The following is a 54,026-nucleotide window of genomic DNA, read 5'->3' as shown; positions in this document are numbered from 1 at the left end:
CCGCCGCCGAGCGTGCCGGGGTGCTCGAGGCGCGCGGTCGTGCCCGGTCCGCGCTCGCCGGGCTCGTCGAGCGCGAACGCCGCGGCCTGGTCCACCTGACGAGCCGTCCCGTGCTCACCGACCGCACCGCCTTCGTGAGGGCGCAGCGCGAGGTGGTCACCTCCCTTCGCCGCCGTGCGCACGGCCGGGTCGAGGCCCGGCTGCACCGCGAGCGCGACCGGGTCTCGCACCTGCGGACGCAGGCGCGGGTCCTCTCGCCCGCCTCCACCCTCGAGCGCGGCTATGCGATCGTCCAACGGCCCGAAGGGGAGGTCGTCGCCTCCCGCACCGACCTCGGGGTCGACGACCTGCTGCGGGTGACGGTCGCCGACGGCGACTTCGCCGTCCGGGTCACCGACTCGTGACCCCGCCCCCACCTAGAGTGGTCGCCATGGCCACCGACCCGCAGCCCGAGCAGGAGCAGCCCGACGTCGCCGACTTGTCCTACGAGGAGGCGCGGCAGGAGCTCATCGAGCTCGTGGCCCGGCTCGAGGGCGGCCAGGCCGGTCTCGAGGAGTCGATGCGCCTGTGGGAGCGGGGCGAGGCCCTGGCCGCGCACTGCGAGGCCTGGCTCGACAAGGCCGAGGCGAGCCTGGGGTCCGAGGGCACGTCCGACGAGGGCTGAGCCTGCCGTGACCGAGCGCCTGCACCGCGTCGCGATGGGGCTGCTCGTCGCCGACGGGCGGGCACATCGAGCCCGGCGAGTCACCGGAGCAGGCCCTGGCCCGCGAGTGCACCGAGGAGATCGGTGTGGCGGTGACCCGGTGGCGCGCGCTCGACCCGTCCGTGGTCCGACTCGGCGAGGACCTGGGGCTGCACACCTTCGTCGTCGACGCCTGGCGCGGCACCCCGGCCGGGGTTTGAGACTCCTGCGACGCCGGGGACGTTATCGGGTCACCCGGACATCATGAGGCGGGTGAGGTGCTGGCGCTCGGGCTCGATCCCGCCTTCGTCACCTTGGCCGGAGTGAGGTGCTCGGCAAACTCCTCGAGCTGCTCCCACGAGCCGGTGCCGGTGACGAGGGTGGTCAGCTCGGTCCGGTCGTCGGGGACGTGGACGAGGCTGCGCTGGACCTTGCCCTCGCGGTCGCGCTGGACCCAGCGGGTGCCGTCGTCGGTCTCGATGCGCCCGATGACCCGGCCCTGGTTGGTCTGGGTGTCGACCCAGTCCTGGCCGGGGTCGACGGCCTGCTGCACCGAGACGTACTGCGCGTCCGGGGTCGTGTAGCCGGCGTTCCACACCATGACATCGCCCTTGGACCGGGCGTAGCGGACACTGGTCGCGACCCAGCCGTCGGGCAGGCCCTCGGCATAGGCGAAGGGCTGACCGGCCTGACCGCCGCGGTACTGGGCGGCGGAGGCGACGTCGACCGACTCCGGCGTCACGCTGTTGGGGCGTGCGGTGACGAGGAAGAGCGCGAGGCCGATCCCGACGATCACGAGCATCGAGCGCATCATGTTGGCGCTCGTGCCCTTGGCGTAGTGGCTCGCTCCCCGGGCCGGGACTCCCTGCTGGGCCGCGAGCTCCGCCGGGGTCGGCTCACGCTCGGGCGCCGACGTCGTGGGGGTCTCGGCCTGGTCGCCGGGGGCAGAACTCATGACGTCCATGGTCGCACGCGCCACAGGCGCGCCCGGACACCTCCCGGCGACCCGGCAGATAGGCTCGGCCCGTCGAGCCGCCCGTCCCGGAGGAGAAGCATGAGCCAGGCCCAGACGTCCGCCCCCAGCGCCGGGGTGATGCACCCCGACCGCAACCTCGCGATGGAGCTGGTGCGGGTCACCGAGGCCGCGGCCCTGGCCGGTGGTCGCTGGGTCGGCCGCGGTGACAAGAACACCGCCGACGGCGCCGCGGTCGACGCGATGCGCTCGATGATCTCCAGCGTGCAGATGAACGGCGTCGTCATCATCGGCGAGGGCGAGAAGGACGAGGCCCCGATGCTCTACAACGGCGAGGAGGTCGGCGACGGCACCGGCCCCTCGTGCGATGTCGCCGTCGACCCCATCGACGGGACGACGCTCACGGCGAAGGGGATGACCAACGCCGTCTCCGTCCTCGCCGTCGCCGACCGGGGCACGATGTACGACCCGAGCGCGGTCTTCTACATGGACAAGCTCGTCACCGGCCCGGAGGCCGCCGATGTCGTCGACATCCGCCTCCCGGTCAAGGAAAACATCAAGCGGATCGCCAAAGCCAAGGGTCAGCAGCCCGAGGACGTCACCGTCGTCATGCTCGACCGTCCGCGCCACGCCGACCTGGCCGACGAGGTCCGCGCCGCCGGCGCGCGCATCCGCTTCATCTCCGACGGCGACGTCGCCGGCGCGATCATGGCCGCCCGTCCCGAGACCGGCATCGACCTGCTCCTCGGCGTGGGCGGCACCCCCGAGGGCATCATCACCGCCTGCGCGATCAAGTGCCTCGGTGGCGTCATCCAGGGGCGCCTCTGGCCGCGCGACGACGAGGAGCGCCAGCACGCGATCGACGCGGGCCACGACCTCGACCAGGTCCTCACGACCGACGACCTCGTGCAGACCGACAACTGCTACTTCGTCGCCACCGGCATCACCGACGGCGAGCTGCTGCGCGGCGTGCGCTACCGCGCCGGGGGCGCCACCACCCACTCGCTCGTCATGCGCAGCAAGTCCGGCACGATCCGCACGGTCGAGGCCCACCACAACCTCACCAAGGTCCAGCGCCTCTCCCCCGAGCTGTCCTCCTGATCCGATGCCTGGCCGCCGCCGCTCCGCACCGCCCGCCCCGACCCTCGTCATGGGCGAGTCCCTCGTCGACGTCGTCGTCGGGGCGGACGGCACGCGCAGCGAGCACGTCGGCGGCAGCCCGCTCAACGTCGCCGTCGGCCTCGCCCGGCTCGACCACCGGGTGACGCTGGCGACCCACTTCGGCCGTGATGCCCACGGCGCCGCGATCGGCGAGCACCTCGCCGAGGCCGGCGTCGACCTCGTGCCCGGCAGCGACCGCGCCGCGGACACCTCGGTCGCGACCGCCACGCTCGACGAGAGCGGCGCCGCGACCTACGACTTCGACATCGACTGGCGCCTGCCCGCGTTGCCGCAGGTGCCGGGCCATGTGCACACCGGGTCGATCGGGGCGCTGCTGCGACCGGGGTGCGTCGACGTGCTCTCGGCGATGTCCGGCGCGGCCCGCACCCACACGGTCTCCTACGACCCCAACTGCCGTCCGGCGCTCTTCCCCGACCCCGAGACCGCTCGCGCCGAGATCGAGCGCCGGGTCGCCGTGAGCGACGTCGTCAAGGCGAGCGACGAGGACCTCGAGTGGCTCCTCGGGCGGCCCCTCGGCCACAACGACATCGCCGAGGTGCTGCGCTCCTGGTGCGACCTCGGCCCCTCCCTCGCGGTGTGCACCCTGGGCGCCGCGGGAGCCCTGGCGATCCTCCCTTCGGGCCGCCGGACCCTGCTGCGCGGCCGGCGCGTCGACGTCGTCGACACCGTGGGTGCCGGCGACTCCTTCATGGCCGGCCTGCTCTCCGGGCTGCTCGACGCGGGTCTGCTGGGCAGCGGCGACGTCAAGGGACGACTGCGCAAGGCGCGGGGCCGGGTCGTCTCCGCCGCGATCGAGCGCGGCATCGAGGCCTCGGCGATCACCGTGACGCGCGCCGGCGCACACCCACCGAGCCGCGCCGACCTCGGGGTCGACGCGGCTCGCTAGCGGTGCTGGATCAGCCGGCGTTGGCCGCCTCGCGGGCACGGGCCCGCTCGAGGCCGCGCTGGCGGTCATCCTCCGACTGACGCGCGATCTCGGCCGCCTTGGCGTCGTCACGGGTGAGGCAGTCACCGGTCTCCGGGTCGAAGACGTGCATCAGCGCGGGGTCGAAGACGAAGCGCCCGTCGTCGCCCTCGCGCACCCGCGAGCGCGGGTCGAGGTTGATGACCATCTGGGTGCGCATGCCCTCACCGTCGAGCTCCTTGTCGAGCTCGTCGAGCTTGTCCTTGACCGGCCCCTCGACGGTGAAGGGCACGTAGGCGTACTGCTCGTTGCCCAGCCACTCCGTCTGGTCGACGGGCGCGTCGAAGCGGATGCCGTCCGCCGGCACGTCACCGAGGTCGGAGTCCTTGATGTGCTCCGGGCGGATGCCGACGATGAGCAGGTCAGCGCTGCCCGCCCGCTCCCGCACGGCCGCGGGCACGGGCACGCGGCAGAAGGGCAGGACGAGCTCGTCGCCCTCGACCGAGGCCGGCAGGAAGTTCATCGGCGGGGTGCCGATGAAGCCGGCGACGAAGAGGTTGACCGGCTGGTCGTAGAGCTCGCGCGGACTGGCGCACTGCTGGAGCACGCCCTTCTTGAGCACCGTGACCCGGTCACCGAGGGTCAGCGCCTCGGTCTGGTCGTGGGTGACGTAGATCGTCGTCGTGCCCATGCGGCGCTGCATCCGGGCGATCTCGGTACGCATCTGCCCGCGCAGCTTGGCGTCGAGGTTGGACAGCGGCTCGTCGAAGAGGAAGGCGTCGGCGTCGCGCACGATCGCCCGCCCCATCGCGACGCGCTGCCGCTGACCTCCGGAGAGGTTGGCCGGCTTGCGCTCGAGGTGGTCGTCGAGCTCGAGCATCGAGCTGGCCATGCGCACCTTCTGGTCGATCTCCTGGTCGCTGTGCTTGCCCTTGGCCAGGCGAAGGGGGAAGGCGATGTTCTCGAAGACGCTCAGGTGCGGGTAGAGGGCGTAGTTCTGGAAGACCATCGACAGGTTGCGGTCCTTGGGCGACAGGTCGTTGACCCGCGAGCCGTCGATGAGGAGCTCACCGCTCGTGATGTCCTCGAGCCCGACGACCATGCGCAGCAGCGTGGACTTACCGCAGCCGGACGGGCCGACGAAGATCATGAACTCGCCGTCCTTGATGTCCAGGCTCACGTCGTTGACCGCGGGGAAGCCGTCGCCGTACTTCTTGACGATGTTCTTGAGGGTGATCTCAGCCATGGGAGGTACTCCAGTTCTGTGAAGGCGGGGGTCAGCCCTTGACGGCGCCCGAGGTCAGGCCGGCGACGATCCGGCGCTGGAAGATCAGCACGAGGACGACGACGGGGATGGTCACGACGACCGAGGCCGCCATGATCGCGCCCGTCGGCTGCTCGAACTGGCTGGCACCGGTGAAGAAGGCGAGCGCGGCCGGGACCGTGCGCGCCTGGTCGGAGGTCAGCGAGATCGCGAAGACGAAGTCGTTCCACGCGGTGAAGAAGGTGATGATCGCCGTGGTGAAGACGCCCGGGGTCGCCAGCGGGATGATCACCTTGCGGAAGGCCTGCCAACTGCTGGCGCCGTCGACCTGCGCGGCCTGCTCCATCTCCCACGGGATCTGCTGGAAGAAGGCCGACATGGTCCAGATCGACAACGGCAGCGTCAGCGCGAGGTAGGGGGTGATCAGACCGGGGATGGTGTCGAAGAGCCCGACGCGGCTCCACACGTCGAACAGCGGCGTGACCATCGCGACCACGGGGAAGAAGCTGACCGCCAGGGCGGTCGTGAGGATCATCTTCTTGCCCTTGAACTCCAGCCGCGAGATCGCGTAGGCGCAGAACATCGCGAGCACGACCGAGATGAAGGTCGCGAGCAGGCAGACGATGAGCGAGTTGCGCAGCGCCGGCATGAAGAGGTCGCTCGCCCCGCCGCTGAAGATCAGCCGGTAGTTGTCGAGGGTGGGGTCCTTGGGCCAGAAGTTGCCCAGGACCGCGGCCTCGGGGTTGGCGAGGTCCTTGGCGCTCTTCAGCGACAGCGACAACATCCACAGCAACGGCAGGACGGTCCAGATCATGATCGGGATCGCGAGCACCGTCCAGATGCCCGTGCCCTTGGCGGACTCCTTGGCCATGTCAGTTCCTCCCCTGCGTCAGGTCGACCTTGAACCCCTTGACGAACAACGCCGCGATGACCAGGACGCACAGGAAGAGGATCACCGACAGCGCCGACCCGAGGCCGATCTCGGTCCGGTCGATGGTCTGTCTGAAGATGAGCCCGGAGAGCGAGTTCGTCCCGTTGGCGCCCCCGGTCATGATGAAGATGTTGTCGAAGATGCGGAAGGCGTCGAGGGTGCGGAAGAGCAGCGCCACCATGATCGCCGGCTTCATGTTCGGCAGGATCACCTTGGTGAGCACCTGCATCCACGAGGCGCCGTCGACCTTGGCGGCCTCCTCCATCGACGTGTCGACCTGAGCCAGACCGGCGAGGAGCAGCAGCGACATGAAGGGGGTCGTCTTCCAGATCTCCGAGAGGCAGATGACGAAGATCGAGGGCCAGAAGCTGCCGAACCAGTCGTAGTTGTCGCTCACCCCGGGGATCCAGCTCGTCCAGCGGTTCACGAAGCCGGTGTCCGTCTGGTACATGAAGAGCCAGGTGAAACCGGAGACGACCGTGATGATCGAGTACGGGATGAGCACCACCGTGCGCAGCGTCCGCCGCGGGAGCACGATCCGGTGCATCACCAGGGCGATGATGAAGCCGAGGACGAGCTCGACGACCACCGTGATCAGGGTGATGAGCACCGTCGCCCACATCGCGCTCCAGAAGACCGAGTCGCTGAAGGAGACGATGTAGTTGTTGAGCCCGACGAACTCGCGGTTGTCCGGGTCGGTGAGCCGGTAGACGAAGAAGCTGTTCCACACCGCCTGGAGGATCGGGTAGGCGGTGACGAGGAGCATGACGACGAAGGCCGGCATCGCCAGCTTCCAGCCGAGCCGCTGCTCGGCCCGGGCCCGGTCGGACAGGCGAGGCTTCTCCCCCTTCGTCCGTGGGGTGGTGTCGGTGGAGGCACTCACAGCAATGCATCTCCGTTCAGGACGTCCTTGAGCAGCTGCGTGGTCTGCTCCGGGGTCTTGTCGGGGGTGACCGAGCCGGGCGGGCTGTACTCGCGCTGGATGCCCGAGGAGACGTCGCCGTAGTACTGCGTGAGCGGCCGCGGACCGCTGGAGTCGAGGGACTGGCGGATGAGCGCCGCCATCGGGAAGTCCTTCTTGATGTCGGCGTCGTCGTAGACCGCCTTGCGGGCGGCCGGATTGCCGGTGCCGAGCATGTAGGCCTTCTGGCTCTCCTGCGAGGTGAGGCACTCGACGGCCTCCCACGCCTGCTCCTGGTTCGACGAGGACTGAGCCACGCCCATCTCGATCCCGCCGAGCGGAGGCTTGGACTCGGTGCCCTCGGTCGTCTGCGGGTAGCGCGTCCACGCGAGGTCCTTGATCCAGTCGACCTCGGCGCCCCTGAGCGCCGCGTAGACGTAGGGCCAGTTGACCATGAAGCCGGCCTGCTCGTTCTGGAACATGTCGAGCGTCGACGTCTCGTCGGTCGAGCCCAGCGCCGGCCCGCCGACGCCGTCGTCGTTGAGCTTCTGGATGATCTCGGCAGCCTTCTTGCCGCCCTCGGACTCGAGACCGAACTTCAGCTCCGGGCCGTCCGCCCCCGGATTTTCGACGATGTGGTCGCCGCCGCCCTCGACGAGGGCGTTGATCCACACCATGTAGCCCTCGTAGCGCGAGGCCTGGACGCCGATGTTGCTGTCGGTCTTCTTCGCAGCGTCGATGACCTGGTCCCAGGTGACCGGCTTGGTCATGTCGAGGCCGGCCTCCTTCGCCACCGACTTGCGATACCAGAGGACCTGGGTGTTGGCCCAGAAGGGGGCCGCGACGAGCTCGTCCTTCCACGTGGCGTTGGTGACCGCCGGGTCGACGACGTCGTCGGTGAAGGTGGAGACCTTGTCCTCGGGGACCGGCGCGAGATAGCCGGCCTCGGCGAACTCGGCGACGAAGACCGGGTCGATCGACATGATGTCGACGCCCTTGTCCTGCGAGGCCAGGCGCCGCAGCAGCTGCTGGCGTTGGTCGCTCGCGCTGTTGGGCAGCAGCTGGATGCTGATGTCGTAGGCGCCGTCGGAGGCGTCGGAGCACTCCTTGGCCAGCTGCGCCTGCCCGCCACCGGCCGGGTCGGAGCCACCGCCGTCGGGGTTGATGTACCAGGTCAGGCGAGCCGAGCCGCCTGACGAACCGTCGTCACCGCAGGCCGCCAGGCCGAGGCTCGCGGCCGTCGCCGCGGCGGCCATGAAGGCGATCCGACGTCGTCGTCGTGTCTCCACGTCGTTCCTTTCGTCCGCGGGGCACGACGTGGGCGAGAGCCCGACGCCGCCTCCCAGACACTGTCTACACCTCCGCTGTGCCCCACGTCACGAATAGGGGGTCACGAATTGGCAGCCTTCCCCGCGGGGCTACTGTGCAAGCACTCCCCGAAAGGACTCCCCCATGAGTGCACCCACCGGCCACGATGCCACCTTCACCGACCTGCTCGAGGCCAACCGCGCCTTCGCCGACGACTTCTCCCTCGGCGGCTTCGACGGCATCGCCCAGGCCGGCGTCGCGATCGTCACCTGCATGGACAGCCGCATCGACCCGCTGGGGATGCTCGGGCTGAAGCCGGGCGACGCCAAGATCTTCCGCAACCCCGGTGGCCGCGTCACCGCCGCAGCCCTCGAGGCCCTCGTCCTCGGTGTGCACCTGCTCAACGTCAAGCGCGTCCTCGTCATCCCGCACACCCGGTGCGCGATGACCAGCTCGACCGAGGTCGAGCTGCGGCAGAAGGTCGGCGAGTCCGCCGGTCAGGACGCGTCGTGGCAGGGCTTCCACGTCGTCACCGACCAGCTGGACTCCCTTCGTCAGGACGTCGCCGCGGTGCGCTCGCACCCGCTCATCGCCGACCGTGCCGCCGTGGGCGGGTTCGTCTACGACGTCGACACCGGCCTGATCAGCCAGCACTACTGAGTCTTCCGCCCGGCGACGACCGGGGTCGGTGACGGGGGTCACAGCCGCAGTGCCACCATGGGCTCATGACCACCGTCACCCACCCCGTCCCGACGTCCGACGCCATCGCCACACCCTGGGCGAGCGAGCAGACGATCACCTGCCGCGACGACCGCGTCGGCCTCCGCGCCATCATCGCGATCGACGACACGACCCTCGGCCCCGGCTTCGGCGGGGTGCGCTACCGCGCCTACCCGTCCACCGAGGCCGCCGCCCGTGAGGCCCAGCGCCTCGCGGCCGCGATGACTCTCAAGCACGCGCTCGCCGAGCTGCCCTACGGCGGGGCGAAGTCCGTCGTCGTGCTCGACGGCGACGCGCCCGCTCCCGGCAGCCCGGAGCGCCGCGCCCTCTTCGCCCGCTTCGGCGAGATGATCGCCCGCACCGCCGGCTCCTACGTGCCCGGCGTCGACATGGGCACCCTCCTCGAGGACATGCAGACCATTCGCGACGACGGCGGTGCACGGGCCTTCTGCGACGAGGTGAGCCCCTCCCCCTTCACCGCCCGTGGTGTCTACGCGGCGATGCGGGCCGCGGCCGTCCACCACCACGGCGAAGGGGGTCTGTCCGGTCTGCGCGTCGTCGTCCAGGGCATCGGCAGCGTCGGCGAGGAGGTCGCCCGGCTCGCCCACGGCGACGGCGCCCGCGTCACGCTGGCCGACATCGACACCGCCCGCGCGCAGGCCCTGGCCACCGAGCTCGGCGGCGACACCGTCCCCACCGAGGCCGCCCCCTTCACCGAGGCGGACGTCTTCGCGCCCTGTGCCGTCGCGCGTGTCGTGACCCGCGACAGCATCGACCGCCTCCCGGCACGGATCATCGCCGGGGCGGCCAACGACACCCTCGACTCCCCCGACTGCGCCGGTGCGCTGCAGGCGGCGGGCATCACCTTCGTCCCCGACTTCGTCGCCAACGCCGGCGGCGTCATTCAGGTCCACGGCGGCGTCGCGGGCTGGTCCCCCGAGGAGACGCTCGCGGCCATCGACCGCATCGGCGAACGGGTCACCGGCCTGCTCGCGGCAGCGGAGGCGGAGGGCATCACGCCCGTCGAGGCGGCCCTGCGGCGCGCCGACGCCGCCCTCGGACGGACGGTGGTCCGATGAGCGCCGAGCAGGCGGTGCGCCGCTACTACGCGCTCGTCGACGCAGGTGACGTGACCGGCGTCGTCGACTGCTTCGCGCCCGACGCCACCTACCACCGTCCCGGCTACGACCCGATGGTCGGGCACGCGGCCCTCACCGACTTCTACGGCGGGGAGCGCGTCATCGCCGACGGGCGGCACGAGCTCGACGAGCTCGTCGTCGACGGCCGGAGGGTCGCGGTCCACGGGCGCTTCGTCGGCACGCTCAAGGACGGCAGTGCCGCGCGGGTCGGCTTCGCCGACTTCTGGGTCCTCGACGACTCCGGGCGGGCCGTCACCCGCCGCAGCTTCTTCGACACCCCCGCCGTCTGACCCGACCGGAGCCCGCACTGCCGTAGGGCAATGCGGCCCACCCGGCCCCGATTGCGCATTGCCGTAGGGCAATGCGGTCTCGGGGGCGGCGTCAGAGTGCCAGGCGCTCCTTGACGACGACGGACAGGCGCTCGGCCGACTCCTGGGCGCGCTCGTGGGTCGCGGCCTCGACCATGACCCGCACGACCGGCTCGGTACCCGACTTGCGCAGCAGGACCCGCCCCTCGTCGGCGAGCGAGGCCTGGACCTCGGTGACCGCGGCCTGCACGCCCTCGTCGCCGTCGACCCGGTGCTTGTCGACACCCTTGACGTTGATGAGCACCTGCGGCATGCGGGTCATCGCGCCGGCCAGCTCAGCCATCGAGCGACCGGTCTCGGCGACCCGCGCGGCGAGCATCAGGCCGGTGAGGACACCGTCACCCGTGGTCGCGTGCTCCTGGAGGATGACGTGGCCGGACTGCTCGCCACCCAGCGAGAAGCCGCCCTTGCGCATCTCCTCGAGGACGTAGCGGTCGCCGACGCCGGCCTGCACGACGGTGATGCCGGCGGACTCCATGGCACGCAGCAGACCGAGGTTGCTCATGACCGTCGCGACGAGGGTGTCCTGGGCGAGCTCGCCGTGCTCCTTGAGCGCGAGCGCGAGGATCGCCATGATCTGGTCGCCGTCGACCTCGCGGCCCTGCCCGTCGACCGCCAGGCAGCGGTCGGCGTCGCCGTCGTGCGCGATGCCGAGGTCGGCGCCGTGCTCCACGACGGCGGCGCGCAGGCCCTCGATGTGCGTCGAGCCGACACCGTCGTTGATGTTGAGCCCGTCGGGGCGGGCGCCGATGACGTGCACCTCGGCACCGGCGAGGCGGAAGGCCTCGGGCGAGACCTGGCTCGCGGCGCCGTGGGCGCAGTCGAGGACGATCGTCAGCCCGTCGAGACGCTGCTCGACCGCGTCGAGCAGGTGGCGCACGTAGCGGGCGCCTGCGTCGTCCATCGGCGTGACCCGCCCGACGTCGATGCCCGTCGGGCGGTCGGGCGTCTCGTCCATGGCCGCCTCGATGGCGTCCTCGACGGCATCGGGGAGCTTGTGGCCCCCCTTCGCGAAGAACTTGATGCCGTTGTCGGGCATGGCGTTGTGCGAGGCCGACAGCATGACGCCGAAGTCGGCGTGCAGCTCGGCGGTGAGGAAGGCGACGGCCGGCGTCGGCACCACACCGGCGTCGAGGACGTCGATGCCGCTGCTGGCGAGCCCGGCGACGACGGCGGCGGAGAGGAACTCGCCCGACGCGCGGGGGTCACGGCCCACGACCGCGACCGGCCGGTGGCCCTGCAGGCCCTCGGGGTCGCGCAGGACGCGCGCGGCGGCCTGGGCGAGAGCGAGGGCGAGGTCTGCGGTGATGACCTCGCCGTTGGCGAGGCCGCGAACACCGTCGGTGCCGAAGAGTCGGGACATGTGCGTGCTGAACCTTCCGTGGGGGGCCCGCCGCATGACACACGAGCGACGGGCTCGTGCGACGATACCCGCTGGTTAGGCTGGGAGACCGTAGGTGCGACGTCGAGAGGCCCTCATGATCGAGTTCACCCCATCAGACGGCCCCACCCTCGGGGTCGAGTGGGAGATCGCCCTCGTCGACGGGGAGACCCTCGACCTCGTGCCGCTTGCCGACTCCGTCGTCGAGCCGCTGGCCGCGGAGGACGGCCTGGCCCCCAAGGTCCACCGCGAGCTGCTCACCAACACCGTCGAGCTCGTCACGGGCATCTGCCGGGACGTCCCCGAGGTCGTCGCCGACCTCTCCGACAGCCTGTCGAGGCTGCGCGGGGTCACCGACGGCCTCGGGCTGGAGCTCATCAGCGCCGGCACCCACCCCTTCGCCAGGTGGGAGTCGCAGCAGGTGAGCGAGGGGGAGCGCTACGCGACGCTCATCGACCGCACCCGGTGGTGGGGGCGGCAGATGGTCATCTACGGCGTGCACACCCACGTGGGCGTCACGCACCGCGACAAGGTCCTGCCCCTGCTCGGGGGGATGCTCAGCTATGCGCCGCACCTCCAGGCCCTCGCGGCCTCGTCACCGTGGTGGGGCGGGGTCCCGACCGACTACGCGAGCAACCGCGCCCTGCTCTTCCAGCAGCTGCCGACCGCCGGGCTGCCCTTCCAGTTCGAGACGTGGGCCGAGTACGAGCGCTACGTCGACGACCTGCTCGTCACCGGCGTCATCGACGGGCTCAAGGAGGTGCGCTGGGACCTGCGTCCGGCGCCGCACCTGGGCACCCTCGAGGTGCGGGTGTGCGACGGCGTGCCGACGCTGCACGAGATCGCGGCGCTGACCGCCCTCACCCAGTGCCTCCTCGTGCACCTCGACGACCGGCTCACCGACGGCGGCACGATCCCGACGCTGCCGCCGTGGCACGTGCAGGAAAACAAGTGGCGCACCGCGCGCTACGGCATGGACGCCATCATCATCCTCGACTCGCGCAACCGCGAGCGCCTCGTCACCGATGAGCTGCACGACCTGCTCGAGCGCCTCACCCCGATCGCCCGCCGCCTCGGCTGCGAGCGCGAGCTGGCCTGCGTGGAGGACATCATCCGGGCCGGCGCGAGCTACCAGCGACAGCTGGCCACCGCCGACGCCCACGGTGGCGACCTCGTCGAGGTCACCCGGTCGCTCGTCGCCGAGATGCGGTCCGGGCGCCCGCTGACGGTCTAGCGGGGCACGACCCTTCGAGGCTCCTTCGTCGCACCTCAGGACAACGCGAAGGGCGGCGCCCACCGTGAGGTGAACACCGCCCTTCGTGGTCTCGAAGACCAGCGTCGATCCGTGGATCAGCGCTTGCTGTACTGCGGCGCCTTGCGGGCCTTCTTGAGACCGGCCTTCTTGCGCTCCGGGACGCGGGCGTCACGGGTGAGGTAGCCGGCCTTCTTCAGGGTGGCGCGGTTGAGCTCGGGGTCGACGCCGTTGAGCGAGCGGGCGACGCCGAGGCGGACGGCACCGGCCTGGCCGGAGGGGCCACCGCCGTGGACGCGCACGAGCACGTCGTAGGCGCCGTCGAGCTCGAGCGCGACGAGCGGCTCGTTGACGATCTGCTGGTGGACCTTGTTGGGGAAGTAGTCCTCGAGCGCACGCCCGTTGACCTTCCACTCGCCGGTGCCCGGGACGATCCGGACGCGGGCGATGGCCTGCTTGCGGCGGCCGGTCGCGGAGCCGGGAGCGGACGCGGAGGGGCGGCGCACGGGCTCGTCGGTGCCGACGGGGCCCTCGGACTCGGAGGTGTAGGAGCTCAGCTCGGGCTCGTCGCCCTCGAGCACCTCGATGTTGTCGGTGGTGTCAGCCACAGTGATTCCTCAGTTCCTTGTCGGCGGCGCTTACTGCGCGACCTGGGAGATCGTGTAGGGGGTGGGCTGCTGAGCGGCGTGCGGGTGCTCGGCACCGGCGTAGACCTTGAGCTTGCTCAGCTGCTGGCGGCCGAGGCTGTTGCGGGGCAGCATGCCGCGCACGGCCTTCTCGACGGCGCGCGTCGGGTGCTTCTCCAGCATCTCGGTGTAGTTCATCGAGGACAGACCGCCCGGGTGACCCGAGTGACGGTAGGCGCGCTTCTGCTCGGCCTTGGCGCCGGTCAGCGCGATCTTGTCGGCGTTGATGATGATGACGAAGTCGCCGGTGTCCACGTGGGGGGCGAAGGTCGTCTTGTGCTTGCCGCGCAGCAGGGTCGCGGCCTGGCTCGCGAGGCGGCCGAGCACGACGTCCGTGGCGTCGATGATGTGCCACTGACGGGTGATCTCACCGCCCTTGGGGGTGTACGTGCGCATGTCAATGCCTTCTGCTCGTCGTTCGCTTGCCCCTGCGGGGGCGAAGGGGAGGCGCCGCACGTCGCGAGGACGGGGCGCCGCTGGGTTCAATTCTACGGACCGCCCACCTCCCGCCGAAATCCGCACAACCGCCCCAAAACCCTTGGTAGGCCGGGCATCTCGCACGATCTCGGGGCGTCCACGACGGCCACCCAGCGGCGATTGCACAAAACTTGTGCAATCGTGGAGGGGTGACGGACTCCCCTTCGACCGCGCCCTGGCGACTGCTCGCCCACCCGCTGCGCTCGCGCATCCTGGCCCACCTGCGGCTGCACGGTGGGGCCACCGCCGCCGAGCTCGCCCGCGCGCTGGGCACCAACACCGGCGCCACGAGCTACCACGCCCGGGTGCTCGCCGACGCGGGGCTGCTCGAGGACACCGGCCTGGGCGACGGCCGCTCCCGCGTGTGGGCCGCGGCCGAGGAGGACGAGGAGCCCGCCATCGACACCTCCGTCGCCGTGAGCACGATCGACGACGCCGACGACCTCGCCGACGCCCTGTGGCTCGCCCACGACCTCGTCGACCACCACGCCCAGCGGATGCACGGCTGGGTCGACGCCCAGGTGTCGTGGCCCCTGGTCTGGCAGGAGGAGTGCGGGCTCGACGACCGCGAGGTCCTCGTCGACGAGACCCAGCTGGCCGCGCTGCGGGCCGAGCTCGGCGCGGTGCTCGAGCGCTACCGACGACGCGGCGCCGGCACCCCGGGCGCGCGCCGGGTCTCCGCGGTCGTCGCCCTCACCCCCCTGCCCCGCTGACCCGACATAGGCTGACGCGCGTGAGCGAGGGCACCGAGGGCGAACGGCACTGGCTATGGGGCGTGCTGCTGCGCATCACGATCGCCTTCGCGGTCCTGGCGCTCGTCACCCACACGCTCGTGCGGCCCTTCGTCATCCCGAGCGGGTCCATGGAGCCGACCCTCATGACCGGCGACCGCGTCTTCGCCCAGGTCGTCGGTGTCGACGGCGACGACCTCGAGCGCGGTGACGTCGTCGTCTTCGGCCACGGCGAGACCTGGGACGCTGCCCGCATCGACGAGACCCACCCGGTCAAGGACGTCCTGCGCTACGCGGGCGACCTCCTCGGCGCCGGCCCCAGCCACACGGCCCACACGGTCAAGCGGGTCATCGGTCTGCCCGGGGAGACGGTCACCTGCTGTGACGACGAGGGGCGCGTCCTCGTCGACGGCAAGCCGATCGCGGAGCCGTACGTCAAGAACGATCTGGCCTTCGGCGGATGCGACGAGCGCGTGTCCCAGCGCTGCTTCCCCGAGATCACCGTCCCCGACGGCTCCTACCTCGTCCTCGGCGACAACCGGGCCAACAGCTCCGACTCTGTCGCCGGCTGCCGCGGGCAGGTCGAGGGCGACTGCGCCACAGCGCGGTTCGTGCGCGCCGACCAGGTCGTCGGCACCCTCGGCTGGCGCTGGTGGCCGCTGCCACCGGGTGGGGCCGAGCGCAGCTGATCAGTCCTCGCGGCGAGCCCGCGCCTCGACGGCCCGGGCCGCGAGGGCGTCGTCCTCGGGGTACTCGACCTCGGCGAGGCACAGTCCGTGGGCGGGCATGACCTTGACCCTCGGGTCGCGGGACAGGCCCGTGAGCACCTCGACGGGGAAGTCGACCCCGCGCCGCCCCTCCCCCACGGGCACGAGCGCACCGATGAGCGCGCGCACCATCGAGTGGCAGAAGGCATCGGCCCGCACGGTTGCCTCGAGCAGCCCGTCGTCGCGGCGCTCCCAGTCGTAGCGCAGCAGGGTGCGCGTCGTGCTGGCACCCTCGCGCTTCTTGCAGAAGGCCGCGAAGTTGCGCAGGCCGAGCAGCCGGGCCGTCGCGGCATTCATCGCGTCGACGTCCAGGGGCGAGCGCAACGCCACGACCTCACGACGACGAAGGGGGTCCAGCCGCGTCGGGTCGTCGCAGACCAGGTAGCGGTAGCGCCGGCTCAGCGCGGAGAAACGCGCGTCGAAGCCCTCGGGTGCCCGCGCCACCCGGTGGACGACGACGTCGGGCGGCAGCACACCGCGCAGCCGGGTCGCGAGGGCCTCCTCGGGTGCGCGGTCGGAGTGGCCCACGGCGCGCTCCAACTCCTCTGGCTCGAGGTCGACGTGGACGACCTGCCCGGCGGCGTGGACCCCTGCATCGGTCCGCCCGGCGACGGTCAGCCGCGCCGGCTCGTTCAGTCGCAGCACCGTCGTCACCGCGGCCGCGAGCTCTCCCTCGACCGTCCGCAGCCCCGGCTGCGCCGCCCACCCGTGGAAGTCGGTGCCGTCGTAGGCGAGGTCGAGACGCAGCCGCATGCGGGTCAGCGTAGGCGAGGCACGACGAAGGCGATGTCCTGAGGCGTGAGGCCGCCCGCGGCCGAGCACACGAAGGGGCGCCGCCCACCCGGTGGGGTGAGCGGCGCCCTTCGTGCTGCGGGGGTCGAGCGGGGCCTCAGGCCTCGTCGGACTCCTGCTGCTTGGCCTCGCCACCGGCGGGGGCCGCGGTCTCGTCGGCCGCGGTCTCGTCGGCCGCGGTCTCGTCGGCGGTGGTCTCCTCGACCGTGGTCTCCTCGGCCGGGGCCTGCTCGGCCTCGTCCTTGGCGGAGCGCTTGGTGGCGGCCTCGGCCTCGGCGACGACGGCGCGCTTCGGCTTGGCGTCGACGGGCTCGCGGACGAGCTCGATGACGCACATCGGGGCGTTGTCACCCTTGCGCGGGGCGATCTTGGTGATGCGCGTGTAGCCGCCCTGGCGCTCGGCCATGTCGGGAGCGATCTCGACGAAGAGACGGTGGACGACGCTCTTGTCCTGGACGGTCGTCATGACCTTGCGGCGCGCGTGCAGGTCGCCGCGCTTGGCGAAGGTGATGAGGCGCTCGGCCAGGGGGCGCAGACGCTTGGCCTTGGCCTGCGTCGTCGTGATCTGGTCGTGCTCGAAGAGCGCGGTGGCGAGGTTCGCGAGGATGAGCCGCTCGTGAGCCGGGCCGCCACCGATACGGGGACCCTTGGTGGGGGTGGGCATGGTGTTCTCCTTGGAGGTTCTGACCTACCGCGTCGGCGGTGAGGTCGGGAAGCGGTGGGTCAGAGCTGCTCGTCCTCGGCGAACGAGGCGTCCTCGTCGCCGGACTCGTCGTAGTCGTCCTCGCCGTAGCCGGGGATGGCCGTCGGGTCGAAGCCGGGAGGGCTGTCCTTGAGGGCCAGGCCCATCTCGTGCAGCTTGGCCTTGACCTCGTCGATCGACTTCGCACCGAAGTTGCGGATGTCGAGCAGGTCGGCCTCGCTGCGACCCACGAGCTCACCCACGCTGTGGATGCCCTCGCGCTTGAGGCAGTTGTACGAGCGGACGGTGAGGTCCAGGTCCTCGATCGGCAGGGCCAGGTCGGCGGCGATCGCGGCGTCGGTCGGCGAGGGGCCCATGTCGATGCCCTCGGCCTCGACGTTGAGCTCACGGGCCAGGCCGAAGAGCTCGACGAGGGTCTTGCCGGCGGAGGCCAGCGCGTCCCGGGGGGCGATCGAGTTCTTGGTCTCGACGTCGACGACGAGCTTGTCGAAGTCGGTGCGCTGCTCGACACGGGTCGCCTCGACCTTGTAGGTCACGGCGAGGACCGGCGAGTAGATGGAGTCGACCGGGATGCGGCCGATCTCCTGGTCACCGGTCTTGTTCTGCTGCGCCGAGACGTAGCCGCGGCCGCGCTCGACGGTCAGCTCCATCTCGATGGAGCCCTTGTCGTTGAGCGTGGCGATGTGCAGGTCGGGGTTGTGGACCTCGACACCGGCCGGGGGGTTGATGTCGGCGGCGGTGACCGCGCCGGCACCCGACTTGCGCAGGTACATCACGACCGGCTCGTCGTTCTCGCTGGAGACGACGAGGGACTTGATGTTGAGGATGATCTCGGTGACGTCCTCCTTGACCCCGGGGATCGTGGAGAACTCGTGGAGCACGCCGTCGATCCGGATCGAGGTGAGGGAGGCACCCGGGATGCTCGAGAGCAGGGTGCGACGCAGCGAGTTGCCGATCGTGTAGCCGAAGCCGGGCTCGAGGGGCTCGATGACGAACCGCGAGCGGTTGTCGGCGATGACCTCTTCGCTGAGGTTGGGGCGCTGTGCGATGAGCACGTCTGTTTCCTTCCCACGGGCGACCGCTATATGACGCCTCGTGAAGGTGCCGGTCTGGTGGCCGGCGGTTGGTGCGCCTCTGTCCGTGCACCAACCGTGAGGCTCCTGCCCCCTTCGCACGAGGCGAAGGGAGCAGGAGCGACGGTGATCAGTTCTTCGAGTAGAGCTCGACGATCAGCTGCTCGGTGAGCTGGGTGTCGATCTGCTCGCGGGTCGGCAGCTGGTGCACGAGGATCTTCAGGCTGCCGGGGACGACGTGGAGCCACGCCGGGACCGGACGCTCGCCGAAGGTCTCACGCGCGAGCTGGAAGGGGAAGGCCTCCACCGACTGCTTGCGGATCGTGATGATGTCGTACTGCTCGACGCGCTGGCTCGGGACGTCGGTGCGGACACCGTTGACCTCGAAGTGGCCGTGCGTGACGAGCTGGCGGGCCTGACGACGCGTGCGGGCCAGGCCCGCGCGGTAGATGACGTTGTCGAGGCGCGACTCGAGGATGGCCAGCAGGTTGTGACCGGTCTGGCCGGGGCGGTTGGCCGCCTCCTTGTAGTACCGGACGAACTGCTTCTCCATGACGCCGTAGGTGAAGCGGGCGCGCTGCTTCTCCTGCAGCTGGGTGAGGTACTCCTTCTCCTGGATCCGCCGACGGCCGTGCTGGCCCGGGGGGAAGGGACGGAGCTCGAAGTTCTTGTCGCCGCCGACGAGGTCGAGCTTGAGTCGACGCGACTTCTTGGTGATGGGGCCGGTGTAACGAGCCATGTCTTATCTGTCTCCCGTATCTCTGCTGCTCAGACGCGACGGCGCTTGGGCGGGCGGACACCGTTGTGCGGGCTGGGCGTGACGTCCTGGATCGCGCCGACCTCGAGGCCGGCGGCGGTCAGGGAGCGGATCGCGGTCTCGCGACCGGAGCCCGGGCCCTTGACGAAGACGTCGACCTTCTTCATGCCGTGCTCCATGGCGCGGCGTGCAGCGGCCTCGGCAGCCATCTGGGCGGCGTACGGGGTGGACTTGCGCGAGCCCTTGAAGCCGACCTGGCCGGCGGAGGCCCACGAGATCACGGCACCGGTGGGGTCGGTGATCGAGATGATCGTGTTGTTGAACGTGCTCTTGATGTGGGCCTGGCCCACGGCCACGTTCTTCTTGACCTTGCGGCGCACCTTGGCGCCGGAGCGGGTCTTGGGGGGCATGTTTCTCCTACGAAGTTCTTCGGTGTGTGGTGATCACCGCGCGGCCGGAGCCGGCAACGGTGAGCCGTGGTGTGTCAGGCCTTCTTCTTGCCTGCGACGGTGCGCTTCGGGCCCTTGCGGGTCCGGGCGTTGGTCTTGGTGCGCTGACCGCGGACCGGGAGACCGCGGCGGTGCCGCAGGCCCTCGTAGGTGCCGATCTCGACCTTGCGGCGGATGTCGGCGGCCACCTCGCGGCGGAGGTCACCCTCGAGCTGAACGTTGGCCTCGAGGTAGTCGCGGAGGGCGACGAGCTGGTCGTCGTTGAGGTCCTTCACGCGGGTGCTCGGGTCGACGCCGGTCTCGGCGAGGGCCTTGCTTGCGGTCGTGCGTCCCACACCGAAGATGTAGGTCAGGGCGACCTCGGCGCGCTTCTCGCGCGGCAGGTCGACTCCAACAAGTCGTGCCATGTGCTGGCTTCCTTCTCGTGATTCGGAGGTCTGGTGCACCACCGATCCGGCGGTGGGTCCCGCCGATCTGGGCGGGCCGCTCGGTCCCCGGCCTCCGAGCCGGGGGTGACGTCCTGCTCCGCGAAGGGGGCAGGGGCCGGGTGGTGCGTGCTTCTTGACGTTGGCGTTGCTCGAGGATCTGTGGCGATGAGCCAAGGTCCCCGCCGTGCGGGCCGTGGTGGCCGCGATCAGCCCTGGCGCTGCTTGTGGCGCAGGTTGTCGCAGATCACCATGACCCGACCGTTGCGGCGGATCACCTTGCACTTGTCGCAGATCTTCTTGACGCTCGGCTGAACCTTCATTGCCGTCTCGCATCTTTCATCGATCTGTCCCGACCCACAGTGAGGTGGACCGGGTCGTGCGGGAGTTGCGTCCCTCGTCGGTCGCCGGGTCGACGACCGCCTCGGTCAGCGGTAACGGAAGACGATCCGGCCGCGGGTCAGGTCGTACGGGCTGAGCTCGACGACAACCTTGTCCTCGGGGAGGATTCGGATGTAGTGCTGCCGCATCTTGCCCGAGATGTGGGCGAGAACCTTGTGACCGTTGGTCAGCTCGACCCGGAACATTGCGTTCGGGAGCGCTTCGACGATCGTGCCCTCGACCTCGATGACACCGTCCTTCTTGGCCATACCCTCTCAATCCGTTGGTGGTCGCCTCCTGGATGGAGGCCACCGGGTCCGGCACGCGCGCGATGGCCTCCTCGACGAGCGAGGAGGCATGACACACGTAGCCGACGATCAAGAATAGTGGACGAAGACGCCGGGGACGAAATCCACCCCTGAGCGCCCCGGTTTGCCAGACTCGGGGGTCCGGATGCTGACCCCCTTCGAAAGGATCACACCGTGGACGCACTGGCTCGCAAACTGGGACTGCGCACCCACCCCACCATCTTCTTCGTCTCGGCGGGCCTCATGGTCCTCTTCCTGCTCGTGCTGCTGGTCTTCCCCACCCAGATGAACTCGGTCTTCGGCCGTGGCCGGGAGTGGATCGTCACCAACCTGGGCTGGTACTTCATCTTCGGCGTGACCGCGTGGGTGATCATGCTCCTCGCCGTGGCCTTCAGCCCCTACGGTCAGGTCCAGCTGGGCCGCAAGGAGACACCCCCCGAGTACAGCTTCGCCTCGTGGTTCGCCATGCTCTTCGCCGGCGGCATCGGCACCATCCTGATGTTCTGGGGCGTCGCCGAGCCGATCTCGCACTTCAGCGAGCCGCCTCGGTCCGGGGTCGAGCCCTACACGGTCGAGGCGGCCCAGGACGGCATGAACTTCGCGCTGTACCACCTGAGCCTGCACACGTGGGCGATCTTCTGCCTGCCGGGTCTGGCCTTCGCCTACTTCATCCACCGCTACGAGCTGCCCGTGCGGGTCAGCTCGGTCTTCTACCCGCTGCTCAAGGAGCGCATCTACGGCCCGATCGGTCGCGCCATCGACATCCTGGCGATCCTCGGCACCCTCTTCGGCGTGGCCGTGTCCATCGGCCTGGGCACCTCGCAGATCGGCGCCGGCCTGAGCGAGCTCTTCGGTTGGACCAACGACACCACCCTGCAGGTGCTCATCATCATCGTTCTGACGACCGTCGCCACCACCTCCATCGTGCGCGGCCTCGACAAGGGGGTGAAGCTGCTGTCGAACATCAACATCGGCATGGCGATCGGCCTCATGCTCTTCGTCCTGCTCACCGGCGGGATGACCCTCTTCCTCATCCGCGAGATGTTCGAGACCACCGGAAACTTCGTCGCCGCGCTGCCCGAGCTCATGCTGTGGAACGACGCCCTCGCCGACGTCACCAAGGACGACGGCTGGGGTTGGCAGGGCGGGTGGACCGTCTTCTACTGGGCGTGGACGGTGAGCTGGGCCCCCTTCATGGGGATCTTCCTCGCGCGCATCTCCAAGGGCCGCACCGTCCGCGAGTTCGTGCTCGGTGTCCTCTTCGCCCCGACGCTGTTCACGATCATCTGGTTCGTCACCTTCGGCTGGTCGGCCCTGCGCCTCGACGGGATGGACGGGCAGGAGGGGCCGATCTCAGCGGCCGTCGCCGAGTCGGTCCCACTGTCGATGTTCGCCTTCTTCGACAACTACCCGGCGACGACCATCGTGAAGGGCCTGGCGGTCCTCATCGTGGCGATCTTCTTCGCGACGAGCTCGGACTCGGCCTCGCTCGTCGTCGACATGCTGTGTACCGGCGACGGGGACGCGGGGCCGACCCGGCAGCGGGTCTTCTGGGGGGTCAGCGAGGGGGTGCTCGCCGCCCTGCTCATCGTCCTGGCGGGCGACGACGGGCTCACCGCACTCCAGCAGGTGATCACCGTCGTCGGGCTACCGATGTTCACCCTGATGTTCGTGGCGGGGATCAGCTTCGTCATCGCCCTGCGCAAGGAAAATCTGCAGTTCGTCACCAAGGTCGAGGGCGTCCCACCGGAGGCGGTCTCCGCCGGCCGGCAGGCCAGGGACCGTGGCGAGATCACCGGCGAGCTGCCGGTCGTCGAGGAGGAACCCGAGCCCTCCCCGCACACCTGAGCGCGCCCCTCCCGATCGGGCCGCGCACCCCGCGTGGTGCGCGGCCCGGCCACGTAGGCTGCGGCCATGACCGGCCTGACCATCGCACTCGTCGGCGCGCCGGACTGGCCGGACGCCCCCTTCGTCGCCCGGGCGGTGGCCGCACTGGCCCCCGACGCGAGCGTACGGTGGCTGCCCGCAGGGGCCGCCCTGACACCCGACGTCGACGGCGTCTGGCTCCTCGCGCCGCCGGCGCAGGCACCGGCGACGACCCACGACACGACGACCGGCTGGGCCCTGCAGCTCGGCGTTCCGGTCCTCGGCCCCCTTCGCCCGGACGAAGGGGGGAGCCTCACCCCCTCCCCCGGCAGCCGCCTGGCGGCCATCGGCGGCGAGGCTCCGGTCGACCTGCCGACGCACACCGGCTCCGCCCGTCCCGGGCGCGACTACGTCGCCGCCCCGGGGACGATCTGGTTCGCGCAGGCCCACCGGGGCGCCGAGCCCGCCGTCGTCACCGCGGGGGGATCCCCCTTCGCCACGCTCACCGACTTCCCCGCCGCGACCGCCGACGGGGTCCACCCGCTGGCCCTCGACCTCGTCGCGGCGGCCCGCCAGCGCGCCGCCAGCCGCCACGCCCCCGCGGTCGCGCCGACCACCGGCTCCTCGCTCACGCCGCTGCCCGACGACGAGCCGCGCAGCTACGTGCACCAGATGCGCACGGCCGGCTACCGCTGGTGGCGCCCCTTCCTCGCGCTGGGGGCGGGCATCGCCACGTGGTTCGTCCTCGCGATGGCCCTGAGCATCGCGTGGTTCGTCCTCGACCCCTCGCTGCTCGAGAGCGGCGGCAGCACCGCCGACATCGACCCCGCCGACCCGGTGACGATGCTCATCAGCAACCTCACCCTCGCCGCGCTCATCCCCGCAACGCTCGTCGCGACCCGGGTCGGCCACTGGCGGCCGATGGGCCGGCTGTGGTCGGTCGCCGGGCGCATCCGCTGGCGCTGGCTGACCATCGCCTCGGCCGTCACCCTCGTCGTGTGGGGCGGCTACCTCGCCGCGGCCTGGGTGCTCTCCGGCGAGCAGCCCACCGAGCGGCCCGCCCACTGGCCCTGGCTGCTCGTCATCACCCTGCTCACCACGCCGCTGCAGTCGGCCGGCGAGGAGGTCGCCTTCCGCGGCGGGATCCTCCAGGGCGTCGGCGCATGGATCAAGCGGCCGGTCGTCGCCCTCGTCGTCGGCACCGTGCTGTCCGCGGCGACCTTCGCCCTGGCGCACACCTCGCTCGACCCGTGGGTGCTGCTCGACCTCGGCGGCATGGCGGTCGCCTGCTGCTACCTCACGTGGCGCACGGGCGGCCTCGAGGCCGCCATCGTGCTGCACGTCGTCAACAACCTCGTGATCATCCTCGGCCTGACGATGCTCGGCGGCCTGTCCGACGCCTACGTCACCGAGGAGACGACGAGCACCGCCGCCTCGGGTGGCCTCGGGGTCGCGGCGACCTTCGTCATGACGGCGATCCTGCTGTGGCTGGCGCGACGGGCCGGCGTGGCCCCCAAGGGCTTCGGCCGCCCGGCCCTCTCCCCCGACCCCCGGTAGACCGCATTTCTAAAGGTCGTGCGACCGGGGTTCGCATTTCCTTAAGGTCGTGCGACCCGGGGCCGCATTCCTCAAGGTCGTGCGGCCAGGTCGCTCGAGAAGGCCGCGATGATGCGGGCGGCACCGTCGACGGCGCTCACCTCACCGGTGCGCACGCCGGGGGTGATCTCGGCGAGCAGCTCGCGCACCTGCGGCGAGCGCCGCACGGCATCCCGCAGCTCGGCGTCGACCATCGCCCACATCCACTCACGCTGCTGCTCGGCCCGGCGGGCGTGCAGCGAGCCCTGCTCCTCGAGCCACTCGCGGTGCTCGAGCACCGCAGCCCACACGTCGTCGAGACCGTCGCCGGTCTGCGCGCTGCAGGTGAGCACGGGAGGGCGACGGGCGTCGGGGTCGGAGTTCATCAGGCGCATCGCGCCGGAGAGCTCCCGGGCGGCGACCCGCGCGTCGCCGGCGTGCTCACCGTCGGCCTTGTTGACCGCGATGACGTCGGCCATCTCGAGGATGCCGCGCTTGATGCCCTGCAGCTGGTCACCGCCGCGGGCGAGCGCGAGCAGGAGGAAGGTGTCGACCATCTCGGCGACCGCGACCTCGGACTGACCGACGCCCACGGTCTCGACGAGCACGACGTCGAAGCCCGCGGCCTCGAGCACGAGCATCCCCTCACGGGTGGCGCGGGCGACCCCACCGAGGTGCGCGCCCGACGGCGACGGCCGCACGAAGGCATCCTCGCTCGCCGTCAGCTGCGCCATCCGGGTGCGGTCACCGAGGACCGACCCGCCGGTGCGGGAGCTGCTCGGGTCGACGGCGACGACGGCGACCCGGTGACCGCGCTCGATGAGCCGGGTGCCGAGCGCGTCGATGAAGGTCGACTTGCCGGCCCCCGGGATGCCCGAGATGCCCACGCGCATGCCCTGCCCGGTGTCGGGCGCGATGAGCGCGAGCAGCTCGCGAGCCCGCTCCCGGTGGTCCGGGCGCGAGGACTCCACGAGCGTGATCGCCCGGGCGATGTGGGCGCGCGAGCGCTCCCGCACCCCCCGGGCGAGGTCGGCGACCGACTCAGGCATCGGTGCCGGCGGCCCGCTCCCGCAGGCGGTCGACGAGACGGCCGGCCGCCTCGGCGATGACCGTGCCCGGCGGGTAGATGTCGTCGGCACCGGCGGCACGCAGCTCGTCGAAGTCCTGATCGGGGATGACGCCACCCACGACGATCATCAGGTCCTCGCGGCCGAGGGCGTCGAGCTCCTGGCGCAGCGCCGGCACGAGGGTCAGGTGACCCGCGGCCAGCGACGACACCCCGACGACGTGCACGTCGCCCTCGACGGCCTGACGGGCCACCTCGCCGGGGGTCTGGAAGAGCGGGCCCACGTCGACGTCGAAGCCGAGGTCGGCGAAGGCGGTCGCGATGACCTTCTGGCCGCGGTCGTGGCCGTCCTGGCCCATCTTGGCGACGAGGATGCGGGGGCGGCGCCCCTCGGCCTGCTCGAAGTCGTCGACCTTGGCCAGGACCTCGTCCACGGCGCCACCCTTGCCAGCCTCGTCCCGGTACACACCCGAGATCGTACGGATCTGCGCGGTGTAGCGGCCGTAGACCTCCTCGAGCGCGGACGAGATCTCGCCGACGGTCGCCTTGGCCCGGGCCGCGTCGATCGCGAGCGCGAGCAGGTTGGTCTCCATGGTGCCGCCGTCGGCCCGGGCCGCCTCGGTGAGGGCTGCGAGGGCGGCGCGGGTCTCCCCTTCGTCACGCTCGGCACGCAGCCGCTCGAGCTTGGCGATCTGCGAGGCGCGGACCGCGGCGTTGTCGACCTTGAGGATCTCGATGGCCTCGTCGGCGGTGCTCTCGGTGACCGGGTAGGTGTTGACGCCGATGACCGGCTGCTGGCCGGAGTCGATGCGCGCCTGGGTGCGGGCGGCCGCCTCCTCGATGCGCATCTTGGGGATGCCGGCCTCGATGGCCTTGGCCATGCCGCCGGCGGCCTCGACCTCCTCGATGTGGGCCCAGGCCCGCTGCGCGAGGTCGTGCGTCAGGCGCTCGACGTAGGCGCTGCCGCCCCACGGGTCGATGACGCGCGTCGTGCCCGACTCCTGCTGGAGGACCAGCTGGGTGTTGCGGGCGATGCGCGCGGAGAAGTCCGTCGGCAGCGCGATCGCCTCGTCGAGCGCGTTGGTGTGCAGGCTCTGCGTGTGGCCTTGGGTGGAGGCCATCGCCTCGACGCAGGTGCGCACGACGTTGTTGTGGACGTCCTGGGCAGTGAGGCTCCAGCCGGAGGTCTGCGAGTGGGTGCGCAGCGACAGCGACTTGGCATTGCCCGGCTCGAAGTTCTCCTTGACCAGGCGCGCCCACAGCAGGCGGGCCGCGCGCAGCTTGGCCACCTCCATGTAGAAGTTCATGCCGATGGCCCAGAAGAAGGACAGCCGGGGCGCGAAGGCGTCGACGTCCATGCCCGCGGCCTTGCCCGCCCGGATGTACTCGATGCCGTCGGCGAGCGTGTAGCCGAGCTCGAGGTCCTGCGTCGCCCCGGCCTCCTGCATGTGGTAGCCGGAGATCGAGATCGAGTTGAAGCGCGGCATCCGCTGGCTGGTGAAGGCGAAGATGTCGGAGATGATCCGCATCGAGGGAGCCGGCGGGTAGATGTAGGTGTTGCGGACCATGAACTCCTTGAGGATGTCATTTTGGATGGTGCCGCTCAGCTGCTCCGGGCTCACCCCCTGCTCCTCGGCCGCGACGACGTAGAGCGCGAGGACCGGCAGGACCGCGCCGTTCATCGTCATCGACACGCTCATCCGGTCCAGCGGGATCCCGTCGAAGAGGGTGCGCATGTCGTAGATCGAGTCGATGGCGACACCGGCCATGCCGACGTCGCCGGACACGCGCGGGTGGTCGCTGTCGTAGCCGCGGTGGGTGGCCAGGTCGAAGGCGACCGACAGGCCCTTCTGCCCGGCCGCGAGGTTGCGCCGGTAGAAGGCATTGGACTCCTCGGCGGTCGAGAAGCCGGCGTACTGCCGGATCGTCCACGGCTGGTTGACGTACATCGTCGGGTAGGGCCCGCGGAGGAAGGGGGCCGCGCCGGGGGCGGTCTCGAGGAAGTCGAGGTCGGCGGTGTCGGCCTCGGTGTAGACCGGGGCGACCTCGATCTTTTCCGGGGTCTCCCAGCCGTCGGCCGCACCGGGGGTGGCGTCGAGAGCCTGCTGCCAGCGCTCGGCGGCGTCGGCGGACGGGGCTCCGTCGCCGAGGTCGACGGTGTCGAAGCTGGGGATCTGCGCGCTCATGCGTCTGCTCCTGCCTGCGGGGCGCTCGGGGCGCCGAGGAGATCAAGAAGTTCTGCGAGGAAGTCCACGATATTGATGCCGTCGCGGACCTCGCCGTCGACGGTGGTGTCGCCGAGCTCGGCGGCCTTGCCGGCGACGAGGACCCGGCCGACGCCGGCGGAGCGAAGGGAGGCCACGCTCGCCTCGGCGTGGGCCGAGTAGCCCGCGGCGGACGAGGCGATGATCGCGGCGGGCGAACCCTGGGCCGCGGTCAGGTCGGCGTCGGGACCGTCGACCTCGATGACCTCGGGGCGGATGCCCGCGACGCCGAGGAGGTTGGTGACGAAGGTCAACCGCGCCGTGTGCTCGCGCGCCGGCCCCAGGGCCAGCACCGGCACGCTGACGTCCCCGCCGGCCGTCCGCTCGCGCAGCGCCTCGAAGATCTCGGCGTCGCGACGGCGGGGCAGGCCACCGGTGGGCTCGGTGCGCGGCGTGCGGCTCAGCAGGGTCTCGCCGGCCAGCGGGAAGGTCGAGGTGCCGGTGATCGGCAGCGCCCGCGTGGCCAGCGCGGCGTCGCGCTCGGCGCTCGTCGCGGCCAGACGCTCGGCGACGGTGCCCGCGGCCAGGGCGGCGGCCGCTCCCCCGGCGGCGTCGAGCTGCCCGAACCACGTCCACGCCGCGCGGGCGAGGTCGTCGGTGAGCGACTCGACGTAGGCCGAGCCACCGGCCGGGTCGGCGACCCGGGCGATGTTGGACTCCGACGACAGCAGGGACTGGGTGTTGCGGGCGACCCTGCGGGAGAAGGCGGTCGGCAGGCCGAGTGCGTGGTCGTAGGGCAGCACGGTGATCGCGTCGGCGCCACCGGCGGCGGCCGCGAAGCAGGCGATGGTGTCGCGCAGGATGTTGACCCACGGGTCGGTGCGCGTCTGCATGCGCCACGAGGTGACGGCGTGCACCCACGCGCCGCGGTCGGCCTCGGGGACCTCGAGCACCTCACCGACGCGCGCCCAGGTGCGGCGCAGGGCGCGCAGCTTGGCGATGGTCGTGAACTGGTCGGCGGTCGCGGCGACGCGGAAGTCGATCCGGCGGAAGGCCTCGGCCGGCTCGACGCCCGCCTCGGCGAGGTGCCGGACGTAGTCGAGGGCGGTGGCCAGGGCGAGCGCGATCTCGTCCTGGTCGCTCGCGCCGGCGTCGTGGTGGACCCGGGTGTCGACGGTGATGGCGCGCACCCCGGTGAAGCGGTCGGTGCACGTGGCGACGGCCTCGGCGAGCGGGGTCAGGTCGGCCGAGCCGCCGACGGTGGCGACGCGACCGATGGGGTCGTGCCCGAGGCTGCCGCGGACCACGGCGGGGTCGACCCCCTTCGCCTCCCAGGCGGCGACGAGCGCGGCCGCCGCGGCGGTCTGGTCGTCGGTGGAGCTGACGACGACGGGGGCGAGGTCGACCATGACGTCGGTGAGGACCTCGGCGACGTCACCGGGGGCGATGCCGTCGGCGCCGACGTGCAGCCACACCGAGCTCACGCCACGCTCGAGGTCGTCGAGCACGGCCGCGCGGCTCGCGGCGGCGTCGGGGTCGTCGTGCAGCTGGCGCACGTCCCACGGCAGGTCGGGGTTGCGCGGGCCACGGCCACGGGTGAAGGGCATCGCACCCGGCAGGCCGAGGGCGGCACCGGGCTGCGGCCAGTAGATCGGCTCGATGTCGACGCCGCCGGGCAGGTGGCTCGCGAGGGCCTCGCGGGCGCCGGCGCCGTCGACCTTGCGGTCGTCGGGGCGCGACTTGTTGACCACGGCGGCGGCCAGGTCGGCCCACGCGTCCGGGGCCACCGGGGCGAAGCCCTCGGCCAGTCCCATGACGTCGTCGCGTGCAGGGGGAAGGGTCATCCTCGAAACGCTCCTCATCGACCCGGCCGCGTCGTCACGGCGTCGGACATGACTGGTCTCGCACCCTACCGACCGACCCGCCGGGGCGAAGGGAGTGTCCAGCGTCGCGTGGGCCACACCGCTCCGCTCCCTGAGGAGGCCGGAGGGACGGCTCAGTCCAGCGGGCCGAAGGGGGCGCCTCGCGCGGTGAGCTCGGCCTCGCCGCCGTCGAGGGCGGTGAGCACCCACAGGCCGCGCTCGGTGAGCGCGACGGTGTGCTCCCAGTGGCTGGCGACGGCGCCGTCGTCGGTGGCGACGGTCCACTCGTCGGGCAGGACGTGGTTGGCCTGGTCGCCGAGGGTGACCATCGGCTCGATGGCCAAGGTCGTGCCGACGGGCGTGCGCGGCCGACGCCCGGGCTCGCGGTAGTTGGGCACATTGGGCGGCAGGTGCATGTGCTCGCCGATGGCGTGGCCCGTGTAGTCCTGGACGATCCCGTAGTCGACGCCGTCGTCGCGGGCATCGTCGGTGATCGAGTCCTCGACCGCGCCACCGATGTCGTTGAGGTCGCCGTCGGGACGAAGGGCGGCGAGCCCCGCCCAGAGGGAGCGCCGGGTGACGTCGTTGAGCCGGACCGCGGCCGGGTCACCGGCGTCGTCACCGCCGACGACGAGGGTGATGGCGCTGTCGCCGTTCCAGCCGTCGACCTCGGCGCCGCAGTCGATGCTCAGCAGGTCGCCGTCGCGCAGCACCCGGTCGCCCGGGATGCCGTGGACGATCTCGTCGTTGACCGACGTGCACAACGTGTTGACGTAGCCGGGGACGAGCTGGAAGTTGGGCACTCCCCCGCCGCTGCGGATGAAGTCCTCGGCGAGGGCGTCGAGCTGCCCGGTGGTGACGCCGGCGCGGACCTCGCCGCGCAGCATCTCCAGGGTGCGGCCGGTGAGCAGACCCGCCACGCGCATCGCCCGGATCTGGTCCGGGGTGCGCGGGCGGATCCGCTCACGGCCGAAGAGGGACACGGGTCAGGCGCCCAAGGCGGCGACGATGCGCTCGGCGACCTCGTCGACCTCGCCCTCGCCGTCGACCTGCACGAGCAGGTTGCGCTCGCCGTAGGCGTCGGACAGCGGCTTGGTCTCGCGGTGGTAGATGGTCATCCGCTCGCGGATGACCTCCTCGGTGTCGTCGACGCGACCCTCGAGCTCGGCGCGCTTGAGCAGGCGCTGGACGACGACCTCGTCGTCGACGACGAGCTCGAGCACCTTGTCGATCGAGTGGTCGGTCTTGGCCAGCATGGCGTCGAGCGCCGTGACCTGGGCCGTCGTGCGCGGGTAGCCGTCGAGGAGGAAGCCGGGGGCGGCGTCGTCCTGGGCCAGCCGGTCCTCGACGATCGCGTTGGTGATGTCGTCCGAGACGTATCCGCCGGAGGCGAGGATCTCCTTGACCTGGAGACCGAGCTCGGTCTCGTTCTTGATGTTGGCGCGGAAGATGTCACCCGTGGAGATCGCGGGGATGCCGTAGTGCTCGGCGATCCGGCCGGCCTGCGTGCCCTTGCCGGCACCGGGGGGACCCAAAATGATCAGACGCATCAGCGGAGGAATCCTTCGTAGTGGCGTTGCTGGAGCTGGGACTCGATCTGCTTCACCGTCTCCAGACCGACCCCAACCATGATGAGGATAGAGGTACCGCCGAAGGGGAAGTTCTGGTTGGCCCCGACGAGCACGAGGGCGATGAGCGGGATCAACGAGACCAGAGCGAGGTAGATGGCGCCCGGCACGGTGATCCGGGTGAGCACGTACTGGAGGTATTCGGCCGTGGGTCGCCCGGCGCGGATACCGGGGATGAAGCCCCCGTACTTCTTCATGTTGTCGGCCACCTCGGTCGGGTTGAAGGTGATCGAGACGTAGAAGAAGGTGAAGAAGAGGATCATCGCGGTGAAGACCGCCATGTAGATCGGGTGGTCACCCGTGACGAGATAGGTGTTGATCCAGTCGACCCAGGCCGGGTTGTCACCCGTCGGGTCGGTCTGGAACTGCGCGATCATCTGCGGCAGCGCGAGCATCGAGCTGGCGAAGATCACCGGGATGACGTTGGCCATGTTGACCTTGATCGGGATGTACGTCGAGGTGCCGCCGTACATCTGCCGGCCGACCATCTTCTTGGCGTACTGCACCGGGATGCGGCGTTGGCTCTGCTCGACGAAGACGACCGCGGCGATGATGACCAGGCCGATGGCGATGACGAGGAAGAAGATGTCCCAGCGGCCGTCGCGCTGCTGGATCGCCCACAGCGACCCGGGGAAGGTCGCGGTGATCGAGGTGAAGATCAGCAGGGACATGCCGTTGCCGACGCCCTTGTCCGTGACGAGCTCGCCGAGCCACATGATCAGGCCCGTACCGGCGGTCATCGTGAGGACCATGAGGATGATCGAGAACATCGAGTCGCGGTAGAGGATCGGCCCGCACTCGGCGTTGTTGAACAGACTCGCGGGGTTGCGCGCGAAGGTGATGAAGGTGGCCGACTGCAGCACGGCGAGGGCGATCGTCAGGTAGCGCGTGTACTGCGTCATCTTCGCCTGGCCCTGCTGCCCCTCCTTCTTCAGCTGCTCGAAGCGGGGGATGACGACCGTGAGCAGCTGCACGATGATGCTCGCGGTGATGTAGGGCATGATCCCCAGCGCGAAGATCGACAGCTGGAGCAGGGCGCCACCGCTGAAGAGGTTGGCCATCCCGAGGAAGTTGTTGCCCGCGTCGTCACGCGCACCGGCGATGCAGTCCTGCACCGCGGTGTAGTTGACGTTGGGCGTCGGCACGTGGGAGCCGAGGCGGAAGAGCACGATGATGCCCAGCGTGAAGAGCAGCTTGCGCCGCAGGTCGGGCGTCTTGAACGCCCGGGTGAAGACGGAGAGCACGTGGGTTCCTCCAGGACGGTGCCGGGGTGCAGATGTGAGCTGCAGGCAGGAGCCCGCCGGCGGCGGGCAACCTGTCAGACGATACCTGTCGCGACTGCGAGATCGCGACGTGACCCGCGTCCCCCTTCGTCACAGGGGGCCGGGAGACGCGTCGAGGCCGCCCCGGGATCGGGACGGCCTCGACACGGTGGACCGAAGGGGGTCAGCGAGCGGTGATGCTGCCGCCAGCCGCCTCGATCTTGTCCTTGGCGCTCGCGGAGAAGGCGTCGACCGTGAGGTCGACCTTCACCGTGATCTCGCCGGACCCGAGGACCTTGACCGGGTGTCCGCCACGGACGGCACCCTTGGCCACGAGCTCCTCGACGCCCACGCTGCCGCCCTCGGGGAAGAGGGTGGAGATGCGGTCGAGGTTCACGACCTGGTACTCGGTCTTGAAGGGGTTCTTGAAGCCACGGAGCTTCGGCAGACGCATGTGCAGCGGCGTCTGACCGCCCTCGAAGCGCTCCGGCACCTGGTACCGGGCCTTGGTGCCCTTGGTACCGCGGCCGGCGGTCTTGCCCTTGGAGCCCTCACCGCGACCCACACGGGTCTTCGCGGTCTTGGCGCCGGGGGCCGGACGCAGGTGGTGCACCTTGAGCGCGTGGGTCGAGCCCTGCTCCGGGTTCGGGGTGGCCTTGGAGTCAGCCATGATCAGTCAACCTCCTCGACGGTCACCAGGTGGCGAACCGTCTGGACCATGCCACGGATCTCCGGGCGGTCCTCCTTGACGACGACGTCGCCGATGCGCTTCAGACCGAGGCTGCGCAGGGTGTCGCGCTGGTTCTGCTTGCCACCGATCTCGGAACGGGTCTGGGTCACCTTGAGCTGAGCCATCACGCACCCGCCTTTGCCTTCTCGGCGGCCTCGGCGCGGCCAGCAGCCTGGGCGCGCAGCATGGCAGCCGGGGCGACCTCGTCCAGGGGCAGACCGCGGCGAGCCGCGACGGCCTCCGGACGCTCGAGACCACGCAGGGCCTCGACCGTCGCGTGGACGATGTTGATCGCGTTGTCCGAGCCGAGGCTCTTGGACAGCACGTCGTGGATGCCGGCGCACTCGAGGACCGCACGCACCGGGCCACCGGCGATGACACCGGTACCGGGGCTGGCGGGGCGCAGCATGACGACACCGGCCGCGGCCTCACCCTGGATGGGGTGCGGGATCGTGCCCTGGATGCGCGGGACGGTGAAGAAGTTCTTCTTCGCCTCCTCGACACCCTTGGCGATCGCGGCCGGGACCTCCTTGGCCTTGCCGTAGCCGACACCGACGGTGCCGTCACCGTCACCGACGACGACGAGGGCGGTGAAGCTGAAGCGGCGACCACCCTTGACGACCTTGGCGACACGGTTGATGGTCACGACGCGCTCGAGGAACTGGCTCTCGTTGCGGTCACGGCCACCGTCACGACGGTCACGGCCACCGCCGCGGTTGTCACGACGGTCGTTGTTGGAGCGCTCGTTGGTGCCTGCGGCACCGGCGCCTCGACGCTGGGGTCCGGGCATCAGATGTTCCTCTTCTCGACGTTCTGGGTCTGCATCACAGCGTCAGACCCCCTTCGCGGGCGCCGTCCGCGATCGCGGCGACGCGACCGTGGTAGCGGTTGCCACCGCGGTCGAAGACCACGGCCTCGACACCAGCGGACTTGGCGCGCTCGGCGACGAGCTCACCGACCTTCTTGGCCCGCTCGGTCTTGTCGGCCTCGAGCGCACGCACGTCGGCCTCCATGGTCGACGCGGACGCGACGGTCTTGCCGACCGTGTCGTCGACGACCTGGACGAAGACGTGACGGCTGCTGCGGGTGACCACCAGCCGCGGACGCGCCGCGGTGCCGGTGACCTTCTTGCGCAGGCGCAGGTGGCGACGCCCGCGAGCGGCGCTCTTGCCCTTGGCACGCTTGACGATCTTGGCCATGGGTTACTTACCAGCCTTTCCGACCTTGCGACGGATGTGCTCGCCCTCGTACCGGACACCCTTGCCCTTGTACGGGTCGGGGCGGCGGAGCTTGCGGATGTTGGCAGCGGTCTCGCCGACGAGCTGCTTGTCGATGCCCTGGACGCTGAAGCGCGTGGGGTTCTCGACGTTGAAGCTGATCCCCTCGGGGGGCCTCGATGACGATCGGGTGGCTGTACCCGAGCGCGAACTCGAGCGAACCGCCCTTGTTCTGCACGCGGTAACCCGTGCCGTGGATCTCGAGCTTCTTCTCGTAGCCCTCGGTGACACCGACGACCATGTTGTTGATGAGGCTGCGGGTCAGGCCGTGGAGCGAGCGCGACTCGCGCTCGTCGTCGGGACGCTTGACCTCGACGCCGGCCTCGGTCTTCTCGACCGTGATCGGCTCGGTCACGTTGACCTGCAGCTCGCCCTTGGGGCCCTTGACCTTGACGGTCTGGCCCTCGATGGCGATGTCGACACCGCTGGGGATGGCGACCGGGGAGTCGTCCGATTCGCGACATGTCTGCTTCCCCTTACCAGACGTAGGCGAGGACTTCCCCGCCCACACCCTTGGTTGCGGCCTGCTTGTCGGTGAGAAGGCCGGAGGACGTGGAGATGATCGCCACGCCCAGGCCGCCGAGCACCTTCGGCAGGTTGGTGGACTTCGCGTAGACACGCAGACCGGGCTTGGACACCCGGCGCACGCCCGCGATGGAACGCTCACGGTTGGGGCCGTACTTGAGGTTGATCGTCAGCGTCTTGCCGACGGTCGCCTCCTCGACCTCCCACCCCGCGATGAAACCCTCGGCCTGGAGGATCTCCGCGATGTGCGACTTGAGCTTGGAGTACGGCATGGAGACAGCGTCGTGGTGCGCCGAGTTGGCGTTCCGGACGCGGGTCAGCATGTCCGCGATCGGGTCGGTCATGGTCATGGGCTCTGCCTGCCCCTTCTCACCGCGGTTTCCCCTGGGGACCTTCGGTGTCGTGGTGTTGAAACGTGGTGGCCCGCTGCAGGGTTCTGCGCGAGCAAAGCGAGCTGGTGGCTCCGGGCGATTACCAGGAGGACTTGGTGACGCCGGGGAGCTCGCCGCGGTGGGCCATCTCCCGAAGGCACACGCGGCACAGGCCGAACTTGCGGTAGACCGAGTGCGGCCGGCCGCAGCGCTGGCACCGCGTGTACCCGCGGACCTTGAACTTCGGCTTCTTGTTCGCCTTGTTGATCAGGGCGGTCTTCGCCATGTCAGTTCTCCTTGAAGGGGAAGCCCAGCTGCTTGAGCAGCGCGCGGCCCTCGTCGTCGTTCGTCGCGGTCGTGACCACGGTGATGTCCATGCCGCGGACGCGATCGATCTTGTCCTGGTCGATCTCGTGGAACATCGACTGCTCGGTCAGACCGAAGGTGTAGTTGCCGTTGCCGTCGAACTGCTTGGGGTTCAGGCCACGGAAGTCGCGGATACGGGGCAGCGCGATCGCCGTGAGGCGGTCGAGGAACTCCCACATGCGGGCGCCGCGCAGCGTGACGTGGCAGCCGATCGGCATGCCCTCGCGCAGCTTGAACTGCGCGATGGACTTGCGGGCCTTGGTGACCTGCGGCTTCTGACCGGTGATGGCGGTCAGGTCGCGGATCGCGCCCTCGATGAGCTTGCTGTCCTTGGCGGCGTCACCGACGCCCATGTTGACGACGACCTTGACGACGCGGGGGACCTGCATCGCGTTGCCGTAGCCGAACTGCTCCTGCAGCGCGGGCACGACCTGGTCGCTGTACTTGCCCTTGAGGCGCGGGGCCTCGACGGTGGTCTCGATGGTGTCAGTCATGCTCAGAGGTCCTTGCCCGAGCGGCCCGCGACGCGGGTGCGGCTCGCCTTGGTGCGACCGTCACGCTCGACGGTCTCGACGCGGGTCTTGATGCGGGTCGGCTTGTTGTCCTCCGGGTCGACGATCGCCACGTTGCTCACGTGGATCGACGCCTCGGACACGACCAGGCCACCGGCCTGGCCGCCGAAGCCGGCCTTGGTGTGGCGGGTGACCCGCTGGACACCCTCGACCACGACGCGCTCGGTCTCGGTGTTGACCGAGATGACCTTGCCCTGCAGGTCCTTGTCCTTGCCGGACAGCACCTGGACGAGGTCGCCCTTCTTGATCTTGAGCTTGGCCATGGATCAGATCACCTCCGGTGCGAGCGAGACGATCTTCATGAACTTCTTGTCGCGCAGCTCGCGACCGACCGGGCCGAAGATGCGCGTCCCGCGCGGCTCGCCGTCGGCCTTGAGGATGACGGCGGCGTTCTCGTCGAACTTGATGTAGGAACCGTCGTTACGACGACGCTCCTTGGTGGTGCGGACGATGACGGCCTTGACGACGTCACCCTTCTTGACGTTGCCACCGGGGATGGCGTCCTTGACGGTGGCGACGATGGTGTCGCCGACGCCGGCGTACCGGCGGCCGGAGCCACCGAGCACACGGATGCACAGGATCTCCTTGGCACCGGTGTTGTCGGCGACGCGCAGTCGCGACTCCTGCTGGATCACTTCTCACTCCTGTCGTCGAGCTGGTTCTCGCTCGCGGCGAGCCTGGCCGAACTGATGTGGTCTATGCCGGTGCGAAGGGGGCGGTGCCCCCTTCGCGTCCGGGGTGGCCTTACTTGGCCTTCTCGAGGATCTCGACGATGCGCCAGCGCTTGTTGGCCGACAGCGGTCGCGTCTCCATGATGAGGACGTGGTCGCCGACGCCGGCGGTGTTGTCCTCGTCGTGCGCCTTGACCTTGGAGGTCTTGCGCATGACCTTGCCGTAGAGCGCGTGCTTGACGCGGTCCTCGACCTCGACGACGACGGTCTTGTCCATCTTGTCGCTGACGACGTAGCCGCGGCGCGTCTTGCGGTCGTTGCGCTCGGAGGTGGTCACGGTCTCATCCTTCACGTTCTCACTCACTTCGACGCTCCGATCCCGAGCTCGCGCTCACGCATCTCCGTGTAGATCCGAGCGATGTCCTTGCGGACCGCGCGGAGGCGGCCGTGGTTCTCCAGCTGGCCGGTGGCCGACTGGAAGCGGAGGTTGAACAGCTCCTCCTTGGCCTTGCGCAGCTCGTCGACCAGGCGGTCGTCGGTCAGCTCACGCAGCTCGGCCGGGGTCAGGTCCTTGGATCCGACTGCCATCAGTTGACACCACCCTCACGCACGACGAAGCGGCACTTCATCGGCAGCTTGTGCATCGCCAGGCGCATGGCCTCGCGTGCGACGGTCTCGTCCACACCGGAGATCTCGAACATGATCCGGCCCGGCTTGACGTTGGCGACCCACCACTCGGGCGAGCCCTTACCGGAACCCATGCGGGTCTCAGCCGGCTTCTTGGTGAGCGGGCGGTCCGGGTAGATGTTGATCCAGACCTTGCCGCCACGCTTCATGTAGCGCGTCATGGCGATACGAGCCGCCTCGATCTGGCGGTTGGTGACGTAGGCCGGCTCGAGAGCCTGGAGGCCGTAGTCACCGAAGGAGACGGCGGTGCCGCCCTTCGCCATGCCGGAGCGCTTGGGGTGGTGCTGCTTGCGGTGCTTGACCCGTCGGGGGATCAACATCTCAGGACTCTCCCTCGGTCTTGGCCGGGGCCTCGGCAGCGGGAGCCTCAGCGGGGGCGGCGGCCTGGGCCTGACCCTCGTTGCGGTCGCCGCGGCGGGCGCGGGCGGGACGGTCGTCGCGGTCGCGACGCGGGCCACGACCACGGGGAGCAGCGGTCGCCTGCTGGGCCGCGAACTCCTTCTCGGTCATGTCGCCCTTGTAGATCCAGACCTTGACGCCGATGCGGCCGAAGGTCGTGCGGGCCTCGTAGAAGCCGTAGTCGATGTTGGCGCGGAGCGTGTGCAGGGGCACGCGGCCCTCGCGGTAGAACTCCGAGCGCGACATCTCGGCGCCACCGAGGCGACCGGAGCACTGGATCCGGATGCCCTTGGCACCGGCGCGAAGGGAGGACTGCATCCCCTTGCGCATGGCGCGGCGGAAGGTCACGCGGGCAGCGAGCTGCTCGGCGATGCCCTGGGCGACGAGCTGGGCCTCGATCTCGGGGTTCTTGACCTCGAGGATGTTCAGCTGGACCTGCTTGCCGGTGAGCTTCTCGAGCTCGCCGCGGATGCGGTCGGCCTCGGCGCCACGGCGACCGATGACGATGCCCGGGCGCGCGGTGTGGATGTCCACACGCACGCGGTCACGGGTGCGCTCGATCTCGACGCGGGCGATGCCGGCGCGCTCCATGCCCGTGGACATGAGCTTGCGGATCGCGACGTCTTCCTTGACGTAGTCGCGGTAGCGCTGACCCTCCTTGTTGGAGTCGGCGAACCAGCGGCTCTTGTGGTCGGTGGTGATGCCCAGACGGAAGCCGTGCGGGTTGATCTTCTGACCCATCAGCGGGTCCCTCCCTTCGCGGCCTTCTCAGGCTTGCTCGTCACGAGGACGGTGATGTGGCTGGTGCGCTTGTTGATCCGACCGGCGCGGCCCTGGGCCCGCGGACGGAAGCGCTTCATCGTGGGGCCCTCGTCGACGAAGGCGGAGGAGATGACGAGGTTGCGCTCGTCGAAGGGCTCCCCGGCCTCGTCGGCCTTGACGCGCAGGTTGGCGATGGCGCTCTGCAGGACCTTGAGGGTCGGCTCGGCCGCACCCTGGGGGGCGAACTGCAGGGTCGCGATCGCGGTCTGGGTGTCCTTGCCGCGGATCATGTCGACGATGCGACGCGCCTTCTGCGGCGTGACCCGCACGTGGCGGGCGGAGGCGCGGGCGACCAGCGTCTCCTGCTCGGTGGTCTCGGTGGCAGGCATCAGCGACGACGTCCCTTCTTGTCGTCCTTCACGTGACCGCGGAAGGTGCGGGTCGGTGCGAACTCGCCGAGCTTGTGACCGACCATCGCCTCGGTGACGAACACCGGGACGTGCTTGCGGCCGTCGTGCACGGCGAAGGTGTGGCCGAGCATGTCCGGCGAGATCACCGAACGGCGCGACCAGGTCTTGATGACGTTCTTGGTGCCCGCTTCGTTCTGGACGTCGACCTTCTTCTGAAGGTGGTCGTCGATGAAGGGGCCCTTCTTCAAACTACGAGGCATGTCCAAAGGCTCCTATCAGCGCTTCTTGCCGGTGCGGCGGCGACGGACGATGAGCTTGTCGCTCGCCTTGCCGGGACGCCGGGTACGGCCCTCGGGCTTGCCCCAGGGCGAGACGGGGTGACGGCCACCGGAGGTCCGGCCCTCGCCACCACCGTGCGGGTGGTCCACGGGGTTCATCACGACACCACGGACGGTCGGGCGCTTGCCCTTCCACCGCATGCGGCCGGCCTTGCCCCAGTTGATGTTCGACTGCTCGGCGTTGCCGACCTCGCCGACGGTGGCGCGGCAGCGCACGTCGACGCGACGGATCTCACCGGAGGGCATGCGCAGGGTCGCGTAGGGACCCTCCTTGCCCAGCAGCTGGATGCTGGTGCCGGCGGAACGAGCGAGCTTCGCTCCCCCACCCGGACGCAGCTCCACGGCGTGGATCGTCGTACCGGTCGGGATGTTGCGCAGCGGCAGGTTGTTGCCCGGCTTGATGTCGGCCGAGGGGCCGTTCTCGATGACCGTGCCCTGCGTCAGCTTGTTCGGCGCCAGAATGTAGCGCTTCTCGCCGTCGGCGTAGTGCAGCAGCGCGATGCGGGCGGTGCGGTTGGGGTCGTACTCGATGTGAGCGACCTTCGCCGGGATGCCGTCCTTGTCGTGGCGACGGAAGTCGATGACGCGGTAGGCGCGCTTGTGGCCACCACCGATGTGACGGGTGGTGATGCGACCGGAGGCGTTGCGGCCACCGGACTTGGTGAGCGGGCGAACGAGCGACTTCTCCGGCGTGGAGCGCGTCACCTCGACGAAGTCGGCGACGGAGCTGCCGCGACGACCCGGGGTGGTCGGCTTGTACTTACGGATTCCCATGTTGTCCTTGTCCTCTCCGTCAGCCCTGGCCGCCGAAGATGTCGATCGTGCCCTCGCGGAGGGTGACGATCGCGCGCTTCGTGTCCTTGCGCTTACCGGTGCCGAACCGCGTGCGTCGGGCCTTGCCGACACGGTTCATCGTGTGCACGGAGTCGACCTTGACGCCGAAGATCTGCTCGACGGCGATCTTGATCTCGGTCTTGTTGGCCCGCGGGTCGACGATGAAGGTGTACTTCCCCTCGTCGAGCAGGCCGTACGACTTCTCCGACACGACGGGACGGATCAGGATGTCGCGCGGGTCCTTGAGCTGGGACGCAGTCACTTGCTGTCCTCCTCGGTCTTGGGCGCGGGCCCGGCGAGGAAGGCCTCGAGAGCCGCCTGGGTGAAGACGACGTCGTCGGCGCACAGCACGTCGTAGGTGTTGAGCTGGTCAGCAGCCAGGACGTGCACGTCGGCGAGGTTGCGCACCGACTTCCACGCGGTGTCGTTGTCGCGCTCGATGACGACGAGCAGGTTCTTGCGCTCGCTCAGGCCACCGAGGACGTTCGCGACGTTCTTGGTGGAGGGGGTGTCCCCGTCGACCAGCGCGCTGAGCACGTGGATGCGGCCGTGACGCGCCCGGTCGGAGAGGGCACCGCGCAGGGCGGCGGCCTTCATCTTCTTGGGGGTGCGCTGCGCGTAGTCACGCGGCTGCGGGCCGTGGACGGTGCCACCGCCGGCGAACTGCGGCGCCCGGGTCGAACCCTGGCGGGCGCGGCCGGTGCCCTTCTGGCGGTAGGGCTTGCGGCCACCACCGCGGACGTTGCCGCGGGTCTTGGTCGCGTGGGTGCCCTGGCGCGCGGCGGCGAGCTGGGCGACGACGACCTGGTGGATCAGCGGGACGTTGACCTGCACGTCGAAGATCTCGGCGGGCAGCTCGACGGTGCCGTTGGCAGCGCCCTGCGGGCTGATGATGTCGATGGTCGGCACGTCAGGCTCCCTTCACCGCGGTGCGGACGAGGACGACGCCGCCGCGGGGGCCGGGGACGGCGCCCTTGACGAGCAGCAGACCCTTGTCGGCGTCCACGGCGTGGATCGTGAGGTTCTGGGTGGTCTGGCGCACGCCGCCCATGCGGCCGGCCATGCGCATGCCCTTGAAGACGCGACCCGGGGTGGCGCAGCCACCGATCGAGCCGGGCTTGCGGTGGTTGCGGTGCGCACCGTGCGAGGCGCTGACACCGGCGAAGCCGTGGCGCTTCATGACACCGGCGAAGCCCTTGCCCTTGGTCGTGCCGGTGACGTCGATGGCCTGCCCGGACTCGAACAGCTCGACGGTCACCTCCTGACCCAGGGAGTACTCGGAGGCGTCGGCGGTGCGCAGCTCGACGAGGTGACGGCGCGGGGTCACGCCGGCCTTGGCGAAGTGGCCGCTCTTGGGCTGGTTGACCTTGCGGGGGTCGATGGCGCCGTAGGCGATCTGGACGGCGTCGTACCCGTCGGTCTCCGCGTTGCGGACCTGGGTGACGACGCACGGGCCGGCCTGGATGACGGTCACGGGCACGAGGCGGTTGTCCTCGTCCCAGACCTGCGTCATGCCGAGCTTCTCGCCGAGCACGCCCTTGACGGTCTTGGTGGCAGTGGTAGTCATCTCGTTCAGCCTCAGAGCTTGATCTCGATGTTGACGTCAGCCGGGAGGTCGAGACGCATCAGCGAGTCGACGGCCTTGGGCGTCGGGTCGATGATGTCGATGAGGCGCTTGTGGGTGCGCATCTCGAAGTGCTCGCGGCTGTCCTTGTACTTGTGGGGCGACCGGATGACGCAGAACACGTTCTTCTCCGTGGGCAGCGGCACGGGGCCCACCACCGTCGCGCCGGCACGGGTCACGGTGTCGACGATCTTCCGCGCCGAGTTGTCGATGACCTCGTGGTCATACGACTTCAACCGGATGCGGATCTTCTGTCCCGCCATCTTGTGTCCGTCTCTCTCTCGCCGTCTTGCCTTGGTCTGTGTCGGTCGGCCTGGCCTCCGACCCACGCGGTCGGGTGTGTCGCACCCGCTCCGCGACGCGACGACGTGCCGAAGGGCAGGTCGTGCGATCTGGTCGTCGACCCGGTCGAACCGGATCGTGCTTCGTGTCCGATGTGTCGCCCCGCCTCAGGCGGTTCGATGCGTTGTCATCGGGAGGGCGATGGCACCTGGCGACCGGGGCAAAGTCCGATCGCGGCGTCACCGCACAACAAGCAACCTGAACAGTGTGCCAGAGCCTGCTGGCTCAGACCAAATCGGGCCGGGGCGGTGCTTGACAGCCCCGGCCGCGGCTCTCCGGAGCGGTCGGCGAGGGCCCTCTCGGGCGACCGAGTCAGTCCTGGTCGGCCAGGTCTGCGGTCGAGCGACCCTGGTCGCGCAGCCCGTCGATGCGCAGGGAGCGGGCCTCCTCGCGCACGGCCTCCTCGGCCTCCTCGGCAGCGTCGGACTTCGTCGTGTCACGCAGCGGGAGGAGCAGCTCCTCCTCGGCCGCCATGCCGGCCTGCAGCTGGCGGGAGCGCTCGATCTCGGAGTCGACCTCGGCACCGAGGAGCAGGACGTTGTTGAGGATCCACAGCCACAGCAGGAAGACGATGACGCCGGCCAGCGAGCCGTAGGTCGCGTTGTAGGAGCCGAAGTTGGAGACGTAGAAGCCGAAGGCGACGGACGCGATGATCGCCACGACGATCGCGACGGCCGCACCGGGGCTGAGCCAGCGGAACCTCGGCTGCTTGACGTTGGGCGTGGCCCAGTAGAGCAGGCCGACCATGAAGGTGACGACGAGCATGATGACCGGCCACTTGGCGAGGTTCCACGTGGTCACCGCGGCATCGCCGAGGCCGATGGTGTTGCCGATGGCCCGGGCCAGGTCGCCGCTGACGGCGACCGACATGATCGTGGCGGCGGCGAGGACGAGCAGCACCGCGGTGACCGCGAGCTGCATGGGCCGCAGCTTGATGAAGCCCCGCCCCTCGGGGACGTCGTAGATCTTGTTGAGCGCCCGGCCGAAGGCCCCGACGTACCCCGAGGCCGACCACAGCGCACCGGCGATACCGACGACGAGTCCGAGGCCGGCGCCGCTGGAGTTGACCATCTGGTCGATCGGGCCCTCGAGGATGTCGACGACGTTGTCCTGGCCCAGCTGGCCGATGACGTCGAGGAGGGTCTTCTTCGTCTCGTCGGGGTCGCCCACGAGACCGATGATCGAGACGAGCGCCAGCAGCCCGGGGAAGATCGACAGCACCGCGAAGTAGGTGAGCGCGGCGGCCAGGTCGGTGCACCCGTCGGCGCTGAACTCCTTGATCGCCCGCTTGAAGGCGAAGACCCAGCTGCGCTTCTTCATCTGGCGCAGGGTCGGCTTGGCCACCTCGTCGAGGCCCTCCTCCTCAGGGGCGAGGTCCTCGGTCGTGGTGCTCTCGTCGGTGGCCATGTGGCGTGGTCTCCGTGGTCGGGTGCAGCGGTCGTCACCACCTTAGGCCGAAGGGGGCCTGACCTCCCGTTGTCACACGCCAACGCGCCCACCGCCCCGACGGGCGATGGGCGCGAGGGGCCAGTGGTTCGCTCAGTCGTTGGGCGAGCTGCAGACGCTCAGCAGTGGTCCAGCACCAGCCGCGAGGGTGAAGTTTGCCGACTCGCCCAGGACCGTCATCGTGTAGGTCCCGAGGACGTTGATGTTCAGCCCGGCCGGGAAGACCCTGACGGGCACCGTCTGCCCTGCCGGAATTTCGTTCTGGAGCGTCGCAGTGCTGATGTCGGAGCCGAAGGTGAGGATGCCAGCGTTGAGCTCCACGAGTGCAGGCACACCGATTGAAGCGAGCGCGCCACCCGTCAGCGAGACCGGGGTCCCCGCCGGGATGGAGCAGTCGGGGCCAGCGGTGATCGTGAAACTCGCCTCGGGCGACAGGAGGCCGATGAGATTGCAGTTGGCGACGCCCAGAGTGATGTCATCGCCGGTGCACACCGGGTTCGGCGAGGCGGCGAGGGCGGGGGCGGTGGCCGCGACGGTGACGGCGGGGACGGCCCAGGCGGCCCCCTTCGCGATCTGACGGCGCGACGGACCGGCGGTGGTGATGTCCTTGGACAAGGCGGGGCTCTCTCTGCGGACAGGCGCGGGTCAGGTGCGCCGCGCGGATGCCACGGCCGGGTCCAGGGTCCTCCCCCCGGGCGAGCGACTCCCTGTCGAGGCACCCACGCGCGAGACTAGGGACACTCCCGCGGCCCCACCTCCAATGCACCCAGAAGGACTAGAGCCACCCGGACACGACGAGCGCGCGGTGCAGTCCTTCGCGGGTCTCGGTCCCCCGGTGGCCCGCCTTGGCGCGGATGTTGGCGACATGCGCCTTGAGGGTACGTTCGCTGATCCCGAGTCGGCGCGCGACGTCCGCCCGCGGGTGGTCCGACCACTCGACGAGATAGGCCCGGGCGACGTGCTGCTCCGTCGGGGTCAACCGCGTCATCGCCTCGGGCGGCGCCGGCCACGGCACGACCTGCCCGGCGAGCACGCGGCGGACGACGTCGACGACCTCGTGCGGGGGGCGGAGCATGGAGACGTAGGCCGCGGCCCCGGCCGCGCGCACCGCCGCGACGCGTGGCGAAGGGAGGACCCCACCCCACACGACCGTCGGCCGGCCCTTCGCCCGACGATGCTCGAGCAGATCAGGGAGGTCGGGCAGCAGGACACCCGCGACGAGAAGTCCGTCGACGTCACCACCTTCGTCGACGGTCCGGGCGTCGAGACCGCCCGCGACGAGGACCGAGGTCACAGCATCCGCGTGCAGCCGCCATCGCGACCAGACGCTGACCACCGGCTCGGGGGACATGGGAGCATCGTGCCCGATGTCCACCGCCACCCGCATCGACCTCGTCCACACCTCTCCCGTGGTGACGACGGCGCTGCGCCGCGAGCTGCAGTCCGGGCCCCAACCGCTGCGGGTGACGACGGCCGTCCACGCGTGGGTCGACTTCCAGCGCGAGTGGGACTTCGCCGGTGACTACGTCGTCGTCGACGCCCAGCTCGACGACCACCTGCCGCTCGCCGTCAAGGTGCGCGCCCTGCGTCGACTCGGCTCCCACCCAATCGTCATCGGGCCGGGACGGCACTCCCCCTTCGCCCGCCGGGCAGGCGCCGAGGGTGCGACCGCGTGGATCGAGCCGACCCAGGGTCTGGGCGCGACCGCCGACACCATCCGCGCGATCGCCGCGGGCAGGACACCCGACATCGCGCGGATCGAGCCGGCGGGGGCGCCCGACGTCCGGCTGACCGACCGCCAGCTGCAAGTACTCGCCCTCTTCGTCGCCGCTCGCGGACACTCCCCCGCCCATCTGGCCCGGGTGCTCGCCCTGCGCACCGAGACCGTCCGCAGCCACATCGAGCGTGGGCGGGCTCGCTACCGGGACGCCGGCCACGCGACCAACAACCGGGCGGCGCTGCGCTCGGCGCTGGTCGCCGACGGCTGGACCTACGACCCGCAGGTGTGGATCGACTCAGGGCGGCCGTGACACGACGCAGGGCCCGCCTTCCCTGACGGGGAGACGGGCCCTGCGTGGATGCTGACTCGAGGTCAGCCCAGGATCACTTGACGATCTTGGTGACGCGACCGGCGCCGACGGTGCGGCCACCCTCGCGGATGTTGAACTTCAGGCCCTCCTCCATGGCGATCGGCTGGATGAGCTCGACCTTCATGTCGGTGTTGTCGCCGGGCATGACCATCTCGGTGCCCTCGGGCAGGGAGACGACGCCGGTGACGTCGGTGGTCCGGAAGTAGAACTGCGGACGGTAGGAGTCGTAGAACGGCGTGTGACGGCCGCCCTCCTCCTTCGACAGGATGTAGACCTGCGCCTCGAACTCGGTGTGCGGGGTGATCGAGCCCGGCTTGCAGATGACCTGCCCGCGCTCGACGTCCTCGCGCTTGGTGCCACGCAGGAGCAGACCGACGTTCTCACCGGCGCGACCCTCGTCGAGCAGCTTGCGGAACATCTCGATGCCCGTGACGGTCGTGGTCGTCTTCTCCTCGCGGATACCGACGATCTCGACCTCCTCGTTGACGTTGAGGATGCCGCGCTCGATACGACCGGTGACGACGGTGCCACGACCGGTGATCGTGAAGACGTCCTCGACCGGCATCATGAACGGCTTGTCGAGGTCACGCTCCGGCTCGGGGATGTACTCGTCGACGGCCGTCATGAGCTCCATGATCGACTCGCCCCACTTGGCGTCGCCCTCGAGCGCCTTGAGCGCCGAGACCTTGACGACCGGGACGTCGTCGCCCGGGAACTCGTAGGAGGACAGCAGCTCGCGGACCTCCATCTCGACGAGCTCCATGATCTCCTCGTCGTCGACCATGTCGGCCTTGTTGAGGGCCACGACGATGTAGGGGACGCCGACCTGGCGGGCCAGGAGGACGTGCTCCTTCGTCTGCGGCATGGGGCCGTCGGTGGCGGCGACGACGAGGATCGCACCGTCCATCTGCGCCGCACCGGTGATCATGTTCTTCACGTAGTCGGCGTGACCCGGGCAGTCGACGTGCGCGTAGTGACGCGACTCCGTCTGGTACTCGATGTGCGCGATCGAGATCGTGATACCGCGCTGCTTCTCCTCGGGGGCCTTGTCGATCGTGTCGAACGCCGAGGCCTCGTTGAGGTCGGGGAGCTTGTCGTGCAGCACGCGGGAGATCGCGGCCGTCAGCGTCGTCTTGCCATGGTCGATGTGACCGATGGTGCCGATGTTGACGTGCGGCTTGCTCCGCTCGAACTTTGCCTTCGCCACTGTGTTGTCCTCCTCAGGACGTCTTCTTGGTTACGCCTTTGCCCGGCAGGGTGGCGTCGTTTGTGGGGTGTGTGTGGTTGGTCCGTGTCGGGATCCCGGTAATGCTACCGGTCACTCGCCTCGGGTCTTCTTGATGATCTCCTCGGCAACCGCCTTGGGGACCTCAGCGTAGGAGTCGAACTCCATGGAGTAGTTGGCCCGGCCCTGGGTCTTCGACCGCAGGTCGCCGACATAGCCGAACATCTCCGACAGCGGGACGAGGCCGGTGACGACCTTGGCTCCGCTAACGTCCTCCATGGACTGGATCTGCCCACGGCGGGAGTTGATGTCGCCGATGACGTCGCCCATGTAGTCCTCGGGCGTACGCACCTCGACCTTCATCATCGGCTCCATGAGCACCGGGTCGGCCTTGCGGGCGGCCTCCTTGAAGGCCATCGAGCCGGCGATCTTGAACGCCATCTCCGAGGAGTCGACGTCGTGGTAGGCACCGTCGATGAGGGTGGCCTTGACACCGACGACCGGGTAGCCGGCGAGCACGCCGTACTGCATGGCGTCCTGGATACCGGCGTCGACGCTCGGGATGTACTCACGCGGGATGCGACCACCGGTGACGGCGTTCTTGAACTCGTAGAGCTCGCCGTCGGTGTCCTCGGACGCCTCGAGCGGCTCGAAGGTGATCTGCACCTTGGCGAACTGACCGGACCCACCGGTCTGCTTCTTGTGCGTGTAGTCGTACTTCTCCACCGCGCGACGGATCGTCTCGCGGTAGGCCACCTGCGGCTTGCCGATGTTGGCCTCGACCTTGAACTCGCGCTTCATCCGGTCGACGAAGACGTCGAGGTGCAGCTCGCCCATGCCGGCGATGATCGTCTGGCCGGTCTCCTCGTCGAGGCTGACCTGGAAGGTCGGGTCCTCGGCGACGAGCTTCTGGATCGCGGTGCCCAGCTTTTCCTGGTCGCCCTTGGTCTTGGGCTCGATGGCCACCTGGATGACCGGGGCCGGGAAGGACATCGACTCGAGGATGACCTGGTCGTTGACGTCGCTCAGGGTGTCACCCGTGGTGGTCTCCTTGAGGCCGATGACGGCGTAGATGTGGCCCGCCATCGCCTCCTCGACCGGGTTCTCCTTGTTGGCGTGCATCTGGAAGAGCTTGCCGAGGCGCTCCTTCTTGCCCTTGGTCGAGTTGACGACCTGGGTGCCCGGCGTGATCTTGCCCGAGTAGACCCGGATGAAGGTCAGCGTGCCGAAGAAGGGGTGCGCGGCGATCTTGAAGGCCAGCGCGGAGAAGGGCTCGTCGACGCTGGGCTTGCGCAGGACGACCTTCTCCTCGTCGCCCGGGGCGTGGCCCTCCATGGCCGCGACGTCGAGCGGGCTGGGCAGGTAGTCACGGACCGCGTCGAGGACGGGCTGGACACCACGGTTCTTGAAGGCCGAGCCGCAGAAGATCGGGTAGAGCTCGGAGTTGACCGTCAGCTTGCGCACGCCGGCCTTGATCTCCTCGACCGTCAGGTCCTCGCCACCGAGGTACTTCTCCATGAGCTCGTCGTCGGACTCGGCGACGCGCTCGACGAGGTGGTTGCGGTACTCCTCGGCCTTGGCCTGCAGGTCCTCCGGGATCTCGCGGGTCTCGTAGGAGGCACCCAGGGTGACGTCACCCTTGGCGTCGCCGGGCCACACGAGGGCCTTCATGTGCACGAGGTCGACGACACCGATGAAGTCGTTCTCGGCGCCGATCGGCAGCTGCATGACGAGCGGCTCCGCACCGAGGCGGTCCTTGATGGTGTCGACGGTGAAGTAGAAGTCCGCGCCGAGCTTGTCCATCTTGTTGACGAAGGCGATGCGGGGGACGTCGTACTTGTCCGCCTGGCGCCACACGGTCTCGGACTGGGGCTCGACGCCCTCCTTGCCGTCGAAGACCGCGACCGCACCGTCGAGGACGCGCAGCGAGCGCTCGACCTCGACCGTGAAGTCGACGTGACCCGGGGTGTCGATGATGTTGATCTGGGTGTCGTCCCAGAAGGAGGTGACCGCGGCGGACGTGATCGTGATGCCGCGCTCCTTCTCCTGCTCCATCCAGTCAGTGGTGGAGGCGCCGTCGTGCGTCTCGCCCAGCTTGTGGTTGACGCCGGTGTAGAAAAGGATGCGCTCAGTCGTCGTCGTCTTGCCGGCGTCGATGTGCGCCATGATGCCGATGTTGCGGACCTTGGTGAGGTCCGTCAGGACGTCCTGTGCCACTCGTTATCTCATCTCGCTCGTTGCGGTCGTGTCTGCCCGGGAAGGGCGGTGGTGGTCGGGGCCGACGGTTGCCGGCCCCGACCTGCTGTCACCAGCGGTAGTGCGCGAAGGCCTTGTTGGACTCGGCCATCTTGTGCGTGTCCTCGCGACGCTTGACCGCGGCACCGAGGCCGTTGCTCGCGTCGAGGATCTCGTTCATGAGGCGCTCGGTCATCGTCTTCTCGCGACGCTGACGGGCGTAGCCGACGAGCCAGCGCAGCGACAGGGTCGTGGCGCGGCCGGGCTTGACCTCGATCGGGACCTGGTAGGTCGCACCGCCGACGCGGCGGGACTTGACCTCGAGGGAGGGCTTGACGTTGTCGAGCGCGCGCTTGAGCGTCTGGACCGGGTCGGTGCCGGTCTTCTCACGGCAGCCCTCGAGGGCGTCGTAGACGATGGACTCGGCGATGGACTTCTTGCCGTCGAGCAGGATCTTGTTGACCAACTGGGTCACCAGCGGGGACTGGTAGACCGGGTCGACGACGAGGGGGCGCTTCGGAGCAGGACCCTTGCGAGGCATTACTTCTTCTCCTTCTTCGCGCCGTAGCGGCTGCGGGCCTGCTGGCGACCCTTGACACCCTGGGTGTCGAGCGAACCGCGGACGATCTTGTAGCGGACACCGGGCAGGTCCTTCACACGACCACCACGCACGAGCACGATGGAGTGCTCCTGCAGGTTGTGGCCGACACCCGGGATGTACGCGGTGACCTCGATGCCGGACGTGAGGCGCACACGGGCGACCTTGCGCAGGGCAGAGTTCGGCTTCTTGGGGGTGGTCGTGTACACGCGGGTGCACACGCCACGGCGCTGCGGCGACCCCTTGAGGGCCGGGGTGGCGGCCTTGGACGGCTTGTCCTGCCGCCCCTTGCGCACCAGCTGGTTGATGGTAGGCAACCTGTTCTCCGTACGTCGGTGATGTTGTCTGCACCCGCCGGGGCGACCCGGCAGATGCTCCTTGGATGCCGCCGGCGACCCCCGCACTCGGGTGTGTCGCCTGCGGTGCTCTCCCCTGCACTCCCCGTCACGGTCGAAGACCGCTGCTGGGGCGCCCGGCGAGAGGGCGAGGAAGGACCGTCTCCGATCTCCCTCTGCGCGCGTCACGGCACAGCCGAGCCACGCACGCTGATCAACGATACCGGCGCGCCGATGCCCTCACAAATCGTTACCTCAGCCCAGGCGGTCGAAGGCCGGCGCGTACCGGAAGTCACCGGCCATCTGCGGGCGCCAGGCACGCAGCGGCTTGGCCTGGAAGTAGCGGTCCTCCCACTCCCCCGGCGAGCCGATGCCCAGGTCGGAGGCCGGCACGAAGCCGAAGAAGCCGTAGTACTCCGGGTCGCCGAGCAGGACGATCGCCGGCTCGGCGCGCTGGTCCGCGCTGGCGACGACGGCCATCATCAGCGCCGCACCGATCCCCTGGCGCTGGTGGTCGGGACGCACGCCGATCGGCCCGAGGCCGACGCTCGGCTCCCCCGCGAGGCTGCCGCGGCTGCACACGACGTGGCCGACGACCTCGCCGTCGAGCTCGGCGACGAAGGTCAGCTCGTCGATGACCGAGCCGTCGGCCCGCAGCCCGCGCAGGAGCTCTCGCTCGACGGACTCGCTCCGGCCCTCGGGGACGCCGAAGGCGGCGTCGTGCAGGGCCTCGGTGGCCGCGGTGTCGTCCGGCGTCTCGCGCCGGATGATGAGGTCGTCGCGCATCAGTACCTGTCCGTGATCCAGTGGCTGTTGCCGGTGAGGAAGGCCCCGAGGTAGACCCCGGCGACGACGAGGAGCACGACCGACACGATCGTGGCGTCGCTGCGCGAACGTCGGGCGAAGGTCGTGACCGCCGCGCCCGCGAGGACGAGCGCGAGCAGCTTGCTCACCCCACCGGGCTTGAGGAGCAGCACGAGTGCGCCGACCGCCAGGATCGTGCCGAGCGCCCAGCGCGCCGCGGTGGCACGCACCGACATCGGCTGGCTGGAGTCGTGGTCAGGGGCGGGCACGCCCCCATCCTCTCTCATGGACCGCCCCGCCGACGCTCCCCCCGCTCATCGCGCCGGGCGCAGGAGATACACCTGGTTGCCGTCCCGCTCGACGCCATCCATCCGCTCGACGTGCACGCTGGTCCCCGTCAGGGACTGGTCGACGGATCCGCCCCCGGTCATGTAGCCCTTGCCGCAGACGAAGTCCTTGCCGTCGACCCGCAGTGCCCCGCTCACCTCCATGCACAGGACGCCGGTGTCGTCCCCGTTGACGTTCTTGACGACGGCAGAGCCCTCGACGACCCGCGCCCGGGACTCGCTCATCCGCCACCCGACGTACCCCGCCAGCAGAAGCAGCGCGATCGCCCCCAGTCCGGCGAGCACGCGCGTGCCGCCACCTCGCGCTCGACGTGACGTCATCCGATCCCCCCTGGTGTCGATGGGCCGGTACTGACCCGTCGTCGAGGGTACGACGAAGGGGGCCGGTCACCGTGCGGTGACCGGCCCCCTTCGGGCAGTGCTGGGGCAATCAGCCCTTGGCCGCGGCCTTGAGGGCGCTGCCGGCGGTGAGCTTGGCGGCGTAGCCACCGGGGATGGTCATCTCCTCACCCGTCTGCGGGTTGCGGCCCTTGCGCTCGGCGCGCTCGACGCGCTCGAGGCTGAAGAAGCCGGGGACGGTGACCTTCTCGCCCTTGGCGACGGAGTCGGACAGGACCGCCTGGAGGGCGGTGATGACCTCGGACGCCGCGGAAGCGGACACGCCAGCCTTCTCGGCGACGGCGCTGGCGAGCTCGGACTTGTTCATAGTGGGATCTCCATCCTTGAAGTTCGTAGATCGAACAGGGACCAATCAACCACGAATCCCCGGCCGCCGTCGACTTGCCGGTCGGCGTGTTTCCCTTGATTTTCCGGCGATCTTCGCCCCTGAGCCCTCCCTGACCACATCCGTCACGTCCGTCGCCGGACGACGAAGGGGGTCGCCTCCCTCGCGGGAAGCGACCCCCTTCCTTCGAGACGCTTGCAGAGCAAGCTCCTCAGGAAACGGTGAGTGCGGCGACTCAGACGTCCAGGTCCAGGTCGTCGAGGCGGATCGCCTCGCCGGAGCCGGGACCGAAGACCGGGTAGGCGTACTCGTCGTAGTTGGGCAGCGAGTACATCGCGGCCTTGGCCTCCTCGGTGGGCTCGACGTCCACGTTGCGGTAGCGGGGCAGACCCGTACCGGCGGGGATGAGCTTTCCGAGGATGACGTTCTCCTTCAGGCCCAGCAGCGGATCGGAACGACCCTCCATCGCGGCCTCGGTGAGGACACGAGTCGTCTCCTGGAAGGAGGCGGCGGACAGCCAGGAGTCCGTGGCGAGCGAGGCCTTGGTGATGCCCATGAGCTCGGGACGACCCGAGGCCGGACGACCGCCCTCGGCGACGACACGGCGGTTTTCCGACTCGAAGCGCGCCCGCTCGGCGAGCATGCCCGGCAGGAGGTTGGCGTCACCCGACTCGAGGATGGTGATCCGGCGCAGCATCTGCCGGACGATGACCTCGATGTGCTTGTCGTGGATCGACACACCCTGCTGGCGGTAGACCTTCTGCACCTCGTCGACGAGGTGCTTCTGGGCGTGGCGCGGGCCGAGGATGCGCAGGACCTGCTTGGGGTCGATGGCGCCCTGGACGAGCTGGGTGCCGACGGCGACCCGCTCGCCGTCCTCGACGAGCAGGCGCGAACGCTTGCTCACCGGGTAGGCGTGCTCCTCGCCGTCGCGGTCCGCGACGAGCAGGATGCGACGGCCCTTGTCGGTCTCCTCGATGGTGATCCGACCGTCGGCCTCGGCGATCGGGGCGACACCCTTGGGGGTACGCGCCTCGAAGAGCTCGACGACTCGCGGCAGACCCTGCGTGATGTCGTCACCGGCCACACCACCGGTGTGGAAGGTCCGCATCGTCAGCTGGGTACCGGGCTCACCGATCGACTGGGCCGCGATGATGCCGACGGCCTCGCCGATGTCGACGAGCTGGCCGGTGGCCAGGCTGCGGCCGTAGCACTTGGCGCAAGTGCCCACCTTGGACTCGCAGGTGAGGACCGAGCGGATCTTCACCTCGTCGACGCCGGCCTTGTAGAGCTTGTCGATGACGACGTCGCCCAGGTCGGAGCCGGCCTCGGCCAGGACGGTGCCCTCGTGCTCGACGTCGGTCGCGACGCAGCGCGCGTAGACGGTGAACTCGACGTCGTCGTGCTTGCGACGGGTGCCCGTGAGCTCGTCGAACTGCGCGATCGGCATCGTCAGGCCGCGCTCGGTCCCGCAGTCGTCCTCGCGGATGATGACGTCCTGGGAGACGTCGACGAGACGACGGGTCAGGTAACCCGAGTCGGCGGTACGAAGGGCGGTGTCGGCCAGACCCTTGCGCGCACCGTGCGTCGAGATGAAGAACTCGACGACGGACAGACCCTCACGGAAGTTCGTGCGGATCGGGCGCGGGATGATCTCACCCTTGGGGTTGGCCATGAGGCCACGCATACCGGCGATCTGGCGCAGCTGGAACCAGTTACCACGAGCACCCGAGTTGACCATCCGGAAGATGGGGTTGTCCTTCGGGAAGTTGCTCTGCATCTCGGCAGAGACCTCGTTGGTCGCCTGGGTCCAGATCTCGATCTGCTCCTGACGACGCTCGTCGTCGGTGATCAGACCGCGCTCGTACTGCTTCTGGACCTTGGTCGCCTTCTCCTCGTAGGTCGCGAGGATCTCGGGCTTGCGCGGCGGCGTGACGACGTCGGAGACGGCAACCGTCGTGCCCGAGCGGGAGGCCCAGTGGTAACCGGCCTCCTTGAGGGCGTCGAGCGATGCCGCGACCTCGACCTTGGTGTAGCGCTCGGCGAGGTCGTTGACGATCGTCGACAGACGCTTGCGGTCGACCGGCTCGTTGACGAAGGGGTAGTTCTCCGGGAGCGTCTCGTTGAAGAGCGCCCGGCCCAGCGTCGTCTCGGCGGTCCACGTCGCGAGCATGCCGCGCTCGTCGAGCTCGGCCCCCTCGGGCAGCTCGTAGCCGATCGGCGGGACGACGTCGGTCAGCCGGACCTTGATCGGGGTGCCGATCTTGATCTCGCCGGCGTCGAATGCCATGCGTGCC

At 69.8% G+C, this 54,026-nt stretch carries 66 protein-coding genes and 3 pseudogenes (2 of these 69 only partly in view); 14 read left to right on the top strand and 55 right to left on the bottom strand.

Going from position 1 to position 54,026, the window contains the following annotated elements; all coding sequences use genetic code 11:
- The 3 genes and pseudogenes from xseA to H7A72_RS03105 all read left to right on the top strand — a co-directional run.
- Positions 1–404 carry the final stretch of an exodeoxyribonuclease VII large subunit gene (gene xseA, locus H7A72_RS03115; protein WP_185221591.1) on the top strand. The gene continues 829 nt to the left of window position 1, outside the view, so 404 of the gene's 1,233 nt are visible here — the last part of the coding sequence; the start codon falls outside the window, past its left edge; the stop codon is at positions 402–404.
- Positions 405–430: 26 nt separating this feature from the next.
- Positions 431–664: an exodeoxyribonuclease VII small subunit gene (locus H7A72_RS03110; protein WP_185221590.1), complete on the top strand. Its 234-nt coding sequence runs from the start codon at positions 431–433 to the stop codon at positions 662–664.
- A gap of 44 nt (positions 665–708) precedes the next feature.
- Positions 709–903 (top strand): annotated as a pseudogene (locus H7A72_RS03105) (NUDIX domain-containing protein); the annotation flags it as partial.
- Positions 904–944: 41 nt separating this feature from the next.
- Here the strand turns inward: H7A72_RS03105 and H7A72_RS03100 are convergent.
- Entirely contained in the window at positions 945–1,637 is a 693-nt protein-coding gene (locus H7A72_RS03100; protein WP_185221589.1) for a DUF4245 domain-containing protein, read from the bottom strand.
- Positions 1,638–1,736: 99 nt separating this feature from the next.
- Here H7A72_RS03100 and glpX point away from each other — a divergent pair, with 99 nt between their 5' ends.
- Positions 1,737–2,756 (top strand): class II fructose-bisphosphatase, encoded by a 1,020-nt coding sequence (gene glpX / locus H7A72_RS03095; protein ID WP_185221588.1) that lies wholly within the window; start codon positions 1,737–1,739, stop codon positions 2,754–2,756.
- A 4-nt stretch (positions 2,757–2,760) separates the two neighbouring features.
- A complete protein-coding gene (locus tag H7A72_RS03090; RefSeq protein WP_185221587.1) occupies positions 2,761–3,723 on the top strand; it encodes a PfkB family carbohydrate kinase in 963 nt (320 codons plus the stop codon).
- A gap of 10 nt (positions 3,724–3,733) precedes the next feature.
- Here the strand turns inward: H7A72_RS03090 and H7A72_RS03085 are convergent, their stop codons facing one another.
- Genes H7A72_RS03085 through H7A72_RS03070 form a run of 4 tightly spaced genes read right to left on the bottom strand, consistent with a single transcriptional unit; the run spans position 3,734 to position 8,126 of the window.
- A complete protein-coding gene (locus H7A72_RS03085; protein ID WP_185221586.1) occupies positions 3,734–4,987 on the bottom strand; it encodes an ABC transporter ATP-binding protein in 1,254 nt (417 codons plus the stop codon).
- Positions 4,988–5,018: 31 nt separating this feature from the next.
- A complete protein-coding gene (locus H7A72_RS03080) occupies positions 5,019–5,876 on the bottom strand; it encodes a carbohydrate ABC transporter permease (protein WP_072623804.1) in 858 nt (285 codons plus the stop codon).
- A 1-nt stretch (position 5,877) separates the two neighbouring features.
- Positions 5,878–6,819, bottom strand: a complete 942-nt coding sequence (locus tag H7A72_RS03075) for a carbohydrate ABC transporter permease (RefSeq protein WP_072623803.1) — start codon at positions 6,817–6,819, stop codon at positions 5,878–5,880.
- Positions 6,816–8,126 carry an extracellular solute-binding protein gene (locus H7A72_RS03070; protein WP_223277757.1) on the bottom strand — a complete coding sequence of 437 codons (1,311 nt, stop codon included), beginning with the start codon at positions 8,124–8,126 and terminating at the stop codon, positions 6,816–6,818. Before H7A72_RS03070 ends, H7A72_RS03075 begins: the two co-directional genes overlap by 4 nt.
- 163 nt (positions 8,127–8,289) lie before the next feature.
- Here H7A72_RS03070 and H7A72_RS03065 point away from each other — a divergent pair, with 163 nt between their 5' ends.
- From H7A72_RS03065 to H7A72_RS03055, 3 genes are all read left to right on the top strand, one after another.
- Complete coding sequence (locus H7A72_RS03065; RefSeq protein ID WP_072623801.1) at positions 8,290–8,805, top strand: carbonic anhydrase; 516 nt, start codon at positions 8,290–8,292, stop codon at positions 8,803–8,805.
- A gap of 65 nt (positions 8,806–8,870) precedes the next feature.
- Positions 8,871–9,944 carry a Glu/Leu/Phe/Val dehydrogenase dimerization domain-containing protein gene (locus tag H7A72_RS03060; protein WP_072623800.1) on the top strand — a complete coding sequence of 358 codons (1,074 nt, stop codon included), beginning with the start codon at positions 8,871–8,873 and terminating at the stop codon, positions 9,942–9,944.
- On the top strand, positions 9,941–10,294 hold the full coding sequence (locus tag H7A72_RS03055) for a nuclear transport factor 2 family protein (protein WP_072623799.1): 354 nt from the start codon (positions 9,941–9,943) through the stop codon (positions 10,292–10,294). Before H7A72_RS03060 ends, H7A72_RS03055 begins: the two co-directional genes overlap by 4 nt.
- A 91-nt stretch (positions 10,295–10,385) precedes the next feature.
- On the opposite strand, the gene glmM is transcribed toward H7A72_RS03055, so the two are convergent.
- Positions 10,386–11,735 carry a phosphoglucosamine mutase gene (glmM, locus tag H7A72_RS03050; RefSeq protein ID WP_072623798.1) on the bottom strand — a complete coding sequence of 450 codons (1,350 nt, stop codon included), beginning with the start codon at positions 11,733–11,735 and terminating at the stop codon, positions 10,386–10,388.
- Between the two features lie 115 nt (positions 11,736–11,850).
- On the opposite strand from glmM, the gene H7A72_RS03045 reads away from it, so the two are divergent.
- Complete coding sequence (locus H7A72_RS03045) at positions 11,851–12,987, top strand: glutamate--cysteine ligase (RefSeq protein ID WP_185221585.1); 1,137 nt, start codon at positions 11,851–11,853, stop codon at positions 12,985–12,987.
- A 116-nt stretch (positions 12,988–13,103) separates the two neighbouring features.
- Here H7A72_RS03045 and rpsI read toward each other — a convergent pair whose 3' ends face one another.
- Both rpsI and rplM read right to left on the bottom strand, forming a co-directional pair.
- Positions 13,104–13,613 carry a 30S ribosomal protein S9 gene (gene rpsI / locus H7A72_RS03040; RefSeq protein WP_072623796.1) on the bottom strand — a complete coding sequence of 170 codons (510 nt, stop codon included), beginning with the start codon at positions 13,611–13,613 and terminating at the stop codon, positions 13,104–13,106.
- 30 nt (positions 13,614–13,643) lie between these two features.
- Positions 13,644–14,087 (bottom strand): 50S ribosomal protein L13, encoded by a 444-nt coding sequence (rplM, locus tag H7A72_RS03035; RefSeq protein WP_072623795.1) that lies wholly within the window; start codon positions 14,085–14,087, stop codon positions 13,644–13,646.
- 230 nt (positions 14,088–14,317) lie between these two features.
- Here rplM and H7A72_RS03030 point away from each other — a divergent pair, with 230 nt between their 5' ends.
- Positions 14,318–14,881, top strand: a complete 564-nt coding sequence (locus H7A72_RS03030; RefSeq protein WP_185221584.1) for a helix-turn-helix domain-containing protein — start codon at positions 14,318–14,320, stop codon at positions 14,879–14,881.
- A gap of 20 nt (positions 14,882–14,901) precedes the next feature.
- On the top strand, positions 14,902–15,588 hold the full coding sequence (lepB, locus tag H7A72_RS03025) for a signal peptidase I (protein WP_223277756.1): 687 nt from the start codon (positions 14,902–14,904) through the stop codon (positions 15,586–15,588).
- Here the strand turns inward: lepB and truA are convergent, their stop codons facing one another.
- The 8 genes from truA to infA all read right to left on the bottom strand — a co-directional run bounded on the left by truA (position 15,589) and on the right by infA (position 20,515).
- Complete coding sequence (gene truA / locus H7A72_RS03020) at positions 15,589–16,419, bottom strand: tRNA pseudouridine(38-40) synthase TruA (RefSeq protein WP_185221583.1); 831 nt, start codon at positions 16,417–16,419, stop codon at positions 15,589–15,591.
- Positions 16,420–16,555: 136 nt separating this feature from the next.
- Positions 16,556–17,122: a 50S ribosomal protein L17 gene (rplQ, locus tag H7A72_RS03015; RefSeq protein WP_185221582.1), complete on the bottom strand. Its 567-nt coding sequence runs from the start codon at positions 17,120–17,122 to the stop codon at positions 16,556–16,558.
- A gap of 59 nt (positions 17,123–17,181) precedes the next feature.
- Complete coding sequence (locus tag H7A72_RS03010; RefSeq protein WP_084450031.1) at positions 17,182–18,216, bottom strand: DNA-directed RNA polymerase subunit alpha; 1,035 nt, start codon at positions 18,214–18,216, stop codon at positions 17,182–17,184.
- Positions 18,217–18,364: 148 nt separating this feature from the next.
- Positions 18,365–18,973 carry a 30S ribosomal protein S4 gene (rpsD, locus tag H7A72_RS03005; RefSeq protein WP_185221581.1) on the bottom strand — a complete coding sequence of 203 codons (609 nt, stop codon included), beginning with the start codon at positions 18,971–18,973 and terminating at the stop codon, positions 18,365–18,367.
- A 29-nt stretch (positions 18,974–19,002) separates the two neighbouring features.
- Entirely contained in the window at positions 19,003–19,401 is a 399-nt protein-coding gene (gene rpsK, locus H7A72_RS03000; protein WP_007928041.1) for a 30S ribosomal protein S11, read from the bottom strand.
- A 74-nt stretch (positions 19,402–19,475) separates the two neighbouring features.
- Positions 19,476–19,847, bottom strand: coding sequence for a 30S ribosomal protein S13 (gene rpsM / locus H7A72_RS02995; protein WP_185221580.1), 372 nt, complete (start codon positions 19,845–19,847; stop codon positions 19,476–19,478).
- Positions 19,848–20,074: 227 nt separating this feature from the next.
- Positions 20,075–20,188 carry a 50S ribosomal protein L36 gene (gene rpmJ, locus H7A72_RS02990; protein WP_007928044.1) on the bottom strand — a complete coding sequence of 38 codons (114 nt, stop codon included), beginning with the start codon at positions 20,186–20,188 and terminating at the stop codon, positions 20,075–20,077.
- 105 nt (positions 20,189–20,293) lie between these two features.
- On the bottom strand, positions 20,294–20,515 hold the full coding sequence (gene infA / locus H7A72_RS02985; protein WP_007928045.1) for a translation initiation factor IF-1: 222 nt from the start codon (positions 20,513–20,515) through the stop codon (positions 20,294–20,296).
- A gap of 213 nt (positions 20,516–20,728) precedes the next feature.
- On the opposite strand from infA, the gene H7A72_RS02980 reads away from it, so the two are divergent.
- On the top strand, positions 20,729–22,402 hold the full coding sequence (locus H7A72_RS02980; protein ID WP_185221579.1) for a BCCT family transporter: 1,674 nt from the start codon (positions 20,729–20,731) through the stop codon (positions 22,400–22,402).
- 66 nt (positions 22,403–22,468) lie between these two features.
- Positions 22,469–23,977 (top strand): CPBP family intramembrane glutamic endopeptidase, encoded by a 1,509-nt coding sequence (locus H7A72_RS02975; protein WP_185221578.1) that lies wholly within the window; start codon positions 22,469–22,471, stop codon positions 23,975–23,977.
- A 71-nt stretch (positions 23,978–24,048) separates the two neighbouring features.
- On the opposite strand, the gene meaB is transcribed toward H7A72_RS02975, so the two are convergent.
- The 30 genes and pseudogenes from meaB to H7A72_RS02825 form a co-directional block, all read right to left on the bottom strand.
- The gene (meaB, locus tag H7A72_RS02970) at positions 24,049–25,044 is read right to left on the bottom strand and encodes a methylmalonyl Co-A mutase-associated GTPase MeaB (RefSeq protein ID WP_185221577.1); all 996 of its coding nucleotides are present in this window, start codon (positions 25,042–25,044) and stop codon (positions 24,049–24,051) included.
- Positions 25,037–27,247 (bottom strand): methylmalonyl-CoA mutase, encoded by a 2,211-nt coding sequence (scpA, locus tag H7A72_RS02965; protein WP_185221576.1) that lies wholly within the window; start codon positions 27,245–27,247, stop codon positions 25,037–25,039. Before scpA ends, meaB begins: the two co-directional genes overlap by 8 nt.
- On the bottom strand, positions 27,244–29,109 hold the full coding sequence (locus tag H7A72_RS02960; RefSeq protein WP_223277755.1) for a methylmalonyl-CoA mutase family protein: 1,866 nt from the start codon (positions 29,107–29,109) through the stop codon (positions 27,244–27,246). Before H7A72_RS02960 ends, scpA begins: the two co-directional genes overlap by 4 nt.
- Before the next feature lie 152 nt (positions 29,110–29,261).
- Complete coding sequence (map, locus tag H7A72_RS02955) at positions 29,262–30,110, bottom strand: type I methionyl aminopeptidase (protein ID WP_185221575.1); 849 nt, start codon at positions 30,108–30,110, stop codon at positions 29,262–29,264.
- Between the two features lie 3 nt (positions 30,111–30,113).
- Positions 30,114–30,677, bottom strand: a complete 564-nt coding sequence (locus H7A72_RS02950; protein WP_185221574.1) for an adenylate kinase — start codon at positions 30,675–30,677, stop codon at positions 30,114–30,116.
- Entirely contained in the window at positions 30,677–31,999 is a 1,323-nt protein-coding gene (gene secY / locus H7A72_RS02945) for a preprotein translocase subunit SecY (RefSeq protein WP_072623781.1), read from the bottom strand. Before secY ends, H7A72_RS02950 begins: the two co-directional genes overlap by 1 nt.
- Before the next feature lie 202 nt (positions 32,000–32,201).
- Positions 32,202–32,687 carry a 50S ribosomal protein L15 gene (rplO, locus tag H7A72_RS02940; RefSeq protein ID WP_185221573.1) on the bottom strand — a complete coding sequence of 162 codons (486 nt, stop codon included), beginning with the start codon at positions 32,685–32,687 and terminating at the stop codon, positions 32,202–32,204.
- A gap of 2 nt (positions 32,688–32,689) precedes the next feature.
- A complete protein-coding gene (gene rpmD / locus H7A72_RS02935) occupies positions 32,690–32,872 on the bottom strand; it encodes a 50S ribosomal protein L30 (RefSeq protein ID WP_072623779.1) in 183 nt (60 codons plus the stop codon).
- Positions 32,872–33,537, bottom strand: coding sequence for a 30S ribosomal protein S5 (gene rpsE / locus H7A72_RS02930; protein WP_072623778.1), 666 nt, complete (start codon positions 33,535–33,537; stop codon positions 32,872–32,874). Before rpsE ends, rpmD begins: the two co-directional genes overlap by 1 nt.
- Before the next feature lie 34 nt (positions 33,538–33,571).
- On the bottom strand, positions 33,572–33,946 hold the full coding sequence (rplR, locus tag H7A72_RS02925) for a 50S ribosomal protein L18 (RefSeq protein WP_072623777.1): 375 nt from the start codon (positions 33,944–33,946) through the stop codon (positions 33,572–33,574).
- Between the two features lie 3 nt (positions 33,947–33,949).
- Positions 33,950–34,488: pseudogene (gene rplF / locus H7A72_RS02920) on the bottom strand (50S ribosomal protein L6).
- Positions 34,489–34,500: 12 nt separating this feature from the next.
- Positions 34,501–34,899 (bottom strand): 30S ribosomal protein S8, encoded by a 399-nt coding sequence (gene rpsH / locus H7A72_RS02915; protein ID WP_072623775.1) that lies wholly within the window; start codon positions 34,897–34,899, stop codon positions 34,501–34,503.
- Positions 34,900–35,020: 121 nt separating this feature from the next.
- Complete coding sequence (locus tag H7A72_RS02910; protein ID WP_007924699.1) at positions 35,021–35,206, bottom strand: type Z 30S ribosomal protein S14; 186 nt, start codon at positions 35,204–35,206, stop codon at positions 35,021–35,023.
- A gap of 1 nt (position 35,207) precedes the next feature.
- Positions 35,208–35,780, bottom strand: a complete 573-nt coding sequence (rplE, locus tag H7A72_RS02905; protein WP_072623774.1) for a 50S ribosomal protein L5 — start codon at positions 35,778–35,780, stop codon at positions 35,208–35,210.
- A 2-nt stretch (positions 35,781–35,782) separates the two neighbouring features.
- On the bottom strand, positions 35,783–36,121 hold the full coding sequence (rplX, locus tag H7A72_RS02900) for a 50S ribosomal protein L24 (protein WP_185221572.1): 339 nt from the start codon (positions 36,119–36,121) through the stop codon (positions 35,783–35,785).
- A gap of 3 nt (positions 36,122–36,124) precedes the next feature.
- Complete coding sequence (gene rplN / locus H7A72_RS02895; protein WP_068315433.1) at positions 36,125–36,493, bottom strand: 50S ribosomal protein L14; 369 nt, start codon at positions 36,491–36,493, stop codon at positions 36,125–36,127.
- A 109-nt stretch (positions 36,494–36,602) separates the two neighbouring features.
- Positions 36,603–36,866 carry a 30S ribosomal protein S17 gene (gene rpsQ, locus H7A72_RS02890; RefSeq protein ID WP_370543554.1) on the bottom strand — a complete coding sequence of 88 codons (264 nt, stop codon included), beginning with the start codon at positions 36,864–36,866 and terminating at the stop codon, positions 36,603–36,605.
- A 23-nt stretch (positions 36,867–36,889) separates the two neighbouring features.
- Positions 36,890–37,117 (bottom strand): 50S ribosomal protein L29, encoded by a 228-nt coding sequence (gene rpmC, locus H7A72_RS02885; RefSeq protein WP_072623771.1) that lies wholly within the window; start codon positions 37,115–37,117, stop codon positions 36,890–36,892.
- Positions 37,117–37,536 (bottom strand): 50S ribosomal protein L16, encoded by a 420-nt coding sequence (gene rplP / locus H7A72_RS02880; protein WP_072623770.1) that lies wholly within the window; start codon positions 37,534–37,536, stop codon positions 37,117–37,119. The genes rpmC and rplP overlap by 1 nt, the downstream gene beginning before the upstream one ends.
- A 1-nt stretch (position 37,537) precedes the next feature.
- Positions 37,538–38,356, bottom strand: coding sequence for a 30S ribosomal protein S3 (rpsC, locus tag H7A72_RS02875; RefSeq protein ID WP_072623769.1), 819 nt, complete (start codon positions 38,354–38,356; stop codon positions 37,538–37,540).
- On the bottom strand, positions 38,356–38,766 hold the full coding sequence (gene rplV, locus H7A72_RS02870) for a 50S ribosomal protein L22 (protein ID WP_084450021.1): 411 nt from the start codon (positions 38,764–38,766) through the stop codon (positions 38,356–38,358). The genes rpsC and rplV overlap by 1 nt, the downstream gene beginning before the upstream one ends.
- Entirely contained in the window at positions 38,766–39,047 is a 282-nt protein-coding gene (gene rpsS, locus H7A72_RS02865) for a 30S ribosomal protein S19 (protein ID WP_007924678.1), read from the bottom strand. The genes rplV and rpsS overlap by 1 nt, the downstream gene beginning before the upstream one ends.
- 15 nt (positions 39,048–39,062) lie before the next feature.
- Complete coding sequence (rplB, locus tag H7A72_RS02860; RefSeq protein WP_072623767.1) at positions 39,063–39,899, bottom strand: 50S ribosomal protein L2; 837 nt, start codon at positions 39,897–39,899, stop codon at positions 39,063–39,065.
- A 19-nt stretch (positions 39,900–39,918) separates the two neighbouring features.
- Positions 39,919–40,221 (bottom strand): 50S ribosomal protein L23, encoded by a 303-nt coding sequence (rplW, locus tag H7A72_RS02855; protein WP_185221570.1) that lies wholly within the window; start codon positions 40,219–40,221, stop codon positions 39,919–39,921.
- Entirely contained in the window at positions 40,218–40,868 is a 651-nt protein-coding gene (rplD, locus tag H7A72_RS02850; RefSeq protein ID WP_185221569.1) for a 50S ribosomal protein L4, read from the bottom strand. Before rplD ends, rplW begins: the two co-directional genes overlap by 4 nt.
- 1 nt (position 40,869) lies before the next feature.
- Positions 40,870–41,526, bottom strand: a complete 657-nt coding sequence (rplC, locus tag H7A72_RS02845) for a 50S ribosomal protein L3 (RefSeq protein WP_084450019.1) — start codon at positions 41,524–41,526, stop codon at positions 40,870–40,872.
- An 11-nt stretch (positions 41,527–41,537) separates the two neighbouring features.
- On the bottom strand, positions 41,538–41,846 hold the full coding sequence (gene rpsJ, locus H7A72_RS02840) for a 30S ribosomal protein S10 (RefSeq protein WP_007924661.1): 309 nt from the start codon (positions 41,844–41,846) through the stop codon (positions 41,538–41,540).
- Positions 41,847–42,237: 391 nt separating this feature from the next.
- Complete coding sequence (locus H7A72_RS02835) at positions 42,238–43,332, bottom strand: YihY/virulence factor BrkB family protein (protein WP_185221568.1); 1,095 nt, start codon at positions 43,330–43,332, stop codon at positions 42,238–42,240.
- A 132-nt stretch (positions 43,333–43,464) separates the two neighbouring features.
- Entirely contained in the window at positions 43,465–43,986 is a 522-nt protein-coding gene (locus H7A72_RS02830) for a hypothetical protein (RefSeq protein ID WP_185221567.1), read from the bottom strand.
- 160 nt (positions 43,987–44,146) lie between these two features.
- A complete protein-coding gene (locus H7A72_RS02825; RefSeq protein WP_185221566.1) occupies positions 44,147–44,722 on the bottom strand; it encodes a response regulator transcription factor in 576 nt (191 codons plus the stop codon).
- Positions 44,723–44,738: 16 nt separating this feature from the next.
- Between H7A72_RS02825 and H7A72_RS02820 the strand changes: the two genes are divergently transcribed.
- On the top strand, positions 44,739–45,401 hold the full coding sequence (locus H7A72_RS02820; protein WP_185221565.1) for a response regulator transcription factor: 663 nt from the start codon (positions 44,739–44,741) through the stop codon (positions 45,399–45,401).
- 73 nt (positions 45,402–45,474) lie between these two features.
- Here the strand turns inward: H7A72_RS02820 and tuf are convergent, their stop codons facing one another.
- The 9 genes and pseudogenes from tuf to H7A72_RS02775 all read right to left on the bottom strand — a co-directional run.
- Positions 45,475–46,668 carry an elongation factor Tu gene (gene tuf, locus H7A72_RS02815; RefSeq protein ID WP_185221564.1) on the bottom strand — a complete coding sequence of 398 codons (1,194 nt, stop codon included), beginning with the start codon at positions 46,666–46,668 and terminating at the stop codon, positions 45,475–45,477.
- A 111-nt stretch (positions 46,669–46,779) separates the two neighbouring features.
- Positions 46,780–48,903 (bottom strand): elongation factor G, encoded by a 2,124-nt coding sequence (fusA, locus tag H7A72_RS02810; protein WP_185221563.1) that lies wholly within the window; start codon positions 48,901–48,903, stop codon positions 46,780–46,782.
- 88 nt (positions 48,904–48,991) lie between these two features.
- Positions 48,992–49,462 (bottom strand): 30S ribosomal protein S7, encoded by a 471-nt coding sequence (rpsG, locus tag H7A72_RS02805; protein ID WP_072623757.1) that lies wholly within the window; start codon positions 49,460–49,462, stop codon positions 48,992–48,994.
- Entirely contained in the window at positions 49,462–49,836 is a 375-nt protein-coding gene (gene rpsL, locus H7A72_RS02800; protein WP_007930014.1) for a 30S ribosomal protein S12, read from the bottom strand. Before rpsL ends, rpsG begins: the two co-directional genes overlap by 1 nt.
- Before the next feature lie 273 nt (positions 49,837–50,109).
- Positions 50,110–50,640, bottom strand: a complete 531-nt coding sequence (locus H7A72_RS02795) for a GNAT family N-acetyltransferase (RefSeq protein WP_185221562.1) — start codon at positions 50,638–50,640, stop codon at positions 50,110–50,112.
- The gene (locus H7A72_RS02790; RefSeq protein ID WP_072623755.1) at positions 50,640–50,927 is read right to left on the bottom strand and encodes a hypothetical protein; all 288 of its coding nucleotides are present in this window, start codon (positions 50,925–50,927) and stop codon (positions 50,640–50,642) included. Before H7A72_RS02790 ends, H7A72_RS02795 begins: the two co-directional genes overlap by 1 nt.
- 45 nt (positions 50,928–50,972) lie before the next feature.
- Complete coding sequence (locus tag H7A72_RS02785; RefSeq protein WP_185221561.1) at positions 50,973–51,326, bottom strand: hypothetical protein; 354 nt, start codon at positions 51,324–51,326, stop codon at positions 50,973–50,975.
- A gap of 109 nt (positions 51,327–51,435) precedes the next feature.
- On the bottom strand, positions 51,436–51,711 hold the full coding sequence (locus H7A72_RS02780; protein WP_072623754.1) for an HU family DNA-binding protein: 276 nt from the start codon (positions 51,709–51,711) through the stop codon (positions 51,436–51,438).
- A gap of 253 nt (positions 51,712–51,964) precedes the next feature.
- Positions 51,965–54,026 (bottom strand): annotated as a pseudogene (locus tag H7A72_RS02775) (DNA-directed RNA polymerase subunit beta') (it continues 1,815 nt past the right edge of the window).

This window comes from Janibacter sp. YB324, assembly GCF_014217915.1.
In the GTDB taxonomy this organism is placed as follows: Bacteria; Actinomycetota; Actinomycetes; order Actinomycetales; family Dermatophilaceae; genus Janibacter; species Janibacter indicus.
This window is presented reverse-complemented; position numbering and strand designations above follow the sequence as displayed.

Coding starts and splice junctions, on each gene's coding strand:
- H7A72_RS02910 (WP_007924699.1), bottom strand. CDS start 35,206: ATGGCGAAGACCGCCCTGATCAACAAGGCGAACAAGAAGCCGAAGTTC.
- rpsG (WP_072623757.1), bottom strand. CDS start 49,462: ATGCCTCGCAAGGGTCCTGCTCCGAAGCGCCCCCTCGTCGTCGACCCG.
- rplR (WP_072623777.1), bottom strand. CDS start 33,946: ATGGCCAAGATCGTCAAGCGTGCCAAGGGCAAGAGCGCCGCTCGCGGG.
- rpmD (WP_072623779.1), bottom strand. CDS start 32,872: ATGGCTCAGCTCAAGGTGACCCAGACCCGTTCCGAGATCGGTGGCAAG.
- H7A72_RS02960 (WP_223277755.1), bottom strand. CDS start 29,109: ATGACCCTTCCCCCTGCACGCGACGACGTCATGGGACTGGCCGAGGGC.
- H7A72_RS02780 (WP_072623754.1), bottom strand. CDS start 51,711: ATGAACAAGTCCGAGCTCGCCAGCGCCGTCGCCGAGAAGGCTGGCGTG.
- glmM (WP_072623798.1), bottom strand. CDS start 11,735: ATGTCCCGACTCTTCGGCACCGACGGTGTTCGCGGCCTCGCCAACGGC.
- rpsJ (WP_007924661.1), bottom strand. CDS start 41,846: ATGGCGGGACAGAAGATCCGCATCCGGTTGAAGTCGTATGACCACGAG.
- rplQ (WP_185221582.1), bottom strand. CDS start 17,122: ATGCCCACCCCCACCAAGGGTCCCCGTATCGGTGGCGGCCCGGCTCAC.
- rpsC (WP_072623769.1), bottom strand. CDS start 38,356: ATGGGTCAGAAGATCAACCCGCACGGCTTCCGTCTGGGCATCACCACC.
- rplE (WP_072623774.1), bottom strand. CDS start 35,780: ATGACTGACACCATCGAGACCACCGTCGAGGCCCCGCGCCTCAAGGGC.
- H7A72_RS02820 (WP_185221565.1), top strand. CDS start 44,739: ATGTCCACCGCCACCCGCATCGACCTCGTCCACACCTCTCCCGTGGTG.
- rpsE (WP_072623778.1), bottom strand. CDS start 33,537: ATGCCCGGACCCCAGCGTCGAGGCGCCGGTGCCGCAGGCACCAACGAG.
- rplC (WP_084450019.1), bottom strand. CDS start 41,526: ATGACTACCACTGCCACCAAGACCGTCAAGGGCGTGCTCGGCGAGAAG.
- glpX (WP_185221588.1), top strand. CDS start 1,737: ATGAGCCAGGCCCAGACGTCCGCCCCCAGCGCCGGGGTGATGCACCCC.
- H7A72_RS02825 (WP_185221566.1), bottom strand. CDS start 44,722: ATGTCCCCCGAGCCGGTGGTCAGCGTCTGGTCGCGATGGCGGCTGCAC.
- rpmJ (WP_007928044.1), bottom strand. CDS start 20,188: ATGAAGGTTCAGCCGAGCGTCAAGAAGATCTGCGACAAGTGCAAGGTG.
- H7A72_RS03045 (WP_185221585.1), top strand. CDS start 11,851: ATGATCGAGTTCACCCCATCAGACGGCCCCACCCTCGGGGTCGAGTGG.
- rplO (WP_185221573.1), bottom strand. CDS start 32,687: ATGGCTGACTCCAAGGCCACCCCGAACCCGGAGCAGGGCTCGACCCAC.
- rplP (WP_072623770.1), bottom strand. CDS start 37,536: ATGTTGATCCCCCGACGGGTCAAGCACCGCAAGCAGCACCACCCCAAG.
- H7A72_RS03060 (WP_072623800.1), top strand. CDS start 8,871: ATGACCACCGTCACCCACCCCGTCCCGACGTCCGACGCCATCGCCACA.
- H7A72_RS03055 (WP_072623799.1), top strand. CDS start 9,941: ATGAGCGCCGAGCAGGCGGTGCGCCGCTACTACGCGCTCGTCGACGCA.
- rplX (WP_185221572.1), bottom strand. CDS start 36,121: ATGGCCAAGCTCAAGATCAAGAAGGGCGACCTCGTCCAGGTGCTGTCC.
- H7A72_RS03085 (WP_185221586.1), bottom strand. CDS start 4,987: ATGGCTGAGATCACCCTCAAGAACATCGTCAAGAAGTACGGCGACGGC.
- H7A72_RS03100 (WP_185221589.1), bottom strand. CDS start 1,637: ATGAGTTCTGCCCCCGGCGACCAGGCCGAGACCCCCACGACGTCGGCG.
- H7A72_RS03080 (WP_072623804.1), bottom strand. CDS start 5,876: ATGGCCAAGGAGTCCGCCAAGGGCACGGGCATCTGGACGGTGCTCGCG.
- H7A72_RS02785 (WP_185221561.1), bottom strand. CDS start 51,326: ATGACGTCACGTCGAGCGCGAGGTGGCGGCACGCGCGTGCTCGCCGGA.
- infA (WP_007928045.1), bottom strand. CDS start 20,515: ATGGCCAAGAAGGACGGTGTCATCGAGGTCGAGGGCACGATCGTCGAA.
- H7A72_RS02835 (WP_185221568.1), bottom strand. CDS start 43,332: ATGGCCACCGACGAGAGCACCACGACCGAGGACCTCGCCCCTGAGGAG.
- rpsK (WP_007928041.1), bottom strand. CDS start 19,401: ATGCCCCCCAAGACCCGCTCCGGCGCCAAGGTGCGCCGCAAGGTCAAG.
- rpsH (WP_072623775.1), bottom strand. CDS start 34,899: ATGACCATGACCGACCCGATCGCGGACATGCTGACCCGCGTCCGGAAC.
- scpA (WP_185221576.1), bottom strand. CDS start 27,247: ATGAGCGCGCAGATCCCCAGCTTCGACACCGTCGACCTCGGCGACGGA.
- rplB (WP_072623767.1), bottom strand. CDS start 39,899: ATGGGAATCCGTAAGTACAAGCCGACCACCCCGGGTCGTCGCGGCAGC.
- H7A72_RS02950 (WP_185221574.1), bottom strand. CDS start 30,677: ATGCGTCTGATCATTTTGGGTCCCCCCGGTGCCGGCAAGGGCACGCAG.
- rpsM (WP_185221580.1), bottom strand. CDS start 19,847: ATGGCACGACTTGTTGGAGTCGACCTGCCGCGCGAGAAGCGCGCCGAG.
- rplM (WP_072623795.1), bottom strand. CDS start 14,087: ATGCGCACGTACACCCCCAAGGGCGGTGAGATCACCCGTCAGTGGCAC.
- rpsS (WP_007924678.1), bottom strand. CDS start 39,047: ATGCCTCGTAGTTTGAAGAAGGGCCCCTTCATCGACGACCACCTTCAG.
- rpmC (WP_072623771.1), bottom strand. CDS start 37,117: ATGGCAGTCGGATCCAAGGACCTGACCCCGGCCGAGCTGCGTGAGCTG.
- meaB (WP_185221577.1), bottom strand. CDS start 25,044: ATGCCTGAGTCGGTCGCCGACCTCGCCCGGGGGGTGCGGGAGCGCTCG.
- H7A72_RS02975 (WP_185221578.1), top strand. CDS start 22,469: ATGACCGGCCTGACCATCGCACTCGTCGGCGCGCCGGACTGGCCGGAC.
- truA (WP_185221583.1), bottom strand. CDS start 16,419: ATGCGGCTGCGTCTCGACCTCGCCTACGACGGCACCGACTTCCACGGG.
- H7A72_RS03090 (WP_185221587.1), top strand. CDS start 2,761: ATGCCTGGCCGCCGCCGCTCCGCACCGCCCGCCCCGACCCTCGTCATG.
- H7A72_RS02795 (WP_185221562.1), bottom strand. CDS start 50,640: ATGCGCGACGACCTCATCATCCGGCGCGAGACGCCGGACGACACCGCG.
- rpsD (WP_185221581.1), bottom strand. CDS start 18,973: ATGGCTCGTTACACCGGCCCCATCACCAAGAAGTCGCGTCGACTCAAG.
- H7A72_RS03065 (WP_072623801.1), top strand. CDS start 8,290: ATGAGTGCACCCACCGGCCACGATGCCACCTTCACCGACCTGCTCGAG.
- rplV (WP_084450021.1), bottom strand. CDS start 38,766: ATGCCTGCCACCGAGACCACCGAGCAGGAGACGCTGGTCGCCCGCGCC.
- H7A72_RS03110 (WP_185221590.1), top strand. CDS start 431: ATGGCCACCGACCCGCAGCCCGAGCAGGAGCAGCCCGACGTCGCCGAC.